The organism is Bacteroides sp. 224, assembly GCF_010500995.1.
GTDB lineage: Bacteria > Bacteroidota > Bacteroidia > Bacteroidales > Bacteroidaceae > Bacteroides.
Genome location: NZ_QVMK01000014.1, coordinates 1 through 57671 on the forward strand (window position 1 = coordinate 1; position 57671 = coordinate 57671).

The 57671-nt window shown below is 40.8% G+C and carries 35 protein-coding genes (1 of these 35 running past the window's edge); 13 read left to right on the forward strand and 22 right to left on the reverse strand.

Annotated features, from left to right (window positions below):
* The first annotated feature begins 201 nt into the window (after nucleotides 1-201).
* Nucleotides 202-2442, forward strand: a complete 2241-nt coding sequence (locus tag D0T60_RS08650; RefSeq protein WP_163217776.1) for an amino acid permease — start codon at nucleotides 202-204, stop codon at nucleotides 2440-2442.
* 90 nt (nucleotides 2443-2532) lie between these two features.
* On the opposite strand, the gene D0T60_RS08655 is transcribed toward D0T60_RS08650, so the two are convergent.
* Nucleotides 2533-5157 (reverse strand): valine--tRNA ligase, encoded by a 2625-nt coding sequence (locus D0T60_RS08655; protein WP_163217778.1) that lies wholly within the window; start codon nucleotides 5155-5157, stop codon nucleotides 2533-2535.
* Between the two features lie 61 nt (nucleotides 5158-5218).
* The gene (locus D0T60_RS08660) at nucleotides 5219-5857 is read right to left on the reverse strand and encodes a hypothetical protein (protein WP_163217780.1); all 639 of its coding nucleotides are present in this window, start codon (nucleotides 5855-5857) and stop codon (nucleotides 5219-5221) included.
* Between the two features lie 247 nt (nucleotides 5858-6104).
* Here D0T60_RS08660 and D0T60_RS08665 point away from each other — a divergent pair, with 247 nt between their 5' ends.
* The 4 genes from D0T60_RS08665 (at nucleotide 6105) to D0T60_RS08680 (ending at nucleotide 9273) form a co-directional block, all read left to right on the forward strand.
* Nucleotides 6105-7193, forward strand: a complete 1089-nt coding sequence (locus D0T60_RS08665; RefSeq protein WP_163217782.1) for a DUF3810 domain-containing protein — start codon at nucleotides 6105-6107, stop codon at nucleotides 7191-7193.
* A gap of 65 nt (nucleotides 7194-7258) precedes the next feature.
* The gene (gene mazG / locus D0T60_RS08670; protein WP_163217784.1) at nucleotides 7259-8041 is read left to right on the forward strand and encodes a nucleoside triphosphate pyrophosphohydrolase; all 783 of its coding nucleotides are present in this window, start codon (nucleotides 7259-7261) and stop codon (nucleotides 8039-8041) included.
* Between the two features lie 221 nt (nucleotides 8042-8262).
* Nucleotides 8263-8985 (forward strand): hypothetical protein, encoded by a 723-nt coding sequence (locus tag D0T60_RS08675; RefSeq protein ID WP_163217785.1) that lies wholly within the window; start codon nucleotides 8263-8265, stop codon nucleotides 8983-8985.
* A gap of 18 nt (nucleotides 8986-9003) precedes the next feature.
* On the forward strand, nucleotides 9004-9273 hold the full coding sequence (locus tag D0T60_RS08680; protein ID WP_163217786.1) for an Imm17 family immunity protein: 270 nt from the start codon (nucleotides 9004-9006) through the stop codon (nucleotides 9271-9273).
* A 280-nt stretch (nucleotides 9274-9553) separates the two neighbouring features.
* On the opposite strand, the gene D0T60_RS08685 is transcribed toward D0T60_RS08680, so the two are convergent.
* The 10 genes from D0T60_RS08685 to D0T60_RS08730 all read right to left on the reverse strand — a co-directional run bounded on the left by D0T60_RS08685 (nucleotide 9554) and on the right by D0T60_RS08730 (nucleotide 32039).
* Nucleotides 9554-12760: a DUF4450 domain-containing protein gene (locus D0T60_RS08685; RefSeq protein WP_203558309.1), complete on the reverse strand. Its 3207-nt coding sequence runs from the start codon at nucleotides 12758-12760 to the stop codon at nucleotides 9554-9556.
* A 224-nt stretch (nucleotides 12761-12984) separates the two neighbouring features.
* Complete coding sequence (locus D0T60_RS08690) at nucleotides 12985-15096, reverse strand: hypothetical protein (protein WP_163217788.1); 2112 nt, start codon at nucleotides 15094-15096, stop codon at nucleotides 12985-12987.
* Between the two features lie 129 nt (nucleotides 15097-15225).
* Nucleotides 15226-16854, reverse strand: coding sequence for a RagB/SusD family nutrient uptake outer membrane protein (locus D0T60_RS08695; protein ID WP_239059526.1), 1629 nt, complete (start codon nucleotides 16852-16854; stop codon nucleotides 15226-15228).
* Between the two features lie 5 nt (nucleotides 16855-16859).
* Nucleotides 16860-19997 (reverse strand): SusC/RagA family TonB-linked outer membrane protein, encoded by a 3138-nt coding sequence (locus D0T60_RS08700; protein ID WP_163217790.1) that lies wholly within the window; start codon nucleotides 19995-19997, stop codon nucleotides 16860-16862.
* Between the two features lie 23 nt (nucleotides 19998-20020).
* On the reverse strand, nucleotides 20021-21682 hold the full coding sequence (locus D0T60_RS08705; RefSeq protein WP_163217791.1) for a hypothetical protein: 1662 nt from the start codon (nucleotides 21680-21682) through the stop codon (nucleotides 20021-20023).
* Nucleotides 21679-23391, reverse strand: coding sequence for a DUF5108 domain-containing protein (locus tag D0T60_RS08710; RefSeq protein WP_163217792.1), 1713 nt, complete (start codon nucleotides 23389-23391; stop codon nucleotides 21679-21681). Before D0T60_RS08710 ends, D0T60_RS08705 begins: the two co-directional genes overlap by 4 nt.
* Nucleotides 23392-23402: 11 nt before the next feature.
* The gene (locus D0T60_RS08715; RefSeq protein ID WP_163217793.1) at nucleotides 23403-24935 is read right to left on the reverse strand and encodes a RagB/SusD family nutrient uptake outer membrane protein; all 1533 of its coding nucleotides are present in this window, start codon (nucleotides 24933-24935) and stop codon (nucleotides 23403-23405) included.
* A gap of 13 nt (nucleotides 24936-24948) precedes the next feature.
* On the reverse strand, nucleotides 24949-28218 hold the full coding sequence (locus D0T60_RS08720; protein WP_163217794.1) for a SusC/RagA family TonB-linked outer membrane protein: 3270 nt from the start codon (nucleotides 28216-28218) through the stop codon (nucleotides 24949-24951).
* Between the two features lie 19 nt (nucleotides 28219-28237).
* Complete coding sequence (locus D0T60_RS08725; protein ID WP_163217795.1) at nucleotides 28238-30478, reverse strand: fasciclin domain-containing protein; 2241 nt, start codon at nucleotides 30476-30478, stop codon at nucleotides 28238-28240.
* A 34-nt stretch (nucleotides 30479-30512) separates the two neighbouring features.
* Nucleotides 30513-32039, reverse strand: coding sequence for a polysaccharide lyase family 1 protein (locus tag D0T60_RS08730; RefSeq protein ID WP_163217796.1), 1527 nt, complete (start codon nucleotides 32037-32039; stop codon nucleotides 30513-30515).
* A gap of 300 nt (nucleotides 32040-32339) precedes the next feature.
* Between D0T60_RS08730 and D0T60_RS08735 the strand changes: the two genes are divergently transcribed.
* Nucleotides 32340-36608 carry a two-component regulator propeller domain-containing protein gene (locus D0T60_RS08735; protein WP_163217797.1) on the forward strand — a complete coding sequence of 1423 codons (4269 nt, stop codon included), beginning with the start codon at nucleotides 32340-32342 and terminating at the stop codon, nucleotides 36606-36608.
* Nucleotides 36609-36668: 60 nt separating this feature from the next.
* Here D0T60_RS08735 and D0T60_RS08740 read toward each other — a convergent pair whose 3' ends face one another.
* Nucleotides 36669-37064 (reverse strand): HU family DNA-binding protein, encoded by a 396-nt coding sequence (locus tag D0T60_RS08740; RefSeq protein ID WP_163217798.1) that lies wholly within the window; start codon nucleotides 37062-37064, stop codon nucleotides 36669-36671.
* Between the two features lie 415 nt (nucleotides 37065-37479).
* On the reverse strand, nucleotides 37480-40002 hold the full coding sequence (locus D0T60_RS08745; protein ID WP_163217799.1) for a glycoside hydrolase family 88 protein: 2523 nt from the start codon (nucleotides 40000-40002) through the stop codon (nucleotides 37480-37482).
* Nucleotides 40003-40391: 389 nt separating this feature from the next.
* Here D0T60_RS08745 and D0T60_RS08750 point away from each other — a divergent pair, with 389 nt between their 5' ends.
* The 3 genes from D0T60_RS08750 (at nucleotide 40392) to D0T60_RS08760 (ending at nucleotide 44125) form a co-directional block, all read left to right on the forward strand.
* Nucleotides 40392-41264, forward strand: a complete 873-nt coding sequence (locus tag D0T60_RS08750; RefSeq protein ID WP_163217800.1) for an electron transfer flavoprotein subunit beta/FixA family protein — start codon at nucleotides 40392-40394, stop codon at nucleotides 41262-41264.
* 133 nt (nucleotides 41265-41397) lie between these two features.
* Nucleotides 41398-42417: an electron transfer flavoprotein subunit alpha/FixB family protein gene (locus tag D0T60_RS08755; RefSeq protein ID WP_163217801.1), complete on the forward strand. Its 1020-nt coding sequence runs from the start codon at nucleotides 41398-41400 to the stop codon at nucleotides 42415-42417.
* Between the two features lies 1 nt (nucleotide 42418).
* A complete protein-coding gene (locus D0T60_RS08760) occupies nucleotides 42419-44125 on the forward strand; it encodes an acyl-CoA dehydrogenase family protein (protein ID WP_163217802.1) in 1707 nt (568 codons plus the stop codon).
* A 130-nt stretch (nucleotides 44126-44255) separates the two neighbouring features.
* On the opposite strand, the gene D0T60_RS08765 is transcribed toward D0T60_RS08760, so the two are convergent.
* Nucleotides 44256-45089 carry an AraC family transcriptional regulator gene (locus tag D0T60_RS08765; RefSeq protein ID WP_163217803.1) on the reverse strand — a complete coding sequence of 278 codons (834 nt, stop codon included), beginning with the start codon at nucleotides 45087-45089 and terminating at the stop codon, nucleotides 44256-44258.
* 170 nt (nucleotides 45090-45259) lie between these two features.
* Here D0T60_RS08765 and D0T60_RS08770 point away from each other — a divergent pair, with 170 nt between their 5' ends.
* From D0T60_RS08770 to D0T60_RS08780, 3 genes are read left to right on the forward strand one after another with little or no spacing between them, the layout of a single operon-like run.
* The gene (locus D0T60_RS08770; protein WP_163217804.1) at nucleotides 45260-46399 is read left to right on the forward strand and encodes an efflux RND transporter periplasmic adaptor subunit; all 1140 of its coding nucleotides are present in this window, start codon (nucleotides 45260-45262) and stop codon (nucleotides 46397-46399) included.
* 4 nt (nucleotides 46400-46403) lie between these two features.
* A complete protein-coding gene (locus tag D0T60_RS08775; RefSeq protein WP_163217805.1) occupies nucleotides 46404-49619 on the forward strand; it encodes an efflux RND transporter permease subunit in 3216 nt (1071 codons plus the stop codon).
* Nucleotides 49619-50989, forward strand: coding sequence for a TolC family protein (locus D0T60_RS08780; RefSeq protein ID WP_163217806.1), 1371 nt, complete (start codon nucleotides 49619-49621; stop codon nucleotides 50987-50989). The genes D0T60_RS08775 and D0T60_RS08780 overlap by 1 nt, the downstream gene beginning before the upstream one ends.
* A gap of 104 nt (nucleotides 50990-51093) precedes the next feature.
* Here the strand turns inward: D0T60_RS08780 and D0T60_RS08785 are convergent, their stop codons facing one another.
* Complete coding sequence (locus D0T60_RS08785) at nucleotides 51094-51465, reverse strand: hypothetical protein (RefSeq protein ID WP_163217807.1); 372 nt, start codon at nucleotides 51463-51465, stop codon at nucleotides 51094-51096.
* 2 nt (nucleotides 51466-51467) lie between these two features.
* Entirely contained in the window at nucleotides 51468-51959 is a 492-nt protein-coding gene (locus D0T60_RS08790) for an RNA polymerase sigma factor (RefSeq protein ID WP_239059528.1), read from the reverse strand.
* Between the two features lie 402 nt (nucleotides 51960-52361).
* On the opposite strand from D0T60_RS08790, the gene D0T60_RS08795 reads away from it, so the two are divergent.
* Nucleotides 52362-52769, forward strand: a complete 408-nt coding sequence (locus D0T60_RS08795; RefSeq protein WP_163217808.1) for a DUF6249 domain-containing protein — start codon at nucleotides 52362-52364, stop codon at nucleotides 52767-52769.
* A gap of 79 nt (nucleotides 52770-52848) precedes the next feature.
* Here the strand turns inward: D0T60_RS08795 and D0T60_RS08800 are convergent, their stop codons facing one another.
* The 5 genes from D0T60_RS08800 to D0T60_RS08820 all read right to left on the reverse strand — a co-directional run.
* On the reverse strand, nucleotides 52849-53751 hold the full coding sequence (locus D0T60_RS08800; protein ID WP_163217809.1) for a sugar phosphate isomerase/epimerase: 903 nt from the start codon (nucleotides 53749-53751) through the stop codon (nucleotides 52849-52851).
* Between the two features lie 105 nt (nucleotides 53752-53856).
* The gene (locus tag D0T60_RS08805) at nucleotides 53857-54738 is read right to left on the reverse strand and encodes a DUF1080 domain-containing protein (RefSeq protein WP_163217810.1); all 882 of its coding nucleotides are present in this window, start codon (nucleotides 54736-54738) and stop codon (nucleotides 53857-53859) included.
* Between the two features lie 32 nt (nucleotides 54739-54770).
* Nucleotides 54771-56240, reverse strand: a complete 1470-nt coding sequence (locus D0T60_RS08810; protein WP_163217811.1) for a Gfo/Idh/MocA family protein — start codon at nucleotides 56238-56240, stop codon at nucleotides 54771-54773.
* Between the two features lie 38 nt (nucleotides 56241-56278).
* Nucleotides 56279-57352 carry a Gfo/Idh/MocA family protein gene (locus D0T60_RS08815; protein ID WP_163217812.1) on the reverse strand — a complete coding sequence of 358 codons (1074 nt, stop codon included), beginning with the start codon at nucleotides 57350-57352 and terminating at the stop codon, nucleotides 56279-56281.
* Between the two features lie 198 nt (nucleotides 57353-57550).
* Nucleotides 57551-57671, reverse strand: partial view of a DUF6377 domain-containing protein gene (locus D0T60_RS08820; protein ID WP_239059527.1) — the final stretch only. The gene runs 1430 nt beyond the window's last position; only the last 121 of its 1551 coding nucleotides appear in the window; the start codon falls outside the window, past its right edge; its stop codon occupies nucleotides 57551-57553.

The window sequence follows — 57671 nt, forward strand, 5'->3', positions numbered from 1 at the left end:
AAAACAGTGGACTTGATAATCTATCTGAAAAAATAATAGGCAGGAAAAGACACATTTTTATACGCTTGTGTGAAATATGAAAATTATCATGTACATTTGTGATCATACATTTTACAGTCTATAATAATGAATAACAATAGTGTGAACAATCAAAGCCTGTAAGGTGTTTGATAAGATATCTCTAAACAATAAATCCTATATATGACTTCACTTAAAAACTCTATAAAAAGCACCGGATTAGGAACTGCCCCCGTTTATTTCACTGCCATATCTACCATACTTGGAGCGGTATTATTCCTCCGTTTCGGGTATGCCACAGGAAGCGTTGGCTTCTGGGGAGTCATTGGAATTATTATATTAGGGCACCTTATTACTATACCTACGGCACTTGCCATTTCGGAAATTGCCACCAACAAACGGGTAGAAGGCGGGGGAGAGTATTTCATTATCTCTCGCTCCTTCGGATTAAAGATTGGCTCCACTATCGGGCTTACGTTATTCTTTTCGCAAGCCATTAGTATTGCTTTCTACATCATTGCTTTTACCGAAACATTTGCTCCGTTCTTCGATTGGTTTCATACTCAATATGGCTATGAACTGCCCAGGCAGATTATCAGTGTACCGGCATTAGTCATTTTATCTCTTGTTATTCTTTTTAAAGGGGTTAATTCGGGGATGAAGATTCTTTATATCGTAAACATCCTGCTATTGGTGGCCTTGGGATTGTTTTTTCTGGGAAGCCCAATCGATCCGGGCGATGATCTGACAAGGATGCCGGGAAACAACTTCGGCTTCTTCAACAAAGAAAACTTCTTCATTATTTTCGCTATCTGCTTCCCGGCATTCACTGGCATGACGGCCGGCGTGGGACTTAGTGGCGACCTCAGAAACCCGAGTAAGTCCATACCGCTTGGCACCATGGGAGGCACAGTCACGGGGCTTATTGTATATATACTGATTGTCTGGAAATTATCCGTGTCTGCCTCGCAAGCCGATTTATTAGAAGATCAGCTTATCATGTCGCAGATAGCACTTGCAGGTCCTATCATTATCCCAATTGGTTTGGCGGCCTGTACATATTCATCGGCCTTGGGCTCCATATTAGTTGCTCCCCGAACCTTGCAGGCACTTGCCATAGATAATACTTTGCCCATAGGAAAAGTAAACACACTACTTGCCAAAGGAAAAGGAAAAAACAAAGAACCTTTTAATGCTACCATCTTAGCCTCACTCATTGCGCTGATCTTTATATTAATGGGTAATATCGATCAGGTAGCAGAAATCATTTCTATGTTCTTCCTGATTACGTATGGTTGTTTGTGTCTTATATCTTTCTTGAATCATTTTGGTTCGCCTCCCTCCTACCGTCCGAGGTTTAAGTCGAAGTGGTTTTTCTCGCTGGGCGGCTTCCTGCTTTCTGTATGGGTGATGTTTATGATTAATCCATTTTACACAATTCTGGCTTACGTGGTTATCATTATCATCTATTTACTGATAGAACACTCCAACAAAGACCAAAAAGGATTGGTCGAAATATTCGAAGGAGCTTTATTTCAGCTCAATAGGCATGTGCGTGTATTTATGCAGAAAAGCCAGGCAAACATGGAGCATGAGGAATGGCGACCGTCGGCTATTTGTGTTTCTCCTAACTCCTTCGAAAGAGATAAGGTATTGGAGCTAATGAGATGGATTAGTCACCAGCACGGGTTTGGCACCTACTTCCATTTTATTGAAGGATATTTCAGTAAGCAAACATATACCGAAGCGCAAGAGATATTGCGTCAGCTTGTTACTACTCAAAAAGAGCATGGCAGTGCGTTGTATATCGACACGATGATATCTCCCTCCTATACCTCGGCTATTGCTCAGGTTATTCAGGCGCCATCCATCTCCGGCATGGAGAACAACATGGTGGTATTTGAATACGACAAGCAACAACCGGAGGAGTTGAGCCGCGTTCTGGATAATATCAATATTGTACGAGCAGGCGACTTTGACGTTTGCATCTTTGCAGGCTCTCACTACCCTATTCGCAACCGAAACGATATTCATGTTTGGATTCGGCAAACAGATGAGAAGAATACCAACCTGATGATTCTGTTAGGATACATCATTATGGCACACCCCGACTGGCGCAGAAGCCAGATCAAGATATTCATCACCAGCACCAACGAGAACACAGATGAGGTTAAACAGGAGTTGGAAGAACGTATAGCCGTGGGGCGTCTTCCTATTACCTTAACCAACATAGAGATTATCCTTCTTGGAGAACATCAAACGCTAAGTGATGCTGTTTTGGAACGTTCCAAATATGCAGGTTTAACGCTCATTGGTTTCAGGGAAGAGATTATCAAGCACGAGCCAATGAACTTCTTCAACGAATTTCAGGGCATTGGAGATGTATTGTTTGTGAATGCTTCACACTCAAAAGTAATCAGCTAAGTTTCTCACTTTTCTCAACGGCGTGAGAATAATACAAAAACGGTCGCACGAAAATCTTCCGGCGACCGTTTATTTACTAAGTAAAGTCTTCTATTTCTTCAAAGCCGCAATGCTTTCTTTTAAAGATTGAATAATACTTTCCGCATCTGCTTGCTTCTTGCGTTCCATTTCAAGAACAGCAGCCGGAGCATTGCTTACGAATTTCTCGTTGCTTAGTTTCTTCAACACACCTTGAAGGAATCCTTCTTTGTGTTTCAGCTCAGCTTCCATACGAGCTATCTCAGCTTCGGCATCAATCATATTACCCAACGGAACAGCAAATTCGGTGGTTCCAATCATGAAAGAAGCGGCACCATCTGATTTAGTATCTACTACGGTAATATTTGAGATATTACACATCTTAATAATAGCTGCACCAAACTCTGCTATCGGGTTCTGTCCAACGATTTGTAACTCCAAAGGTTCTTTCTGAGCAATGCTCTTCTGCAAACGAATACTACGTATATTACTAATAACCTCTTTTGCGATGTCGAAATCAGCAAGGAAGCTTTTATCTACATACGTATCCAAACAAAGAGCCTGTACCATAATACTTTCTCCCGAATCGCGTTCATACATTTGATGCCACAACTCTTCGGTGATAAAAGGCATAAACGGATGAAGCAGTTTCAGCAAATTATCAAGGAAACAGATGGTAACGCTATAAGTTGTTCTGTCAATACCTTGTCCGTAAGCCGGCTTAATTAACTCCAGATACCAAGAAGAGAACTCGTCCCAGAAGAGTTTATAAACAGCCATCAGGGCTTCGCTCAAACGATATTTGCCGAATAAGTCGGCTACTTCCGCAGCAATTTCGTTCTGTTTAGACTCAAACCAATGAGTAGCCAGTTTGTTGGCTTCAGGCATTGGAAGCGAAGAATCTACCGTCCACCCTTTAATCAAACGGAAAGCATTCCATATTTTACTGTTGAAGTTACGTCCTTGTTCGCAAAGCGCATCATCAAACAAGATGTCGTTTCCGGCAGGAGCCGAAAGCATCATTCCCATACGCACACCATCGGCACCGTATCTATCAATCAGTTCCAACGGATCGGGAGAGTTGCCCAATGATTTAGACATCTTACGTCCTTGCTTATCGCGCACAATACCTGTAAAGTACACATTCTTAAATGGCATGTCTCCTTCATACTCATATCCGGCCATAATCATACGGGCTACCCAGAAGAAAATAATATCCGGCCCGGTCACCAAATCGCTGGTTGGATAATAGTACTTCATTTCTTCATTGCCCGGTTCCAAAATACCATTGAACAACGAAATAGGCCACAACCAAGAAGAGAACCAAGTATCCAAACAGTCTTCATCCTGACGAATATCGGCAAGAGTCAAGTTGGCATTTCCGGTTTTCGCTTTGGCTTTTTCCAATGCTTCCTGCTCGTTCATGGCTACTACATAGCCTCCTTCGGGCAAGAACCAGGCAGGTATACGATGCCCCCACCACAATTGGCGACTGATGTTCCAGTCTTTGATGTTTTCCATCCAGTGGCGATAGGTGTTCTTATATTTAGGCGGATAGAATTTCAATTCATCATCCATTACAGGCTTCAAAGCAATCTCTGCCAGATGTTCCATTTTAAGGAACCATTGCATAGACAGTTTCGGTTCAATAACCACGCTGGTACGCTCGGAATATCCTACTTTATTGGTGTAGGTTTCTTCCTTTTCCAACAATCCGGCAGCAGTCAGGTCGATAACGATTTGTTTGCGAACATCAAAACGATCCATGCCGATGTATAACTCACCGGCTTCGCTGATAGTTCCGTTATCATTAAAGATGTCGATGATAGGAAGGTTGTACTTCTCGCCGAGCATATAGTCGTTTACATCATGCGCCGGAGTTACTTTCAAACAACCTGTACCAAATTCGATATCTACATATTCATCTTCAATCACAGGAATCACCCGGTTTACCAACGGTACAATTACTTTCTTCCCTTTCAGGTGTTGGTTCTTGGGGTCATTGGGGTTGATACACATTGCCACATCACCCATAATAGTTTCGGGACGAGTGGTAGCCACAACGGCATACGTATCTTCTCCCTCTACTTTATAGCGGAGGTAGTAAAGTTTTCCATGCTCTTCTTTGTAGATTACTTCTTCGTCGGAAACGGCAGTCAGCGCTTGAGGGTCCCAATTTACCATACGTACACCGCGGTAGATGAGTCCTTTTTCGTGCAAATTATTGAATACTTTCAATACGCTTTCGCTACGAATTTCGTCCATCGTAAAAGCAGTACGATCCCAGTCGCAAGATGCTCCTAAGCGACGAAGCTGCTTAAGGATGATTCCTCCATGCTCTTCTGTCCATTCCCAGGCATGTTTCAAAAATTCTTCGCGGGTAAGGTCTGTTTTCTTAATGCCTTGTGCAGCCAGTTTGTTTACTACTTTGGCTTCCGTAGCAATAGATGCGTGGTCTGTTCCCGGCACCCAGCAGGCATTTTTACCTTCCATACGGGCACGACGAATCAGAATATCCTGAATGGTATTATTAAGCATGTGTCCCATGTGCAGGACACCTGTGACGTTAGGGGGCGGTATGACGATGGTGTAAGGCTCACGACCATCGGGTTTCGAACTGAACAGTTTATGCTCCATCCAATACTGGTACCATTTTCCCTCTACATCAGCGGGATTGTACTTGCTTGCTAATTCCATGTTCTTTTAATCTTTTAATATACAGTTGATATGAGGATGCAAAATTAATAAAATATATGGATCAAATTTTGCCTCCCTCTTTTATTTGCAAACGGAAAGATAATTTATATCCTTCGAATATAGCGATTCCGTAAAACAATGCCGTCATCGACATCAGATTCTCTACCAAAGATGACATAACCAATGACATGGGAATTTCTCTCAATGCTTCAAAGAAAGGCATCTCAAAATCTCTCGCCGTATAGCCTACAATAGACAGATAGTCGCCCAGCACACAGCCAAGTAAAGCCATGCAGGCTCCCAACACACCAAATACCGGTGTAACTCCCTTTCCAAAAAGACGTATGGCATAACCTACCAGAAATCCCATCCCTACAGCCATATAGCCTATTTGCATGCCGGAGGATACAGAAATCAACGCCCATACAATAGCACCTGCCACACAAGCAGCCAAGCCGGCAACCACAGCCATGGGCATATTCTGTTCTTTTTTCAATTGTTCTATATCGAAAGCATTGGCAGATACTTCTTCTTCGGGAAGCGGTGCGTTTTGTATCAATGCTTCATCTAATTGAAAATCATTACATTCTCCCTCAAACACGGGGTTTGCGTTTGTGCGTTTGCAAACAAGTCCTCTGCCTGTTACGAAGCTGCGCGAGGTACAGTTACGGCAAGCTTCCAGTCCTTCAAGTTTTCTCATAATTTATATATAGTAGTTAGTAGCTACAGCCTCACCCCAACCCTCTCCAAAGGAGAGGGGGAAAGAGGTTACAGCTGTCGCAGAATGTTTGCATAATATATTTCATGCCTCCCTCTCCTTTGGAGAGGGCTGGGGTGAGGCTGTATCTACTAGCCATTTACTTAAATTTCGCAAATATAGCCATATTTCTCCTGCCTGTTGTTTATTTATTGCATATTTTTGTATTCTCGAATATACTTAACTGCCCATGAGAATAAAACGTACTACACTCATACACTGGAGTATTATGGCTTTCTGTCTGATTCTTATTTGGATCACTCAATCCGTACCTGCCTGGGGAGAGGGGTATGCTCGTTTTGTGTATCCTTATATATATAGAGTTCTCTCGCCTGTTTCGGGTATATTTCCATTCTCGGTGGGCGATCTTTTTATATTTCTTAGCTTATTAGGTATTATAGTTTATCCGATTGTCGGACGTATCAGAAAAATACGATGGATAAAAATCCTGCAACATATTATTCAATACTTAGTATGGGTTTATATTTGGTTCTACCTGGCATGGGGGCTTAACTATTCTCAACAGAGCTTTTTACAACGTGCACAAGTGCCTTACATAGCTTATACACCCGAAATATTTCAAGACTTTGTAAACGACTATATCGAGAATCTGAACACTACTTTTGATTCGGTGCCGGAAACTAACAAGTCTGTCATTCACGAAGAAATCATCTACGAATACAAACAAAACAGTCGGGAATTAGCCATACATACTCCCCAAGGAAAGCCTAAAGTAAAAACGATGATGTTTACTCCGCTCATTTCCAAAATGGCAATTACAGGATACATGGGTCCTTTCTTTTGCGAGTTTAATGTGAATGGCGACTTACTCCCCTATCAATATGCAACTACTTACGCCCACGAAATGGCCCATCTTCTTGGAATAACCAGCGAAGCAGAAGCTAATTTTTATGCGTATCAGGTCTGCACCCGCTCGGAGAATCAATTCATAAAATTCTGCGGCTACTTCTCTGTACTAAATCATGTATTGGGAAATGCCCGAAGATTATATACCGAAGAGGAATATAAAGAATTATTTCAACGCATCAACCCAAAGATTATTGAACTGGCACGATTCCATCAACAATATTGGAGCGATAAATACAGTCCGCTTATCGGAGATATTCAGGATTGGATGTATAACCTTTATTTAAAAGGGAATAAGATTTCAAGCGGAACGAAGAATTATTCGGAGGTTATAGGGTTGCTGATTTCATGGAGAGAATATAATAAAAGAGATAATTTTACCACAGAGGACGCAGAGGGCACAGAGTTTTAATTCAGAATTAATTACTCCTCTGTTCCCCTCTGTGTTCTCTGTGGTGAATATTTAAATAAAAAGCTATGAGTACAAGAGAAGAAAAAATGGAAGCCTTCGGTCGCTTCCTCGATATTTTAGATGAGTTGAGAGAGAAATGTCCCTGGGACAAAAAACAAACCAATGAGAGTCTTCGCCCCAACACTATAGAAGAGACTTACGAGCTTTGCGATGCATTAATACGTAACGACAAAGACGAAATATGCAAAGAGCTGGGAGATGTTTTGTTACACATAGCTTTCTATGCCAAGATTGCCTCCGAGAAAGGAGATTTTGATATAAAGGATGTATGCGACCGCCTTTGCGAGAAGCTTATATTCCGTCACCCACATGTATTTGGCGATACACAAGCAGAAACCGCCGGACAAGTATCCGAAAATTGGGAACAATTGAAACTGAAAGAAAAAGGTGGCAATAAAACGGTATTGAGTGGTGTACCTGCTGCTCTCCCCTCGCTGATTAAAGCGTATCGCATTCAGGATAAAGCACGAAATGTAGGTTTCGACTGGTCGCAAAAAGAAGATGTATGGGATAAAGTAAAGGAAGAGTTTGAAGAACTTCAAGTCGAAATTTCCAATATGGATAAAGATAAAGCAGAAGCAGAGTTTGGCGACCTTTTCTTTAGCCTGATTAATGCAGCACGCCTGTACAAAATTAACCCGGACAATGCTTTGGAACGTACCAACCAGAAGTTTATCTATCGCTTCAACTACTTGGAAGAAAAAACCATTAAAGAAGGAAGAAATCTTAAAGATATGACCTTAGAAGAAATGAATGCTATTTGGAATGAAGCGAAACGAAATGAGTAACGAATAAGGTTTCTGCAAGTAATTGTTTGGAGAAGCAAGATAAAAAATGGTATCAGTTAGATGCCACAGCGAGAAGTCATTCAACTCGTTTATAAATCATTCTTTTTGTACATTTGCGAAAAACAGTGTATATTGCATCTTATGGAGTGTATAGGAGTTTAATGATCTACTGGAGATGCCGGAATACGCTATTAATCAAGAAAACAACTATGATAAACAACTTGAGAATAATTATAATTTCTGTATGTGTATCTATGATATTATGTTCCTGCTTTGATAACAAACCTTGGACAAGACCAATTCCCAAATGTATCAATGATACAATAAACCGTCCCGACTATGTATCTTCTAAGGCAACTTATATTATAGAGGTAGGAGGCGAAGTGACAAACGATGAACCTTGCTTCATCTATTGGGTAGAATATCTTGGTTCTGCAACTATAAACGATAAGGTATATCCATATATCAAGAAAATACTTGTTTATTACAGCAAACATGAAATTGATACGATGTATCTTGAAAATCCGGATATCCGAAATGGGAAGATTAAAATAGATGACCAAAAGGCTTACATTACACCTGTTAGTAATGGAGATGGTTTACATGAGATCTCAATTGTTAACGGGAAAGACACGATTAAAGTGCATGAATCATACGGTTTCGGAAAAGATGAAAGAATTTCAAGTTTTAAGTTTGATAAAGAACTTAATAAAATGCGATTTAATGGATATAGAGAATGTAGTATTACAGTGGAAAACGGTGAAATAACACTACACTACGAGGGTGATATAAAATACAAACTATCTAAAGACTGTAAATTGGAAGACGTTAAAACGGAAAATATGTGCTATATGGATGATGATAATGGGAAAATTTACTTTTTAGAGCGTGATTGTTTCATAGAGCCCGTTAATCCTGAAGATTGGTATTCTTCACTATATTAAAACTTTAATTGTTTTACAATGGAACACCTAAAAACATACTTTGAAGAAAACCCCGCACATTTCGGGTACATATTAATCGCATTGGGAATCGCTATGCTGGTTGCAAGTATTAAAGGCTCGAAATGGTTATTCGAAAAAGATGTAATCGGCTCTACCTACAGCCTGAACAAACTGGATGGCTGGATCAATATTTTCGGGAAGAAGACGGCACGAGTGGTAGCAGGTATATGCTCTGTACTACTTATTTTGGTTGGGGTGTTTTGGGTTTGGTTGTATAAAACTGTGTAAAACAAGATGAATAGATTTATTTTTGTCTCTATCCTTTTGTTGTTATATGTGCTGCTATCATACATATACAGTTCACCTAATTACGGAAATGGATTTTCTTTGGGATATCCTGTTTTTTATTACGAGTTCTATGTCAGCACAACAGAGAAACAATGGGGTACAAACATTTTAAACCTCTTATTAAATGTATTGATTGTTTTTTCCATTTACCAGATTGTTCGAACAACAATCTGGCAAATTAAAAGATTTTCAAGAAAACACACAGAGGATATGTAACAGATCATCTTTGCAAAGTAATCCCCATTAAACCAATTACCACTTCATTCGATATCGTTTCCAAAGTCAATCTCTTTAATTCTTTGGTTGCATTTAAAGGCGTATCCAGTAATACTCCGGCTCCTCCGGGTATAGGTCGGCCGTATACTCCTTTTATATTCAGTTCTTTACCCAGATTATTACTAACCAATCCTGATTTTAGGTGAAAACGATAAGGGCGTGGCTCTTTCGTTTGGAAAGCAAGACCATCTATATAGAAGTCTTGTTCTATCGGGCACCAGTTATCCGGGTTTATCAACTCTAATGTATCTGATGTTCCATCCATGTACTCCACTTTTACAATACCATTTACGATGTGGCATTGCATGTGGTTGGTGCTTCCGGCCATCATCAGGTAGGCTCTTGAGGCTTTTCCGGATAAGGGGATGCTCAGGCTATCGGGGTAATTATCCCATAGGGAAGTAAATGCAATGTTTCGCCCTTTTGCCGGTGTACGGAATGAAACGCCCAACTTGGTAGCAAAAACGGTATCGCGTACTAATGCTCTTAATCCGGAATCATCAATATCTGCTGTGAGTTTGGGGTGACACCACTCTCCTATTCCTTGCGTTGGTATTTGCAAAGTGGTGTATGGAGAACGAGGACTCAGATATTCATTGGTAAAGATATCTGTAACAGAAGCATTCCATACTTTATCCATATTTACGAGCACACAAGCAGATGAATCGACTTGAGAGAATGGTTGCGAAGCTACTTTACATTCGCTGCCCTTTATATATAATGGGATGGGATGCCACCACTCCATTTCGCCCTGCTTCATTTTCAGGAAGAAAGTGCGATGTCCCTGATTGGTTCCTATGGTACCTTTTAACGCTCCTTTATCCACAGAAAAGTTTGAGAACACATGTTGCGGGTCATAAACTTCATGAAACGTTGCATTAGGCCAAGCGTTTAAAGTATAGGCTTGCAAAGGATCACAAACGGATTCGGCAGCTATTGTCGGCAAAGAGTTTCCTTTCCAGGTGATTTTTACGATTGCTTCTTTCGCGGCAGGTGCCGAAATGTTAATTACCGGATATCCGGAGGCAGCCTCTACAAACTCCCACTTTCCTTCCTCTCCATTAATTTGGATAGAAGAAATAGCCTCTCTGGAAGCATTAATCTGCAAACTTAAAGTCAGTGGTTGGGCAAAATGTTGCTTTACGATATATGTATCTACAGATTCTTCTCTCCGAAAGCTGTAAGCTATATCGGGGGTAGAAAGTGAAGCCTTGTTCCAAGAGGCAGGGAAGCCGGGACGAATAACTAAGCGACCGTTCAATGCATCCGGAAGAATACCAAACAGCCCTTGTATCAATAATCTGGAAGCCACCCCTATCGGATCGCCAAAGTCGCGATAGCATTCTCCCCGGGCAGCATCATAAAAGCTTACTTGACCGAAGTTACCGGGGCTACGACCCAGATACATACCATCTAATACAGAGCTTTTCATCAGCTTATATCCTTCTTCCGGGCGACCTGCCTGAAAATAAGAAAGGGCAGTGTGCATCACTTCGGCAAAAGCTACATTGTTGATACTCCACGAATAAGGTAGCCAGTTGGTGGTAGCGATGGTTGTATAACCTTCGTCTGTTAATCCGTCTCCGGTAACTGGTATATGAGGAATTTCCGTATCTACATAGCGAGTGGCTTGGTAAGCCTGAAAAGGATCGGCCACATCACTATCCAACGCATGGTAGATGGTCCATACACCTGCGTTCTCATGAAGGCGACGATGCCCCATAAAATCTTGAAACTCTGCCCAGTGTCCTTTAGTGGGAAGCCAAAGGCGGCTGTTCAATCCTTTTAATATCAAATCGGCTTCTTTTTTATAGGGGGTAGGATCTTCGCCTATTAATTCTGCTATTCGTGCAGTCATTTTATTGGCTCGATAGTTGTAAGCAGAAGAGTGGGTTACGGCGCCACTGTTATAATATAAAGCATCGCTTGCCCAGATGCAGGCGTAGGCATCGTATAATCCGTCATTGTCCGGATCGAAGTTTAATTTTTCCCAGGCAAGATGGCGGGTTAATACAGGCCACATTTTACGGGCATATTCCAGATCGCCCGTCCAGTTAAAATGCCACAATAGTTCATCAATATAACACAGGTTCATGTCATAGTGATGCATCTGGTCATTTTTATTCGGATTTCTACATATATAGCCGTTACTGTATTGCGGAGTTCCCCATTTCTTGGCAGAGCGTGCCAGGTTCAATGTAGAATCTTGTGCCGGGTGAGGAATGGTGTTCGGTACTTCCGTTACCTGACTGGCAGAATATGCATCGAAATGTGTTCTTGCCCGATCGTGCCAACCCAGCGCATCTCCGGTATAAGCTGCGCGCCAACCGCTTAAAGGCATACGCCAACCCACTGCGCCATGTAGCCACACTTTCTCGTCCCAAATGCCATCGGCTGCTACGGCTAAGGCACCTCCCAACGTATTTAGATAAGGATCGGGAGTCTCTATTTGAATACGAGAGGCTAATGCTTTGCGTGCCTCTTCGGCCTTGTTGTAAAGCGAGGGAAGCTTTGCCTTTTCCGGAATATCTCCCCAAGTAAAAAAGAATTCTTTCTTTAGAGAAATCTCTCCGGTAGTAATATCGGTGGCTCCGGGCTTTAGTTCAAAGCTATCGGCCGGGTCTACTCCCAGATCACCGTTTCGGCTCAAACGTTTCTTTGTTGCTCCTCCATGCTTCCAGGTAAGTACGGCTTTCTTTGGCATGTTTATAGCAGAAAAACGCCAGATGGCTCCATCAGCATCGGGCAGAGCCAATACATCAATAAAGAGTTCTCCTTTGCCCCACGAAGGATCGGTTAAATAGTAAGAACGTTTTCCGGGTGTATAACGGGCTTCGCAATGAGCTGTCTGATCCAGAGGAAGCACAGTACCATCTGCTGTTTTTAGGGTGAAACTGATATTTCCTCCCAATCCATTATTATAAAATGCAAACACCGGGCGGTCACTTGTTTCTACTCTAAAAGGGCTGTGACTGCCATATAAAGCACGTGTATAACGGTTCTTTCCGTTTACACACACAAAGTCTTCTCCATCAGGATAATATTGCATCACACGAGATGCGCCCCGCAAATGATCATTCTGTGATAGAGATTCAATAAAATCTCCTATTTGTTTACGTGGAGTTTGCGCTTGTAAAACATGGGTTCCCATTAGACCCAACAGGCTTAATGAATATAAGAAAACACGATCAGCACAACGTGAAAAGAAACACTTCATAGCAATATATTATACTTTAGTTCTATGTATTAAAAACTATTCTCTAATGAAACATCCGATGACACCCCCATGTCATCACCAACGACACCCGGGTGTCGTGCAAAATGACACCCGGGTCTCGTCAACTTATTCACTCATTCATTTAGTCACAAGGACAGCTACGGCATGGGGCTAAGACCCTCCCATACTACATTCCAAGTACCATCTTTCGGGAAGCCTGGGTTAATGGTAGTACATCCGTCCCAGCCTGCACACATCATAGCAACCGCTGTTAACAGCCCTCCGTTACCGGGAAGATAAACCCGTAAGCGTCCATCCTGGTAATTATGTCCGTTCACTAAATATGTATTGGTTCTTTTTTCCATTAAAAGGGCTCCTACTGCCTTTTCCGGTTCACCCATGCGGGCGGCGTTCATGGCAGTCATCGGATAATCCCATCCCCAGGTTTTACCCCAGTTCCAGTTGTTCCATATCCAGTTCAACGTATTCTTCATATAATCTTCCCTAATCAGTTTATTCATGGGTAAAATGCCCACAGCTCCCAGCACGGCCGGATGATCGGAAGTATACCGAATATCAATATAGGTATCCGTAGCTGTTTCTGCTGCCAGGTAAAGTTTATCTCCATTATAAGCTAAGGGAGAGAGTTTATCAATCATTTCATCCCACTCCAGATTTCGTTTCTCGCCGGTACGTTCGCGCCATTTCTGGGCGGTTTCCATAGCAAAGTGCCAGTAAGAGAGCTCAAAAGGCGGGTTCACCGTTTCGGCAGCTCGCAAGGTTTCTTGTGCGGGAATGGCCCCTTTCAGGATAAAGCGTCCTTCCAACTCGTCATACGTGGCAAAAGAATACATAAATTTAGCTGTTTCTTGAATTAAATCGTTGTATTTGGCTACTATTTCTTCGGTGGGGTTGGCACGATACAAAAGTTCGGCCAGATAAATAATGTGAGGTTGTTGCCAAATGAGGTAACTACCCACTTTAGAAGGACCTTCGGTGCCCGAAGGATCGGTCATCTTCATCCATCGAACGCCGTCAAATCCTTGTCTTCGTGCAATTTCGCGGGCTACCGGGGCTACTGTTTCGTACCAGCCAAGGGTACGGTCGAGCATCTCACCCCGATTCCATAAAGCAAATTGTGCCTGGTGCCACCAAATCATCTCCAAATGGAATTTGCCATACCAGGAGTTATAAGTCAACCCCGTTTCTTGCGGAGGTGTAGAACCGGCACATTGAATGGCAAGCAGGTATTGACTTAATACTACGCGTCTTTCCAACTCTTTGGCACGCGAGTCGGTACATTTAGAGAAATCGACAGCAGCTCCTTCTTTCCAGAAGGACATCCAATGTTCTGCCGCAGCCAATTGAGCTTCTTCGGCAGTTATTTTTTCGGCAGAAGGTATATTCGAGCTAAAAGCACAGGTAAAAGCAAATGTTTCTGTTTCGGGCTTTAAAACAAAATAGTTTTTTGATTTCTCCGAGAGTTTGGCACTCCCTTCCCAACAGATGGTTACATAGTATGTGGTATCATCCAGTTGTCGTTTTAAAATAGCAGATTGTTCATTCTGACTGTATATGGTGGTAGTAGTGTGTTTGTCGTTAGCTTCCCAGTTGCAGGCATCATCGGCATGCCCTCCGGTGGGATACGGGAAACGGAAGTTAATTCCCGCCTTTGCCTGAGCAGTAATGCGGGCGGCTATCATATCAATGGTCGGGTGACAGGAAGTTTCCACTTTAAACTCTTCTCCGTTTACTTTAAAGTTACTGCCAATCACTCCTTTCCACATATCGAGTGTTTGGTTTATATCTGTAATTTGGGTTGGCGTTATATCTTCGCCCAATTCAAAGCCCACAATGCCCAAATGCAAACGGTGAGGATTCACTCTGAACCAATCGGCAGCTTCTTTATTGCGCCCCGGTTCATTGAATTGTGCGGAATAAGGCTCTTGCTTTCCACGACCAAAATCGCAAGCTTTAAGGGTTTCATCATGCCGATAGTTCTCCGGATTGGCAAAACTATGCCATCCCCATTGGGCTTGTGTTCCTAAAGGCACTCCTTTCTTATACATATTCGGGAAGGTTTGTAAGCCGGTGGCATCTACTGTGTAAGCAAATTCGCCGTTACCTACCGAAAGGGAAGAAAGAGAATCGAAGGAGGTTACCGTTGGGCAGTTGCGTGCCACTAACCCCTCTCTATCAATAGGAGGCTGCTTTTCCGCACTACAAGCAGCTATAATAAGAGCTGTGAGGAAATAAAAGAGTTTCTTCATAATTATTTAAAAAGTGATGGATGGAGGGTGCATCTTTTGAGACACACCCTCAAAACAAGAAAACAATCTTAATAATCTTAATTCAATAAAGCATGTTGCCTTTCTGGCAATTTGTTATTATTAATACCGCTAATTGCTTTTGTTATTCAAATCCCAATTAATAAAATATCCTCCGGCCTTAATCTTTGCACGTATTTCATCGGGGTTAGCATATTTAGGACAAACTCTGTCGGCAATGATATCGAAATCGCCATATCTCCGGGCTATACGTATCATGGCCGGATAGATTTTTCCTTCGCAAGAGAATTCAAGCATCATTTCATCAAGAATGGCGAGATCGTTATCCTTGGCATTTTTGGTAAATTCGCGCATGCCTAAACTATGTACTCCACGAATTCCTTTATCCGGATATTTACGAGTACCTAAAGTGGTATGATTGGAAGTCCAGTCGTCTGTAAAGCCATCCCAAAATACGCCACCACTGGGGAAAGAACCATTCAATCCGTTATTTATTAAAGCGGAGGCTTCATCGTATCTTCCCAGGTTGTTCATTGCCTCGGCCAACATGAAGTAAAGTTCGCTTCCACGATACGTATAAATATGTACATCATCCTGATAAGCAAAAGTACGTACTGCACCTTTTACCGGGCGGAATTTCTGAATAACATAATTTCCGGCATTATCCTTAGTAAATGTAACCGAGGTACGTCTATCACTGCCGGCTCCTCCCAGCGGATTAAAATCCGAATCGGAGAAACGGTCCATACCTACCTTAGAGGGTGCCAGCAAATACTCATTAGGCGACTCTGAACCAAAATGCTTCAGCAAGCTATTTGTTTGATTTTTCTGATAATCATAAATAATAGCAGATACGGTTTCTTGTGGTGCCGGATTGGTATTGTTCCAGATAGTGGCATATACACCTCCTATTTTATCATTGTGCATCCAGGCAGTAGCATCATTTACTGTAGAGGCGAATTTCTCATTCATGGCATTCAAAATCAAGTTAGCCGCTTTTTGATAGTCGCCGCTCCACAAACAAAGTTCCGCATAAAGAGCAAAATACTCGGGGGTCATATAATCCCAATAACGGTAATTACTTTTAGCTACTTCTGTATCAGGATCCAACCATTCTTTCCACGACATTGTGTGCTTTCCGTTGATTCCATCAAAGCCTTTGTCCAACAAGTCTTTACAAGCAACAACTACTTCATCCAGCTTCTTTACTTCCGGAAATTCGGGTAGTTCCGGTTTCTCGCGCATAGCTCCGTCGTACCAATAAGCCTCTCCATATATTTTGGCTATATTCAAATAAGTCCAAGCCTTTACACGCAACGCGCAACTCACCAAAGCTTCGTAATGAGATTTATTAATAGACGCTGGGTTCTTTTCTTTATAATCATATAGCTTCAGCAGGTAATCATTGCAGGCAATTACTACATCATAGTAAGGAGCCGGATCGGCATACGAGTTTCCGGTTAAATCCGTATCGTAATTGTACAAACTGTAAAGTTCAACAGGCGTATTAAATGTAGGTTCCAACATTTCTCCTCTGATGTCGGTCAGATAAATAATCTTATCGCCCACAGCCTGCATCTTTGTTATAATACCAATGTAGCCCGAGTACATTTCACTTTCTTCATTGATATAATCGGTATGATCCAGTATGTTGTCAGTATCTACATTGAAGAAATCATCGCAAGCAGTAAGTGTCATCACCAGACACAGCAATCCATATTTCAAGATATTCTTTTTCATTGTCATTAGAATTTCAAGTTTACACCTATTTTAACTGATTTAGGTTGCATCAGTTTTGCATAATCAAATCCTTGAGTAGCGTCTCCATAAGAATAAGAGAACTCCGGATCTAATCCTAAGTATTTCGTTGCAGTCAGCAGGTTTTCGCCTGTTACATAGAGTGTTCCGGAACGAATAAAGTTCAAGACTTTCTTATCGAAACTATAACTGAATGTAATACTTTTCATTCTTAAATAAGAAGCATCTTCAATCCAACGAGAAGAGAAGTCGTTATTCCCTATCGGATCACCCCATTCTGCACGAGGCATATCTGTAACCTGCCCTTCGAGATTCCAACGGTTTACCGCAGAAATACTTTGGTTTCCGAATGTAGAGAGCGATTCCAGGCTGCGTCTTACTGCATTATATGCTTTATTTCCTTTCGAGTAAGAGAATTCTGCCGAAAGCCCGAATGACTTATAGTTAACTTGTGTATAGAAACCTCCGAAGAAATTAGGAGTTGCATTTCCTAAAGATACCCGGTCTTTATCGTCGATACGGCCATCCTTATTCTGATCTACATAATGTACATCACCGGCTTTGAAAGCCTGCCCTTTCTGGTTTATTAATTTAGCCGCATCAGCTTCGGCCTGAGTAGAGAATACTCCAACTGCCTGATAGCCATAAAACTCATAAGGGTTTCCGCCTACTTGGGTAGTCAACTGCACGCCATCATCATACTTAGTAGTCAGTTGATTGATACCTCCCAATGATTTTACTTTGTTCTTGTTTTTGGCTATATTTCCACCTACAATCCATTCAAAGTCTTGTGTACGAACCAACGAGGCTTGCAATGCAAGTTCAACCCCTTGATTTTCTATTTTCCCTAAGTTATCATACAGTTTTCCTGTTCCGAAAGCAGAAGAGTGTGGGGTAGCAAAAATAACATCTTTCGATTGGTTATTGTAGTAATCGAATGATAGATCTATGCGATTGTTTAATAAACTCATATCAAATCCGAGGTTCAGTTTAGCTGTTTGTTCCGGCTTCAACTTGGTGTTCGACAGGTTGGCACGCACAATACCCGAAACTGCCTGATAAGGAAGACTGCTGTAATAGAATTTACCTAAATTAGATGAAAAGCGGCTATTACCGGTTAACCCATATTCGACACGTACATTCAAACGATTCACCAAGGTAGAGTTAGACAACGGAAGCCATCCTTTACCCAACCAAGTTAACCCAACAGAAGGATATACAAAGAAATGATCGCCATACGTTCCGGCAGATGAGGCTCCATCTACAGCCATATTAACCGAGGCAGCAATCATATTATTATATGTATAATCTGCGTGCCCGTAGAAGTTCATCCAATTCCATTTTTCCAGATAACCATAAAAATAACGGCCAACAGCTTGTGTACTTCCTAAAGTCTGGTAGAAGTCATTCGCTGTATTACGTCCTACTCCTGCATCGTATTCTTGTTTAGCCATTACAGCTTGTACACCTACCAAAGCATTCAGGCGATGCACACCATTAAATACTTTCTGATAACGTCCATTAAGATTGTAATACATTGTAGAGTTCTTTCCCGTTCCCTCTTTTACGGTATTATTGGCTTCGCCATACTGATTGAAGAAAGGAAGAATACTTTGATCTGTAAGTCCCGGAACAAAAAGATGTTCGCTGTTATAATTATAGTACAAACCTACTGTTCCGGTTAGTGTTAGTTCCGGAAGCAGTTTATAAGTTAATCCGGCTCTTACATTCACATCATACTGACGGCTACGACCATCCAATGTATTTACAATAGCTAAAGGATTACTAACCGCAAAATCCATGTTTTGATTATGTCCATAATAATAAGAGGAATAAACAGAAAGGGCATTACCGGTTTCATCGTAATTGTAAGGGCTCAATAAAGGAGCGCGCGAGTAAGCAGCCAACAACGGATTTGTTTCAGCAATCATACCTTGCTCCTGGTAAGTGCCATTTAAGTAAGCTAAACCAATAGTAGCAAACATTTCCACATTCTTACTGATCAACACATTGGTGTTCAACTGTGTATGATAACGTTGAGAGTTTGTATTCTCCAAGATACCATCTTCATGTGCATATCCTAACGACAGGTCATACTTAGCAATTTCGTCTCCACCTTCCACACGGAACAGGTTATCGGTTACAAATCCTTTTTTATAAATCTGATCTTGCCAATCGGTGTTGTTATTATACAAATAATAATATTTACTACTCGGATTGCTCAAGAATGGGAAGTTATTAAAGAAGTTCTCCATATTATCATAATAGGTCATCCCTACATCCGATAAGTAAGATTTGTAATCTATACCATTCATTAAAGGTAAACGCTTATTATTCCAATTTACTCCATACTGGCCATAAAAGCTAATCTTGGTGTTCAGGTCGTCGGAAGTAGCTCCGTCTGTTTCAATCAGGATTACTCCATTAGCTCCCATCGAACCATACATAGATGCTTCTGCTCCTTTTAATACAGTAACATTCTGGATGTCATTTATATTGTAAGCCTGAAAAATATCTCTGGTAAATCCATTGATCAGTTGCGACTCACGACTATCAGGTAAGTAGGGTACTCCGTTTATAACAATCAACGGTGCGTTCTCGCCAACTAATGATTGAATACCACGCAGGTTCATATAGCTACCTTCGCCCGGCATACCTCCGGTACGGGTTGTTTTCAGACCGGCTACCTGTCCGGATAAAGCACGGTCTATCTTCATGCTTCCCAGTCCAAAATCTTTCTTTGCTATATTTACAGCAGAGGTAAGTTCCGGCCTCGACTCTTCTACACGAAAAGGAAGTACTGCCGACTGATTATATTTATATTGGTCTTTCGGCATTAAAACAACTACCACCTCCGAGCGTGCATTTAGCTGCTGTGTTACCGGGTAATAGCCAACAGCCCATATCGAGATTTCGGTTGCTTCTTTCTTTAGTTCGAGTTGAAAAGTACCGTCTTTTCCGGTATTTACTTCTTCTCCACCCAATACAGATACAATAGCTCCTTCAACCGGTTTATTCAGCTCCGAGAGAACCTTGCCACTAATTTTGCGTACCTCCTGGCCACATACATCAGTAGTAGCCAAAAGAAGCAACAGAGCCATCATTATTGTTTTTATATTTTTCATATCTAATCTTAATCAATAGGTTGTTAATAACAGTTCTTTGTCGGTTTCAGGCACCAATGATGGAACATGGTTTTTGTTACCGTTCCCATTACTCCACGGAAAGTGATGGTTACCTCTACCGGTTCTGTACCTTCAATAGTAACAACTCCGGTTTTTCCGCCATCGCGATCGTAGTTACCTTTCTTTTTATCTGTAGCTTTGGTTGTATCATATCCTTCCGGATATCCCTGTCCGCCACGATCATAATGATAGGTAGTAGATGTTAGTTGAGAGGTGGTAATGGTAGTTACTTTCTTTCCATTAAAAGATACTTCTACATCATGCCCCAATTTTTGCTTAAATCCAAGACAAAGATCATATTCACCAGGCGGAATCATATAAGGAGTAGCCGTATATGAGCCATCGTTATTACCTATATATTGAAAAGGAACGAAGTCCATTGTATATTCGGCCTTTGTTTTATCTGCCAAATTAAAGTTAATCACTCTATTTTCAATTAAAGGAAATACTCCGGGCCAACCCGACCAGGCAGCAACATCCGTTTTCGCGTCTACAAATTCCAGGTTATCGGAACTAAAATACTTTCCTTTATCTGCCTCTGTCAGGTGTTCATACCAGCGCATGTAATCTTTCAAGCGATATATCAATACGTTGGTAGGTATTTTCATTGATTTCACATAATAAGCCACCCCGTTACTCATGGTTAAAGGACGAGTAAAGTCAACTTCCTGTACAGTGGTTCTCCATTGTTTATCAAATATCGAAGACAAGTCTTCTTTCTCGGTAAAATCTTGCTCGGTGTACTTCACTTTAAAGAAGGCCGATTGGAAAATCCAATTATCAATAACAGTATCTGCTCTTGCTTTTAAGGCATCGGTGGTTAACAATTTCCAGTCTCCTAATTTCTTCCAGGCATCATTTTGAGCTTTTTGTACTACCTCATTAGATGGAATCAACATGGTTGCGGTTAAAGATTCCGAAGTCAGATCAAAGCCTTTGGAAGTAAAATAAGGGTTCGTTACTACAAATATAGAGTCATACACTGTATTACCAGTATTATCTACTCCGATAGGAATACTTGCATTTTTATCAAAAATCAACTCTTCTTTCGAAAGCACCATTTCTCTAAAGAGAGAATAATCTTCTCCTAAATCTTTTATCACTTCATACATTGACTTTGGAGAGCTTACAAACGATTCCAGTTCGTAAATCCAGCCATTGGCAGCCTTGGTTATCTGCTTAACCTTTATTCCGTTGAAGTAATATGTCTTTTCTTTTAGTTCGCTTTCTTCTACTGCAACGTTCAGGTATTTACCATTCCACATCAGCACGCGTTGTCCATCATACAGGTTTGCCGGCGAAAGAGCAATATCCGAAACATGCGATTTAGCCATATAAGCCACATCATCGAGAGTACCAACCGCCCCCCTGCTTACCAACAGGGTGAACAGTTGATCCTTCTTATTCATTGTTTCAAAAACTCCTGTAGATTCAAACAGTTGATAGGTTGAATTTAATCCCGATTCTGTTTTTAAATACTCTATCAATGAGCTCTCAACTACGGTGATATTATCATTATTAATTACTTGTTCTTTCTTGCTATAATAAGAGTCCCAATCGTCTGAGCAAGCAAATATGCTGCCCAGAAGAATACTTGCTGATAGTATATACTTTATTGTTTTCATGGTTCTTCGGTAATTATGGGTTCAAATAACATATAATCCATCTGGATACGGAAACTCGAATTAGTACTTGCTGCCGGATCATTAACCAGAATCTTTAATGTATGCGTTCCTGTTTTTGTAAATTCCAGCGGTTCGTTTTCATCATATATCACATAAGGATATGTACCTAATGTTTTAGAAGGTACCGTCAGGTATGGAGCAAATGACTTTTTGTGTTCTCCATCGAAAGAGAATTCCATCATTCCTCCATTACTACCACTGGTAGCAGTTCGCATAAAGTCCATAGAATTAGCAAAACAGAAGTATAGGGTTACCTTGTATTTTCCGGTAATAATAGCAGGAGTTTTCATCTCAATATAGCCCTGATTACCTACATTCAGCATGATCTGATCTCCATATTTATTATTTTTCCAGGCATTACCACTCTTAGCTGTATGATATCCTACAGTGTTAAAGCTTCCTTTTACGCCCGAAGGGCTTACATATACATTATAACAAGCAAGATGATCTACCAATGTATTATATTCGGTACTTGAATGCACAGTTTGATAAACCTGATCTCCATCTCCATTAGCAGCCACATAAGCTGCTACTTCCGGATAGTTACAGAAGTCGAACTCTACTCTTGTAGGTACCACCGATTCCCATATAGGAAAATAAGAACTCACTTGATGCAACATCCCGTTTTTAGCTTGTACATCAGCGTATTTCTCTACAAACTGAGCGCGTACTTGCTCTCCTCCGTCATAATTCAGGTAATAGAGTTTATCGCTTTCCTGAGAGATCTCTATGATAGCACCTGCCATTGTATCCCACAGTTTCTTTTTTGCATTCCCATCAAAAGTTTGCAGTTCAAAAAGCGAGTAACTACCTTTCATTATATGATATCCTGTATAAAGGAATAAGTCGTTCTCTTTATCCGTATAATTGCTTCCGGCTCCCAGCTTCAGCACTAAATCGCTTACAGAAGTAACACCTACAGAGTTAAATGCTTCATCGGTAACAGCGAAAACCGTGTAATCTCGTTTTTGCTGAATAGTAATTCCATTAGGTTGCTTAATCTGTTCGTACACTACATTCAAAGAATCTTTCCAGGTGGTAAGTTCCAATGCTTCTGCAAAGATTTTATAACTACCATTATCTGTAATACGTTCATAAACGGTTTCTATCAAAGGATTCAATACCGCATTCAATACATAAACATATCCGTTTGAAACCTGAATAGAAGCTTCTTCTACATGTGCTTCCTTATTCAAATATAAAGAATTAAGACCACCTACTTCTGCTGCATCTTCACCAAAGGTTACAGTCAGATAATCATCCGATAGTGTTCTTTTTTCTAATTTACCTCCCAGAATAAACTCATCCAAGCTAATTGAGTCGCCAATAATGTGGTATTTCGCCAAACCACGGGCATACTCTTTACCCAAGTCCTGAATAGAGGTTACATTCTTTCTTTTATAGAAAGTTTTCACAGCCTCATTTCCCGGCACAAATACAGTAAAGGATTCATTCGCCTGATTTACTGCGTTGAATAAATCGGCATATTTAAGTACTTCTATCCATTCAGAGAACTCATCGGAACGTGTTTCAAGATAGGTCGAAACCGGGTTCACATCATAAATCTGATATGTTGAATCTTCGTATGGATCATCGCAAGAATAAAGTGCGACAAAGAGTAACAAGTATAATTTTACAATATTCTTCATAATAGCAGCTATTAATTTGTTGTCTTATAGTAAGGATTCTGCTCCAGTAGCTGATTTATTTTTATCTCATTTTCATGAATAGGCAAGTACCATGCATAAGTATTTTTTAGTACCGAACGAATCCAACTATCATTAGCCGAAGTATTATTCTCCATCACAATACCAATACATTTATCTTTATGGATTCCATCTTTAGCTTTAGATACACGTAGTAAATCGTACCAACGTTTTCCTTCGGCAGCCAATTCAATATCGCGTTCGTATAGTAGATATTCAAGCATGCTCCATTCATCTTCATCTTCAACAGCAATGCTCAGTTCCGATAAGTTAGAACGTACACGAATTTGATTCATAATATCCAATGCATCTTGCCAAGTACTTTCTCCTTTCCAAATAAGAGCCTCCGCTTTCATTAGCATTACATCGGCCATTCGGTATATAATGTAATTGGCATCTCCGTTTACACGTAGTGCAAGAGCATCGCGTATGTCTGTACCTCTGTATTTCCAAATAACAGAAAAATTGTCGGTACCATCTGTTACAGTAACATAAGCTCCAAAGAAGCTTCTGATAGTTTCTCCATTCAGCAAAGCCAATAATCTGTCTTCTTGTAAACGTTCCAGCATAAGCTCACCATACTGATAAGGTGCAGCAGAGGAAATTGTAAAATAATTGGCCGGGCTATTCGCAGTTTGTCCAAAAGTTGTATAATCCCAATTCATTTCAAAGATAGATTCATTGCTATTTCCCGGATTGAAAATAGTAAACCATTGCTCAGGAATAGACATAAATACAGGACGTTTAGGAGCCGTTGCATTAATCAGATAATCGGCATATTTAATACATTCATCATAATCTCCCGACCACAAGCAGGTTTCAGCCATCAAGGCATATAGTGCCCACACTGTAGCACGACCTTTGCTGGCACCGCTCCAATTTTCATGATCGAAAAATTCTTTTGCAGCGTTAAAGCTTAATGCAGTTTTCACATCTTCTTTTATTTGAGCGATAATAGCCTCTTCCGATGACTTCGCAATGGAATAAGGAGCCGAGTCGTCAATATAAGGTTCGAGCACCAAAGGAACTTCTTTAAAATTACGTACTAAATAGAAGTACATCAACGCACGCATAAAGTAAGCTTCTGTCTGGTGAGAGCGCATCGCTACTTCTGCATAGGTTTCATCGATCTCTGCCACTCCCGGAGCATACTTAATAACCGAATTGGCCATATTTAGCACCTTGTAAAATGCATTCCATTTGCACAAAGAAGAATCATCTGTTATCTGAAAGTCTTGCAGTTTACGTTTATCTACATTGTTATATGCATATATAGAGGCTCCACGTAGTTCTCCCCAATCAATCAGGAAAGGGGTAGTGGTACGCATATTGATATATCCAGAAGTCAACACAGCCTCTACGTCTTCTTTCGTTTTCCAGTAGTTTTCTGTTACCTGCTCATTTTTGGGCAGTATATCCAGCCAGTCGCTACAGCTACTCATCAGTATGCTTCCGGCCATTATAAATATATAAAGTATCTTTTTCATATTTGTTTTTCCTTTAGAAACTTAAGTTTAACCCACATGAGAACTGAATTGAACAAGGCGTATTCGCATTGTCTTCTGCCAATTTGGTAGCTTTACTCGGAATAGATACTTCCGGATCTTGTCCTGTATATTTTGTCCAGGTAAATAAGTTATAACCTGTAACAAATACATTCATTCTACTCATTCCCCAACGATCACATACCTTCTTAGGAAGATTATAAGATAAGGTCAGAGTTTTTAAACGGAGGTATGAAGCATCTTCCACAAAACGATCGGATCCTAAATAATTGTATCCTTCTTGATATAAAGCGCGAGGAATATCTGTAGCATCTCCTTCGTTTCTCCAACGTTTCAATACAGCTGTACTTTGGTTGCTTACACCGTACATAGATTCGTTATTTATACGTACCCGGTTAATTATTTTTTGTCCGAATCGTCCATGGAAGAAAGTACTCAACGTCAGTTGTTTCCACCGAACTGTAAGCCCGGCACCTCCGGTTATAACAGGCATATAGTTTCCTAAATACACAATGTCATATTCATTGATAACCCCGTCGTGGTTGATATCTTCGTATATCGCATCGCCCGGAAACACCATTGCAGTACCGTTTTTCATTACAATTGGTTTGCCTGAAACATCGTTCATAATGTTTCCTTCTTTATCGCGGGCATAAGTAGCCTCTTTATTCTGATATACACCTTTGTAACGATATCCATAGAAAGAGCCTAACGGATTTCCTTCTTCCACGCGTATAGCATAAACTCCGTTTCCAAAGTTATAGTTCTCTTGACTCATGTTTGAAGGCAACTCTGTAATTTCGTTGATGTTGCGGCTAAAGTTTACGTACCCGTTTACTTTCCAATCTTTTTTCTCGTAGAAAGTAGCATCTGTACGGAATTCCCATCCTTTATTATTCAACTTACCTGAGTTGTAATACTTAATCTTACTATATCCGGTAGTTGCAGGTACTTCTACATCTGTCTGCAAAAGATCTTTCACATAACGTTGGTAGTAATCGAATGTAAATCTCAACCGACCTTTGAAGAAACTAAAATCAGCTCCTACGTTATACTCTGTTGTGGTTTCCCACTTCAGGTTATCAAGTTGCATTCTAACCGGATGAATACCGGACATATCCATATATTCTCCCGAAGCACTAAAGGCACCCAGGTAAAGCGAAGCACCGCTTGCCGATTTACCACTCTGCCCTACACTTGCACGAATTTTAGCTTCTTCCAGCCAGCTTCTGGTATTGGCCAGAAAAGGTTCATTCTGAATATTCCAAGAGAAACCACCGGTAGGGAAATAGCCGGTACGATTATCTTTACCCATAGACGAGTTACTTTCCATGGTTACTGATCCCTGAAAAACATAGCGATCCAGCAATGTATAGTTCAATAAACCAATAGCAGAAACACTACGCACTTCCGACTCGCCAGATGCTGTTTGTTCTACTGTGCTTCCCACAATAGGATCGGAAAGGCCCGAAGAAGCATTACCGGAAGTAACACTCTTAAAATTCGAATCTTCTTTTTGCGAAGTACGAATCAACCCTGTGGCAATCAGATTATGCTTTTGGTTCCAGTTCTTAATATACATCAGTTTATTCTCTGTTTGCAAAGACATTTGGTCTGAAGTGGCATCTGTACTTTGATTTGCATACGGACTGGTCCATACCACACCGGTTGCCACCTGCGGCAAGAATTTACGATTCTTTGTATTACGCATATCCAAAGCTGCCCATGCCCTGTAAGTAAGACCTTGCAATATCGAATAATCTACCCTGAAAATAATTTTCGATACTTCCGATAGCGTATTATTAACACTCTCTTTGGCCATTGCTACCGGATTGTAATTATGTGCTTTCTTGTCATCGGTTTTAAATGCTCCTTCAAAATCATTTGTCTGATGAGAAAAGTATTGAGAAGTACGTTGTCCGTTTTCACCAATCCAGTATGGCGACTTATTAGGCATCTTACTGAAAGCCTCTGCACGTACATTCGACTCTTTAGGAGCCCAGCTCGCATCTGTGTCTGAACGAGAATAAGAGAAGTCTGCTCCAAATTTCAGTTTATTAGAGAAAGCATAATCAATGGCTAATGAGGTATTCAAGCGTTCTCTTCCGGTTCCAATGGTAGTACCTCCTTCGGATAAATAGCCTAAAGAGAAACGGTAAGTGGCCTTCTCTCCTCCTCCATCCATGGAGAAACTATTATCAGTGGTTAAGGCAGTTCTACGTACTTCGCTCAGCCAGTCTGTATCCTGATTGTATTCTTTAAAATAAGTCCAGTCGGGGCTATAACCAATCTCCGGTGTATCATACAATAGCTTCATATACCGGTTTCCACTTGTCATACCTGTATAGTTGGCACTATTCAAAATAGCTTCCTGCATCAAAGCGGTATATTGATTTCCATTCAGCATCGGAATTGTTTCCGGTTCATTTTTAACCGTAAACTTCGATGAGAAAGAAAAGCGGGTTTTTCCAACTTTCCCTCTTTTGGTTTTAATTACAAGCACACCGTTAGCTCCTTTGGTTCCCCAAATAGCTGTTGCTGCTGCATCTTTTAGCACTTCTATCGACTCAATATCCGATGGAGAAATATTCAGTAAAGCACCTAAATCTTCATCATTTGCCGTACTAAAGTCAAAATCTTCACTTATTTCAGTAGAGTATGGTACATCATCAATTACAATTAATGGTTCCGATGAAGCATTTAATGTACTGGTACCACGAATACGAATGGAGCTACGTGCACCGGGGTCGCCCCCACCAGTAATAATATCTACCCCACCGAGTTGTCCTTGTAAGGCTTCCTCAATCGAAGTTACCGGAGAATGAGCAATCAAATCTTCCATCTGCACTTTCTGAGTAGCCGACACCATTTCTTTCTGGGTGATACCCATGCTATTTCTGTCAATGCGTTTTCCGGTAATCTCTACTTGTCCTAACGATTCGACAGCAGACTCTAACCGCACATTCAGAACTGTTTGATCGGTGTATTTGATTCTTTGGGTTTTCATCCCGATGAACGAATAAACCAATGTTATATCCTTCTCATTTTCCGGTATCTGTAATCGATAAAAACCTTCCATGTTTGATATAGTACCTCCAAGCGAACGATTCTGGGAATTCACAACGTTAACATTTACTCCCATAATCGGTTCCACCTGTTTGCCCATCAGCTCTGTGATCTTACCGGACACCACGCGTACCTGTGCAAATACTTCTCCTGTACTCCAAAGAAGCGTTGCAATAAGTATATATTTTAATAATTTCATAATTATATAAATTCTGTTATCAAAGAATTGCATCAATTAAGTGAAAGCACCCATCTTTATACGCAAATGGGAAGTAATCATACTTAGAAATTACATTAGCCACATTGTTATCTTCCATTTGTACACTTAAAGAAGTACCCGAATCGGTGTAACGTATTTGTTTTCCATTGGCAGCAGTATAAGTACCTTTCATAGTAGATCCCGGATAAGGATAAGTAGTTAAAGCATTTTCGGAAGCTCTCAGGAAGTAAGATTGTAGATAGACACGCAGTGTAGTCGTATTCAGATTGGCTGTTTTAACACTTAGAGAGCCATCTGCTGCAATGCTTCCCCCCTTAATTCCCGGAATCAAATCCGAGGCTAAAGCCGTTTTTATGGCTTCATCTGTTGGTATAAACGCTATAAAACGATTTCCACTCAAAAAAGGAATTATATTTCCGGATATCATACCGGCTTTCTTCATCAACTGTACAAAAGTATTATAAGGATAACGTTGGTCATTACAAATAGCTAATGCGTGTTGTAGTCCGTCGGTCGATTCTGTTGCAAAAATACCATCGGAGTAGTCATAGAAATAAGCTTTACCGTTGCTCCATGAAGAGCCGTCATTGGTAATCTCTTCTATATCTACAAATGGAGTTCCTGTAAAGTCGGGTTCAACACATCTGTTAAATAAAGCATTTGTGGTAATCATTCCATCTTTCACAAACAGATAGTTAAACGCTTCCTGAGTAGGGTAAACTTGTGTTCCCGAAGCTTTCAGCCCATCAGTACCATTAATGGTATGCATATTTACAATACTCTGTAGTTTTGAGCTTCCAACCTCAGCAAGTCCATCCGGTGTTTCCTCTTGCAGCTTTTTATTACTTGACATAGAATATCCAGCATTCTCCATTTGCAGATCACGTGGAATCAACATGGTGTACTTCGAATCGGCAGAAACAAATGAGTTCAGCATAGAAGATTCATCCAAAGTGTACAGGAAGAAGGTTGCGTCTTTATACTTAAAAGCAGGTCCTACTACCGCTCCAAACAAAGGAGGGTCATTTATTTCGTCGAGTCCATAAAAGCTACCATTCACACAAATGGCTCTATCTTTTACTTCTGCCGGATCAAAATTAAAGACTGTTCCATACGGGTTCTTTATTTTCCCGTTTTTAATATCTTCGGGGAAAGCAATAGAAGCACCATACACAAACTGATTCAAAAGGTGTTTCATCACCAACGGATCTACTTCTTCTATAGATTCGTAACCACCTTTTTTCCAAAATCTTTCATAAAAAGCATTTAACGCGCTATTTGAAGGAGCAAAGAGACTATAGCCTACAAAAGTAAGTATACTCATTGCTCTGTAATCGGCAATAGGCCATTCCGAAGCAATGTTAGCCAAGTCTGTATGATAGTGAAGATACAAAGAATCAACACCCAATGTTGTTCCATAATCTTTAGATAATGTTTCATCATACTCATAAACACTGTATGTATTATACAGATTAAAGAAAGTAGAATACTTTTCTTTTTTCCCCAACTCGGTATATATTGTTTCTAAAGGCTTTAGTACTCTATCTATCTTATAGATATAACCATTGTCTGCAATAATTTCATATTCATTTACCGAAGCACCCGAAACATTAAACCCATTTGCTCCGGTCCAGGTAGAGTTCGGATAGAAATATTCATAATTTGATTTTGCGTCAATTCCTTTCGTATTAAAGAACTGATACGAGAATACAGGCAGAAAACGATCTAAGTGATAAACCGTTACGTACTTACCGTTAGTACGGTCTATCTCTACAGTAGGAGCATCATTGCTTCGGGTTCTGAATTTATAGTACAATCCGGCATCTACTGCTTTTTCTTCGTCTGTTTCCTGATCTCCTCTCGGACGATAATTTATCATCCTTTCTTTGTTGTAAGAATAATGAATCAAATGAAAACCTATCAGTTTGTTCAATTCATTTTTATCCATATCGCTAATGCTGGGGTATCCGGCCTCTTTCAGATATGCAGCAAAGGCTGCATCGTCCGGTGCCATAACCGTCAGCACCCCTTTTCCTTCCAGAATGGGTTTATAGTCGCTCAGTTCTACTCCTTTTAAAAAGGTGGTATAATTTCCTGCTTCGGAAAGTACTTCCCAAGCACTCCCCCTTAGCCAATCAGCCGGTTCATAATGCTTATCCATTTCATCCTCGCAAGAGAATAAAAACAAAGGCACAACCATTAGCCAAAATACGGCTTTAGTAAATGTTGCTTTTTTCATATTTTAAATTGGTTGATTAATTCAATAATACTTCTTAGTACTTATCCGGATACTCCAAAGACAATGCGTAGTTCTCTATATGGCTGTACCCATTTCCTTTTTTAGGTACGAGTCTGGCATCCGAGTCGTCGTTTTTGTCCAATCCCCATTTATCTTCAAATTCGTCGGGTATACCATCTCCGTCTGTGTCTAATGGTTTTTCGCCGGAATTGATTACACCGGGGCCACCCAAAGGAAATTGAGTTGTATTTGTTTCATTTCTTATAATAGTACCTTTTGTACCTAAAGATTTCAGTTCATCTATTAAATAGGTATCCACCTGATCGCGAGCGGGCAAACTTGCTCCGGCATTTTCAGCAATCCATTCGTAAGCTTTTTCGGCAGATGTTTGACCTGCAATAATCGGGTGTAAATCCGAACGGGTAGTCAGGAAAGTAGGGCTTCCACTACAATAAGTGCCCCAATTGGCCTGAGTTAATTCAACTCCATTTAAAGAAGCATCTTTATTACTGTCATAATAGTTACCGGCAAAGTAGGTTTTAAAATCAGCATTACCACCGGTAAATGGTCTTGCCGGATTGTAGCTTTCCTTTATAGTTTCTACACCTGATCCCAAGTCTCTTCCGATATACTGTTCGCTTAATCCTACGATGAAATAATTGTTTTCTATTGTAGTTTCCGACTCACCGGAAGAGTCTCCTCCCATATTGTAGGCAGCGCCTGTTCCCCAGTTATATACTACATTATTTACGAATTGGTTTAATCCTTTCACTTTAGGATTACGCGAATCATTATCTATATAAAGGTTGCGATAGATAGTAATCCCCTCTGTTGTACTTGTTTGTATCAATCCACCACAAGAGTGATTCTGCAATCCTTGTCCTATAATTGAATTCTGAATTGTAATATTATGCGGACGTGTGCCTTTATTATCCGGGTTAATAGAGAAATTTTCATCTTTTCCCCAAGTTATAGAACAATGGTCGAATATCATATTCTTTCCATTGGCTATACCACAAGCGTCTGCCTGACTTGTAAAGCCTGCTCCCATGCGCATACGCAGATAACGAACAATCACGTTTTCGGCACCCGAAGCAGATACACGCCCTCCATACAATACAATACCATCGCCCGGAGCAGTTTGCCCAAGAATGGTTTGATTACTTTTTAATACAAGAACAGTGGTACTCAATTTGATGACTCCCGATACATCAAATACAATGGTACGATAAGGTTGACTCACAGCATCGCGGAAAGAGCCCGGCCCATTATCGTTTAGATTAGTTACATGAACAATTTCACAGCCACGTCCACCGGTTGCTTCCTTACCATACCCTTCGGCACCCGGAAATGCGGCAGCTGAATTTGAGAAAATAGGATAATACTTGGTATTGCTACCATTTCCACCGGAATCATCATCCTCTTGGTCGGCAACTTTAGTTGGAGCTTTCGGATTCAAATCACTCTCTCCATCTTTATCAACACATGCGGAAAAAGAAAAAATAAGAAGCGGAAGTAATAACCAAAACTTCTTCTTTACAAATAAAGTAATGTTTCTCATACGTAAAAAATATATGTAAATTAATTTAAGCTTAACAACCCGCTGTTATCGAACACAGTCGAAAAAAACATCTCTTGGGGATTTGGTAAAAGTAGATAAATGGAGGTGCAATGAGGTGTGTTTTTTGTTTTTTCCTTATTAACTTTGTACACAGATCAGCAATAAAACTATATTTGCTCTACTTGTAACCCGAAAAAATGACGAGAAACCCCTAAAATTGTACACTTTCAGCTTAAAATCCCATAAAATAGCGGAAAATTCATTTCTCTAACTTAAATTTGTAATACCCAAATTTGCTTTATGAAAAACACCATATTCTTTCTTATCCTATACTTAAGCATTCTCCCCTTAAGAGCCATTGAGGGTTTAAAATATGAGAATATCACTCATAAAGAAGGACTATCTCATAATACAGTAAGATGTATGATGCAAGACAGCCACGGCTTTATGTGGATTAGCACCATCAATGGACTAAACCGGTATGACGGCTATCGGTTTATAACCATGCACCCGGAATTCAGTCAATTATCACTGGCAGAGAATAACATCCGGCAGACGAAAGAAGATAAGAGTGGGCATATCTGGATACATTCTTCCTCGCGCTTTGTGAATTGCTATGATTTGAATACAGAATCTTTTGTTGATTATACCGGTACGCAAGAAGCCCGAAACTACCGGAAAATAAAAACGATGCCGGACGGAGATGTCTGGTTATGGGGCACAGACCACGGCGCATGCCATGTAGAGTATGTAGATGGCATTATTACCTCGAAGCTGTATGATATTGACAACATCGGCACCAACCTGATAACCTTTGTTTATAAAGACTCTTCCGGACAAACATGGATGGGTACCGACAAAGGGTTAATACAAATTGTTGAGGGAACTCCGGTATTTTGCAATAATAAAACTGGGAACAAGGCATATAGCTACCATAGCTCGGTAGAATTGAAAGATCAAATATTCTTCTTTACCAACGATTCGGTAGTTTGGGCTTACCATAAAAAGAAGAAAGATTTTCAATTGATTGAAGGTGTAAATGTGAGAATCAATCATACATTTGCTCTGAACGAAAACACAATTCTAATAGCTGGCAAAGAATCTACTCATATCTTTAATGCCGTTTCGGGTAAAATAAGTAGTGCAAAAGGCTTCTTTGATAATAAAGAGTTGGCAGGAAGCCATATCCATATTGATAATAAAGGAAACTGCTGGGTATATAATAGAACCGGGAATTTATGGAGATACCGGAAAGAGCAACAAGTATTTGAATGCCTGAATGTTATTCCACGATCTATCCTGTCTATCATAGACCTGGAACGATTTGGCATCTTCTGCGACTCCAGAGGGATTACCTGGATTACCACTTATGGAAACGGTTTGTTTATTTTAGATAAAAACGAAACGGTAACTCATTTAACAGCAGCCAACAGCGGACTAAAAACAAATTATCTATTGTCGGTATCCGAAGATAGCACCGGAGATATTTGGATAGGTACTGAAAATGCCGGAATAACCAAAATATCTCTGACCAAGTATAACAAACAGGTATTATTACCAAACTCTCCTAAGTTGAACGAACCGGATAAGATTATCCGAAGCATTTATGAAGACCCGGAACTGCAAGATTTATGGGTTGGAACCAAAAGTGGCGGCATATACCGGTTTGATGAAACCTTAAAGCAAAAGCAAATGCACGTTCTAAAACGGGGAGTGCCTTACTGCATTGCTTCAGACACATTGCATAATATCTGGATCGGAACAAAAGGAAACGGACTGGTAATCATCCCCAAAGGCAAAAAAACGCTGGAGGAAGCGTATCATCACGTTATTTCCGAAGATCCGGAAACCGGTGCAAGCAATATTTATGCCGTTCTGCGTGATAGTAAAGGGAGAATGTGGATAGGAACCTTCGGCAGTGGTTTATTTTTGTATGAGCTACAAGGTACAGAATTTAAAGTAACCTCCTTTCCTGCCTTTGTGTTAAGGCAAAAACAAATAAGATGTCTGATTCAGGATCGGTCCGGTATCATCTGGGCAGGAGGAGAGAATGGTGTTGTTACTTTCCACCCTGATAGCATACTAAAAGATGAGACTGCCTTTCAATCTTTCCATTTTGACAAGAGTAATCATCATTCACTTAACAGTAATATCATAAGAGCTCTCTTCGAAGATAGCGAAGGAAGAATATGGATAGGAACTTCGGGCGGTGGAGTAAACAGAGTTATAAAAGATGAATCAGGAAAAGTAACCGGATTTAAACATTATACATCCGAAGAAGGACTTACCAACAACATCGTTCAATCCATTCTGGAAGATGACAATCAATGCTTATGGATTAGCACGGAATACGGATTATCTAAGTTTAACCCGACAGACGAAATCTTTGAGAACTACAGTTTCTCGGATACCTGGGAAAGCGATCTGTTCTGCGAGTCTTCGGCTTTCCGGCGGGAAAATGGTGAATTGCTGTTTGGTAGTCATAATGGAATGTATATCATCAATCCGGCATTGTTCAATAGCGATTCTTTACACATACCGGTAAAGCTAACGGGACTAAGCATCAACGGAATACCTATGACTCCCAACTCTCCTGATTCACCGTTGACGGAAAATATACACAATACGCGTCGCATTGAGTTAGCTCATAACCAGAATTCTTTTAATATTGAATTTTCTTCCCTGAACTTTAAGGGTGCTTATTCAAACAGATACACGTATATACTTGAGAATTATGACAAAGAGTGGAATCCGGCCACTCAGTATAACGTGGCTACTTATAAGAATATACCTGCGGGAAAATACTTCTTTAAAGTAAAAGTTCTGAACCAGCAGCCTATAGAGAACGATATGGAGACGACTCTTGAGATTATTGTACGACCTCCTTTCTGGAAATCGACCAATGCCATTCTTCTCTATATAATTGTACTTGCAATTGCTTCTTTCTTTGGATTCAGGTTATTTATTAAAATGAATAAACTAAATAATCAGATCGAAATAGAAAAGCAACTGACTGAGTACAGGCTTCGTTTCTTCACCAATATATCGCATGAATTCAGAACTCCCCTTACCATTATCCAGGGAAGTATTGAAAGCATAAATAAGCTGCAACCACTGCCCGGTGCCCTGAAAAAGTACCTCGAAACACTCAATAAAAGCTCCGGCAAGTTAATGAGACTGATAGACCAATTGCTGGAATTCCGGAAGATGCAGAATAGCCAGCTAAATCTCAATCTTGAGTCGACAGAGGCAGTAGGTTTCTTCTATGGAATATATGATTTATTCTCGGAAACCGCTCAGCTTAAGCAAATTACGTATACATTCTCTTCGAACGAAGAATCTATCGACATGCTTCTGGATAAGAGTAAAATGGAGAAAGTATTGTTCAATTTACTGTCGAATGCCTTTAAGCACACGCCTAACGGTGGTTATATTAGCGTAGATATTCATTTCGACCAGCAAGAGCATCTTTTATTGCTAAAAGTATCCGACTCCGGCATAGGTATTCCCGAAGAGAAGCAACACCTGCTCTTTGTACGATTCAAACAAATTAATTATACCGCATCGGGCATTGGAATAGGCTTACATTTAGCCTCGGAGTTTATTCATTTACATAAGGGAGATATAAAATACAGCGATTCGCCCTGGCAAGGAGCCTGTTTCACTGTTTCAATACCTACAGACCCGGCGGTATATACTGCCAAAGACCTGATGGCACCTGAATACTCGCCGATACAAGAGGAGCCTCTACAAGCTCAACCCATCCATCTAAGTACCGAGAGTAAAAAGAGTACAGGAAAGGCACCTGCTATCCGACAGGGTTACAAACTTTTACTGATAGAAGATGATGAGGAAATACGGTCGTTCTTAGAAGATCATTTGAAAGGGTTCTTTACGGTTCATACGGCTTCCAATGGTCTTGCCGGCTGTAAAGCTGCCATCGACGAGCAACCCAACCTGATTGTATGCGATGTAATGATGCCCGAAATGGATGGCTTTGAAGTAACCCGTAAGCTAAAATCGGAATTCCAAACCAGCCATATTCCTATTATTTTATTGACTGCCCATTCTTCCATCGAGCACCAAAAAGAGGGAATAGATGCCGGAGCTGATGCCTATATCACCAAACCTTTTAGTTTGGAATACCTGATGCTACGCATTGTAAAACTGATAGAGCAACGAGAAAAGCTTCAATATAAATTTGCTTATGAACCGGGGAAGATAGAAAACACAATCAGCACAACGAATAAAGACAGCCAGTTTATTGAGAAAATTACGGTTATCGTTGAGGAGCATCTCAGCGATCCCGAGTTTACCATCGACGACTTTGCGCAAGCCGTTAACATGGGAAGAACTATTTTCTATAAAAAGATAAAGGGTATTACCAATTATTCTCCAAATGAGTATTTACGCATTGTGCGATTAAAGAAGGCGGCGGAATTATTGAAGAACACTGACTTTACTGTTTCCGAAATAGCTTTTCAAGTAGGCTTTAGCGCACCCGATTATTTTAGTAGATGCTTTAAGGACCATTTTGAGAAAACGCCTACACAGTATAGGGAGGAGTAATTGTTATAAAATTCACGCAGCTTATGAAGAAATTGAACTGTTAGGATAAATCCATCACCCTCATCCCCCCTTCTCCCTACCGGATTTAACATACTTAATATCCTCCAGTACCCCGCGCAGGTAATTGTCTGCCCGGAAGCAGACCCGTTGTGCCTTTACTTTCGAAGGCGTACATTCTTCGGGAGTTTCGCAGCCCTCGCTGCTTGCCGATACGGAAAATGTACCGATCCCTTTCAGTTTCACCGAATCTCCATTTTTCAAATGTTGGCGAATCAATTCCTTCAACGAATGAATGGATGCCAGCACATCGGCTTCGGTAAGGGAACTCCGATGGCATATTTCTGTTGCCAATAACTCTTCATCCACCTGACCCGAGATGATGGGTACACCATAATAACGTGTTTTTTCTTCTGCGCCACTTTTATCTACTTTAGGGCGAACTACATACGATTGCATAAATGTGTTGTGTTTATTAATTAAATTTACTTATTTTAACCCGGCAAAAACACCCGGGTGTTTGGGGCAAAAAGACCCGGGTGTTTTCAATAGAAACATCCGGGTGTTTTAACTCGAAAGACGCTTTCATTCTACGTCTTAGCTTGTTATCTTTTCACCTTTCCGCTATACAAATATACAAAAAAACGCAGTAGATTCGGCACTCTTTTAAAACTTTATTTTCAGATTAAATCGTCCGGTTTTACGAATTACAAAAGCTCTTTTTCCGGTGCGGCAGGTGCGTTAGGTGCGTGATTGGTGCGTTAGGTGTTTTGGGGGTACCTAACGCACCCTAATTAACTGACTGACAGACCAATAATCTCCAAGTGCGTTAGGTGCGTTAGGTTTTGACGAAAAATTCCCTGTGTAATTGTTGCTACAACCCCAATTCCAGGCACCCCATGATAAAAGGCCCTGTAGCTTTTGCATCATTATCCCTCATCTTTTCGCCTATATAATACTCGAAACTACCGTCTCGATACGGATTTCCACCCAATCCGCCTACCTGGCAGCAGCGTGTGAGCGTTAGAGTTCCATCATGGTTTTCAATCAACAATTTATCTTTCAAGCCATTGAAGGCTTTTTCGGCTACTGCCCGATACTTGGCATCAATATACCCTTTATTGACAGCTTTTGAATATGCATACATAAACTGGGTGGTTACGGAAGCTTCCGGAAAATTGCCTTCCCGTTCGGGCTGATCAAGCACCTGATACCATAAACCTTTCTTATCCTGATACTTAGGGAGGGTTTCGGCCAAACCTTGAATCCTATGAATCATGTTGCTGCGCCCCGGATGGTCTTCGGGAATATAGTCCAACGCATCTACCAAAGCCATAAACCACCAGCCAATGCTGCGTCCCCAGAAGTTAGGAGAATGCCCGGTTTCGGGATTTGCCCAACGTTGTTTTTTACTTTCATCCCAGGCATGGTGATACAAGCCTGTTTGTGCATCATAGGTATGTAGGTGACAGAGTGTAAATTGCTTCACCGCCTCATCAATCCACTCCGGTTTATCGAAAGTTTTACCATACTGTGCCAGAAAAGGAGAAGCCATGTACAAACCATCTAACCAAATTTGATGTTGATAAATCAGTTTATGCCAATAAGCGCCCTCCAATGTGCGAGGATGATTTTTCATTTGTCTGATCAGCAAATCCATTGCCTTCTTATACTTTTCTTTACCTGTTTCCTGGTAAAGGTCAAATAACACTTTTCCGGAATTGATAAAGTCGATATTATAGGTTTCCATTGTGTATAAATGAATATCGCCTTTATCATTAATCAAAGAATCGGCCCAGGCTTCTACATAGTCAAAATATCTTTCTTCGCCGGTATGCTTCCACATTTTCAGCATGGCACAGCAGCCCACTCCCTGCGCATACCCAAAGAACAGTCGTTTACCATGATCTAATTGATAAGCCTTGGGAAAACGTCGCATTTCAGAATCGGCAAACCGACGGGCATACGTATCTGCCGGGAAAGTATCTGTGCGGAAGGGTACCGCCGGAAAACCTTCCTTATTATACAGGTTAGTCCGGAAGAATTTTCCATAGCCATAACGAACGGCTGTAGGTTGAGGCACTTGCGATGCGGATAGCTCAATCTTATTGCCTGCAATGGTTGCCGTGGCAGGATAGAAACGAGCGTCGTTGCCGGCAATAAAGAATCCTTCAATCGAATCATTCTTCGGAGTCTGAAAACCAGTATCCACATAATCAAAGGTAAGAAGCACCTTACCATTCTTCACTTTCATGCTTTTATAAAGCGGACCGGAATAAGGGTTCTTTTTCTTATACTGTTTGTTCAACGCCCAAGCCGCCAGTCGCTCTGCGGGTATTCTTTTATTCCGGGGGTGAATATCGGTAGAGTCTCCGGCATCTGTTATGACTGCCATTCCTACATTTTTCAGGTTGCTTTGCCAGGTGTTCAGTTGTGCCTCCCGAATACCGGCAGGTTGCTTGTAGTGAGGGGCTATCTGAACAAAATAAAAGGGCATATCGGGTTGATTCCATTCTTTGCGCCAGCTATTTATCAAATTGGTTAACACAGCTTGGTATTTTTCATAACGAACGGAATTGGATTCTCCCTGATACCAGATACTCCCTTTGATGGTATAACCCACAATGGGTGCAATCATTCCATTCCAGAGTGTAGCCGGGTATTTATTGTTCTTCTGCTTGCCAACCTCCACGAAGAACTGATTGAAAACATCTTCATACAAAGGATTTTCTTTCATGACTTCCATTTTAGTCCACGACTCGGCATGGGTACCTCCCCAGGTAGACTGAATAAGTCCTACAGGTACATTCAACTCTTTATAAAGCTTGCGCCCGAACATGAACCCGACGGCAGAAAAATCTTTCAAACTCTCGGGATTGCAAACGAGCCATTGTCCCACACAATCTTCTTCTTCCTTATCGGGAGATAGCTTATGTTCTACATGAAAAAGACGAATCTCCGGGTAATTGGCATCTTGCATTTCGTCTTGTTCATGAAAAACGCCTGTTTTCCATTTCGTCTTCGGATCTCTTGCCACCGGAAACTCCATATTCGACTGTCCGCTACAGAGCCATACTTCGCCAATTAATACATTGTTTATAGTAATTGTATTATTTGCCTGAATGGTGATGGATTGATTGTTGCAGGCAGAGGGAGTATCTATCTTTATTTCCCATTTACCGGTGGTGGGAGTAGTTACGGAATAACTCTTTTGACTCCAAGAGGTAGTAATGGTTATCTTTTCGCCGGGACGCGCTTTCCCCCAGATATTTACTTTTTCATTTTGTTGGAGCACCATATTATCGGAAAAGATAGCAGGTAGTTTTACTTCAGCCCTCACAGGCAAAAAACAAAAGAGTAACGCAAGGATTAAATAATAACTGAACAAATTCTTCATTGTATTCTGTTTAGATTTAATAGATAAATAGTATATCAAAAAACTTTCGTGCAAAAGTATGGAAATAGGTTTTGATGACCCCTTAATAATTGGCACTAATTCTGTAATTTTTGTTATTTTGAGATTCTATGGACTGTAGCAAGAGTTTGGTTGTTCATTGAGCTAGTTGTGGTATTAAGCAATCGCCCCTGCCGGGGTAATCACCTAATGGACACATAACTACAAGTTAAGATAGAAAATAACACATACCTCAACAGTTCAAATTCTCTAAAAACTGCTCAGAATAATTATTTCTGTGCACTTTTTCCTCCGATTTCTTTGTAAAACCAACCGTTTCCTTAAATTTGCACGCTGATTATTTAAAGAACATTTTAATTAATACTAATATCATGAGTTTGAAAATTGTTGTATTGGCAAAACAAGTACCCGACACTCGCAATGTAGGGAAAGATGCCATGAAAGCTGACGGTACTGTAAACCGTGCGGCTCTACCTGCGATCTTCAACCCGGAAGACCTCAACGCGCTTGAGCAGGCTTTACGGTTGAAAGATGCTCATCCGGGCTCAACCATCACCATGTTAACCATGGGACCGGGACGCGCAGCCGAAATTATACGTGAAGGACTTTACAGAGGTGCAGATAATGGCTATTTATTAACTGATCGCGCTTTTGCAGGTGCCGACACATTAGCTACTTCGTATGCACTGGCAACAGCTATCCGTAAAATCGGTGACTTCGACATTATCATCGGAGGACGTCAGGCTATTGATGGCGATACAGCTCAGGTAGGACCTCAGGTGGCAGAAAAGTTAGGATTAACTCAGATCACTTACACAGAAGAAATTCTTAAAGTAGAGAACAATAAAATTACAGTAAAACGCCACATCGACGGTGGTATCGAAACTGTAGAAGGTCCTCTACCAATTGTACTGACTGTGAATGGTTCAGCTGCTCCTTGCCGTCCACGTAATGCCAAACTGGTGATGAAATACAAACATGCCAAAACCATTACCGAAAAACAACAAGGCGACCAAGACTACACCAACCTTTACAGCAAATGCGACTACCTGAATCTGGAAGAATGGAGCGTTAATGATGTAAAAGGCGACCTTGAACAATGCGGATTATCGGGTTCTCCTACGAAGGTGAAAACAATACAAAACATTGTATTCCAAGCTAAAGAAAGCAAATCACTCACTGCTGCCGACCGTGATATTGAAGACTTGATTGTTGAACTTTTAGCTAACCACACTATTGGTTAATTTAGTTGAGAGTTGAGAATTGAAAGTTGAGAGTTACCATGCGGTTTTACAATTTAATCATATTTACTTGTAACTCGTAACCTGTAACTCGTAACTTAAAAACTATAAACTCAAAACTTATAAACTTAAAATCATGAACAACTTATTTGTATATTGCGAAATAGAAGATGGTATCGTGGCCGATGTGAGTCTCGAGCTTCTTACCAAAGGTCGTTCGTTAGCTACTCAGTTAAACTGTCAGCTTGAAGCGATCGTTGCAGGTACCAACCTGAAAGATATTGAAAAACAAGTTCTTCCTTATGGAGTAGATAAACTTCATGTTTTTGATGGCGAAGGACTTTACCCTTATACTTCACTTCCACATACTTCTATCTTAGTGAAGCTGTTCCAGGAAGAGAAACCTCAAATCTGTTTGATGGGAGCCACCGTTATCGGTCGCGACTTAGGTCCTCGTGTATCTTCTGCACTGCACAGTGGTTTAACTGCCGACTGTACTTCGCTTGAAATCGGAGATCACGAAGATAAGAAAGCAGGAGTTACTTATAAAGATTTGTTATATCAGATTCGTCCTGCCTTTGGTGGTAACATCGTGGCAACAATCATCAATCCGGAACAACGCCCACAAATGGCTACTGTGCGCGAAGGAGTGATGAAGAAAGAAATCCTTTCTCCTACTTACAAAGGAGAAGTGGTTAAACATGATGTGAAGGATTATGTTTCTGAATCTGACTTTATCGTAAAAGTAATCGAACGTCATATAGAAAAAGCCAAGCATAACTTAAAAGGCTCTCCTATCGTAATAGCCGGAGGTTATGGAGTAGGTTCGAAAGAAAACTTTGATTTACTATTTGATCTTGCCAAAGTATTGAACGCCGAAGTAGGCGCCAGCCGTGCTGCCGTAGATGCCGGATATGCCGACCACGATCGTCAAATTGGTCAAACTGGTGTTACCGTACGTCCTAAGTTGTACATTGCTTGCGGTATCTCCGGACAAATTCAACATATTGCAGGTATGCAGGAAAGTTCTATGATTATTTCAATCAATAACGATCCGGATGCACCCATCAATACGATTGCAGACTATGTGATTACAGGAAGCATCGAAGAAGTGGTTCCTAAAATGATTAAGTATTATAAAGCAAATAGTAAATAAGATGGCAAACTTTTATCAAGATACTCCTGAACTTAAGCATCACCTTAATCATCCATTGATGAAGAGAATTGTCGAACTCAAAGAGCGCGACTATGCTGACAAGAATAATTTCGATTACGCTCCCAGAGATTTTGAGGATGCAATGGACAGCTACGATAAAGTACTGGAAATTGTAGGCGAAATCTGTGGCGATATTGTAGCCCCCAATGCAGAAGGCGTTGACCACGAAGGACCAAGCGTTGCAAACGGTCGCGTAACTTATGCAAGTGGCACACAAGCAAACTTAGATGCTACCACCAAAGCCGGATTGATGGGTATGGCAATGCCTCGTCGTTTTGGCGGTCTTAACTTCCCAAATGTTCCTTATATGATGGCTGCCGATATGGTAAGTCGCAGCGACGCTGGTTTTGAAAACCTTTGGGGACTTCAGGACTGCGCCGAAACCATCTACGAGTTCGCCAACGAAGATCAAAAGATGCGCTACATCACCCGTGTTTGTAGTGGAGAAACCATGTCGATGGACTTAACAGAGCCCGATGCAGGTTCCGACCTTCAAGCTGTGATGCTGAAAGCAACATACAGCGAAAAAGACGAATGTTGGTACCTGAATGGTGTAAAACGTTTCATCACCAATGGCGACGCTGATATTCACTTAGTACTTGCCCGTTCGGAAGAAGGTACTCGTGACGGTCGTGGTCTTTCTATGTTTATCTATGACAAACGTAACGGTGGCGTAACTGTTCGTCGTATTGAGAACAAAATGGGTATTAAAGGCTCTCCTACTTGCGAGTTGGTTTACAAAAATGCGAAAGCAGAACTTTGTGGCGATCGTAAGTTGGGTCTTATTAAATACGTAATGGCTTTGATGAACGGTGCCCGTTTGGGTATTGCTGCTCAATCAGTAGGTTTATCTCAAGCTGCTTATAATGAAGCGTTGGCTTATGCGAAAGATCGTAAACAGTTTGGTAAAGCAATTATCGAGTTCCCTGCTGTTTCTGAAATGCTTTCTTTAATCAAAGCTAAATTAGATGCTTCTCGTTCTTTGTTGTATGAAACCACTCGTTTTGTAGACGTTTACAAAGCATTGGACGACATTTCTAAAGAACGCAAGCTGACTCCCGAAGAACGTCAGGAACAAAAGACATTCGCTAAATTGGCCGATAGCTTCACTCCGCTTGCCAAAGGTATGGGTAGTGAATATGCTAACCAGAATGCATACGATTGCATCCAGATTCACGGTGGTTCAGGTTTCATGAAAGATTATGCTTGCGAACGTATCTATCGCGATGCTCGTATCACTTCTATTTATGAAGGAACTACTCAACTTCAGGTAGTAGCAGCAATCCGTTATGTAACTACTGGTGCTTATTTGAATCGTATGCGCGAGTACGAAGCTATGGAAGTAGCTCCCGAATTGGAAGGATTGAAAAACAAGCTAAAAGACATGGCCAGCAAATATGCTGCTGCCGTAGCTCAAATCACTGAAGAGAAAGATCAGGAATTATTGGATTTCTGTGCTCGCCGCTTAGTAGAGATGGCTGCCGATATCATTATGGGACACCTATTGGTGCAGGATGCCAGCCAAAGCAGCGAACTATTCAACTCTTCTGCACAAGTGTACGTTCGCTATGCCGAAGCAGAGGTTGAAAAGCATATCAACTTTATCCGCAAGTTCGATAAGGATGATTTGGCTTATTATAGAAAGTAAGAGAGATTATCCTTACCAATATAAAGATAAAAGTAAAAGAGAGTTGCTTGATTGGGCAACTCTCTTTTTATACTTTTATCTGAAATGTATTGTTAATCAGCTCTTCAACTTAGATCAACAAACACGCTGCTTACATCTTCTCCCGAAACTCTTTAGGCGACATTCCTGTATGCTTCTTAAAATATCGTCCAAAGAAAGACTGATCCGGGAATCGGCAACGCTCTGCTATTTCCTTTAAAGACAAATTTGTGGTTTGCAGAAGTACTTTAATTTCCAATACCAGAAATTCATCTATAAGTTTCTTCGTTGAATGTTTAGTTACAGATCTGGTTACTTCGGAAAGGTAACGCGAAGAAATACATAATTTTTCGGCATAAAAAGAAACATCTCGCTGTTCCACACAATGTGTATGAACGAGTCTGATAAACTTCTTAAACAACTGGCTCTTTCTGTCTGCTCCTTCCAGTTGTGCTTTGGTAAATAGGCGTTGTGCTTTATCAAACGCATTTAAAAAGAATATTTGCAGCAGATGCTGAGCGATACGATCTCTGAATACATTTTCTTTCTCGTCATATATTGCCAAGCCAGTTTCCAACACCCAAAGAGTAACCTTTATTGAATCCGGATGAACAGAGGTAAAACAAGCAGTCTCTTTTAAAAAATGAATAAAAGAAGGCTCCAGGCGAAAGAATATCTTCTTTACCATCTCTTTCGAAAAAGAGAAATAAAGCACCAGAAAATCCTCACTGGCCGACGAGACAGAGAAGATACTTCCCGGAAATAACACCATGCAGGTATGCGGTATAACCTGATATTGCTTCAGATTGATCATTACCTCTGCTTCTCCACTAACACAATAAATCAGTGAGCCATTAGTTATTTTATCTAACCTGCCAGGAGAATAAAGCAACTTATCTTTACCTGCCTTGAAGACTTCTTCCTCAGCTATTAATAATGGATTCATACCTATATTTCATGAAAATCTAAACAAATACAAAGTTATAATATCTATCCTTAAAATCGTAGGAATACTCCGAAAATGAACAATGGAACTTACAAAACGAACGAGCATTCTGTTCAAAAACGGTATAACTTTGCAACCTCAAATAAAAATAGGTATTAAAAGATTCTTTTATGGTAACTAAAAAAAGCATGATCAAACAGATGATGATGTTCATCTGTGGTGTGATACTCGTCTCCTGTGGGCAAGCGCCCGTCAACACACAAAAAAAGCCAGAGTATGCAGTGATAAAAATATCAACTGCCAACAAAGAACTGCAAACGTCTTACTCTGCAAGCATTCGCGGAAAGCAAGACATTCATATTTATCCGCAGGTATCCGGTTTCTTAACGAAACTTAATGTGAAAGAAGGACAAAATGTTCGCAAAGGACAAATTTTGTTTGTAATTGACCAAGTGCCTTATCAGGCAGCTTTACAGACAGCCAAAGCAAATGTAGAAGCTGCACGTGCCACTGTCGCCACCTCTGAACTGACTTACAACAGCAAGAAACAGCTATTCGAGGAGAAAGTAATATCGGAATTCGATTTGCAAACATCCTACAACAGCTTGCTTACTGCAAAAGCACAATTGGCACAAGCAGATGCACAGCTTGTAAATGCAGCCAACAATCTATCGTACACTGAGGTTAAAAGCCCTTCGGATGGCGTAGTTGGCAAACTTCCATATCGGGTGGGATCATTGGTGAGTGCTAACCTGCCTCAACCGCTAACAACTGTATCCGACAACTCCAGCATGTACATATACTTCTCCATGACCGAGAACCAACTACTGGAGCTTACCCGTAAATATGGCTCCAAAGCAAAGTTTTTAGAAGAAATGCCTCCGATTACCTTGCAATTGAATGATAAATCAATCTACGACCCTAAAGGTAAAATAGAAACCATTAGTGGCGTTATTGATGCTTCTACCGGAACAGTCAGCCTACGAGCTCTTTTCCCCAATGAAGACGAGTTATTGCAAAGCGGCGGATCGGGCAACGTTATCATCCCTGTTCAAAAACAGAACAGCATTGTTATTCCGCAGAAAACCACGTATGAATTACAAGACAAAGTATTTGTTTACAAAGTAGTAGATGGAGTAGCAACTTCTACCCCTATACAGGTAACCCGTGTAAATGGTGGAAAAGAATACATCGTGAACAGCGGATTAAACATTGGTGATGTTATCGTGGCCGAAGGAGTAGGTTTATTACGCGATGGTACAGCCATTGAGCCTAAATCCACTACTAACAATCAAACAAAGGAGGGATAAATTCATGAATTTAAGAATGTTTATTGAACGCCCGGTATTTTCGGCGGTTATCTCCATTGTGATTGTCATTCTGGGGCTTATCGGGCTATTTACACTACCCGTCGAACAATATCCGGATATTGCGCCACCTACCGTAATGGTGAATGCTACCTATTATGGTGCCAGTGCAGAAACGCTTCAAAAGAGTGTAATTGCTCCGTTGGAAGAAGCCATCAATGGAGTAGAAGATATGACTTACATGACTTCATCGGCTTCGAATGCAGGCTCTGCATCGATCACCATATATTTTAAACAAGGAACAAATGCTGATATGGCTGCCGTCAATGTACAGAATCGTGTATCTCGGGCAACAGGACAGCTACCTACCGAAGTAACACAGGTGGGGGTAAGTACCTTTAAGCGTCAAACCAGTATTTTGCAGATGTTCTCACTGCACAGCCCGGACAATACTTACGATGAAAACTTCCTGGCAAACTACATTACAATCAACCTGAAACCTCAGATTCTTCGTATCACCGGTGTAGGAGAAATGATGATCATGGGAGGTGATTATAGTATGCGTGTTTGGATGCGACCTGATGTTATGGCGCAGTATAAACTGATTCCTTCTGACATAGCCGCTGTTTTGGCCGAACAAAACATTGAAGCAGCCACCGGCTCTTTTGGTGAAAATTCATCAGAAACTTATCAATATACCATGAAGTACAAAGGCCGCCTGATTACCCCGGAAGAGTTTGGCGAAATCGTTATCCGCTCTACCGAAGACGGCGAAGTACTGAAACTGGCAGACATTGCTGATATTGAATTAGGAAAAAGTAGCTATGCCTATAAAGGAGGATTGAATGGTCATAACGGAATATCTTGTATGATCTTCCAGACCGCAGGTTCAAACGCTACGGAAGTAAATAATAACATAGATGCTTTGCTGGATGAAATCAGAAAAGATCTCCCCAAAGGAATAGAGCTTACTCAGGTGATGAGTTCGAACGACTTTTTATATGCATCTATCCATGAAGTAGTAAAAACGCTGCTCGAAGCCATCTTGCTAGTTATTCTGGTGGTATATATATTCTTACAGGATATTCGTTCCACGCTTATCCCACTGGTGGGGGTAATTGTGTCTTTGATTGGTACATTCGCATTTATGTCTATCGCCGGATTCAGTATCAACCTAATTACGCTTTTTGCTTTAATTCTGGTGATTGGTACGGTGGTGGACGACGCCATTATTGTCGTCGAGGCGGTTCAGGCACGATTCGATGTCGGATATAAGTCCTCTTATATGGCAAGTATTGATGCGATGAAAGGTATCAGTGGTGCAGTTATCACTTCTTCATTGGTGTTTATGGCGGTGTTTATTCCGGTATCCTTTATGAGTGGTACATCCGGAACTTTCTATACACAGTTTGGTTTAACAATGGCGGTTGCCGTAGGTATATCTGCTGTTAATGCATTAACGCTGAGTCCTGCACTTTGCGCCTTGTTATTGAAACCCTACATTAATGAAGACGGTACACAAAAGAATAACTTCGCTGCCCGTTTCCGTAAAGCATTTAATGCTGCTTTCTCCGTAATAGCAGAAAGATATAAGAATGCTGTATTGTTCTTCATCAAACACCGTTGGTTAGGATGGGCTACATTGGCTTGTTCGGTAGTATTATTGGTATTTCTGATGAAAACCACCAAAACCAGTCTTGTGCCCGACGAAGACCAAGGGGTAATATTCGTAAATATCAGTACTGCACCGGGTAGTTCTTTGGCGACAACCGATGAGATTGTACTTCGCGTTCAGGAACGTTTGGAAGCTATTCCCGAAATATTGCATATCCAAAAAGTATCTGGTTATGGTTTGTTATCCGGTCAGGGTAATGCTTTCGGTATGATTGTTGCCAAATTAAAGCCTTGGGATGAGCGTACCAAGAAAGAGCAAAATGTGCAAGCTGTTATCAGTCAAATTAATCAACGTACTTCTGACATCAAAGACGCTACCATCTTCGCCATTGCTCCGGGTATGATACCGGGTTATGGTATGGGTAATGCTCTGGATATAAACATGCAGGATAAGATGGGAGGCGATGTGAATACCTTCTTCCAAAACACTCAACAATACCTGGGTGCTTTGAACCAACGTCCGGAAATTGCCATGGCTTACTCTACTTTCGACGTACGTTATCCGCAATGGGAAGTTGAGGTAGATGCAGCCCGATGCAAACGTGCCGGTATTACACCCAATGCTGTATTGAGCACGCTTTCCGGTTATTATGGCGGACAGTATGTTTCTGACTTCAACCGTTTCTCCAGAGTATATAGGGTAATGATTCAAGCCGATCCTCAATATCGTATGGATGAAACTTCACTGGATAACACCTTTGTACGTATGGCGAATGGAGAAATGGCTCCTTTAAGTCAGTTCGTATCATTGACACGTGTGTACGGTGCCGAAACATTGAGTCGTTTCAATATGTATAACTCGATTGCCGTGAATGCAATACCTGCGGAAGGATATAGCACAGGGGATGCCATTCGTGCGGTACAGGAAACAGCTGCAACATCTTTACCATTAGGCTATGGATATGACTTCGGTGGTATCACCCGTGAAGAAAATCAGCAGAGTAATACTACGGCGATCATCTTTGGTATCTGTATCCTGATGATTTACCTGATTCTGAGTGCGCTTTACGAAAGCTTCCTCATACCATTCGCAATCATCCTTGCTGTTCCAGCCGGGTTAATGGGTAGCTTCTTGTTTGCAAAAATCATGGGACTGGAAAATAACATCTACCTACAAACCGGATTAATCATGTTAATCGGTCTATTATCTAAAACTGCGATTTTGATTACAGAGTATGCTGTTGAGCGCAGAAAAGCAGGAATGGGACTTATTGCCTCGGCTGTTAGTGCAGCTAAAGCACGTTTACGCCCTATCCTTATGACTGTATTGACCATGATTTTCGGTATGCTTCCACTGGTAATCGCTACCGGTGTAGGTGCTAATGGTAACCGTTCGTTGGGTACCGGTGTAGTGGGTGGTATGATTATTGGTACTCTTGCCCTACTCTTCATTGTTCCTTCTCTGTATATCACTTTCCAGTGGTTACAAGAGCGTTTCCGTCCTGCACAACCCAATATTATTCCAGATTGGCAGATTCAGGAAGAGAAGAAAAGAAGCGAAGAAGAGATTGAAAAACGTCGTATAAAAAAACAAGCGTCAGATAAATAATGAAAAAGCAAATCATACTATTAGCCGTCGCCGGCATAGCTTTTAGCAGCTGCGACGTCTATAACAAATATAAACGTCCTGAAGACATGACCGTCGAAGGACTATACAGGCAAGATATGGAAGTGGAAGATACCACTTCCATCGCCACCCTGCCGTGGCGTGAGCTATTTACTGATCCGAAATTGCAGTCGCTCATTGAGCAAGCGTTGGAAGGAAATACCGACCTGCAATCTGCTCAATGGCGTATTGAAGAAGCAAAAGCTACCCTGAATGCGGCACGTCTGGCTTACCTTCCTTCTTTTATGTTGACTCCACAGGGAGGCGTTAGCAGCTTTGATAAGTCGAAAGGCACCTGGACATACACAGGGGTTGTTTCTGCTTCGTGGGAGATTGACATTTTTGGGAAGTTGACCAATGCCAATCGTCGTTCCAAAGCACTTTATCTTCAAAGCATGGAGTATGAACAGGCCGTGGTTACTTCATTGATAGCCAATGTATCTAACCTTTATTACAGTCTGTTAATGCTGGATGCTCAACATGAGATCTCTGCCGAAACCGCCGACAAGTGGCGCGAAACGGTGCGTACCATGCGTGCTATGAAAAATGCAGGTATGACTACCGAAGCCGGCGTAGCTCAGGCAGAAGCCAACAGCTTTGCCGTTGAATCTTCTTTGCTTGATATTAAGCGACAAATCAGGGAAGCAGAAAACGCACTCTCTATCATATTGGGTAATGTCCCCGGTGCTATTGAACGTGGTACGCTGAAAGGACAGTCTTTCCCTGAAGAGTTAACTATTGGTGTTCCTTTGCAGTTGCTCTCACGCCGACCGGATGTTAGGACAGCCGAACTTTCATTAACCTCGGCATTCTATAACACCAATGCCGCCCGCGCTTCTTTTTACCCATCTATTACATTAGGTGGAACAGCCGGGTGGACGAACAGTGCCGGAAGTGCCATTATCAATCCGGGTAAACTCTTACTTTCAGCAGTGGGTTCATTAACGCAACCGCTGTTTAATAAGGGGCAGAATGTAGCTCAGCTAAAAATAGCCAAAGCACAACAGGAAGAGGCTAAATTAGCTTTCCAACAGGCTTTATTAAATGCTGGAAGTGAAGTAAATAATGCCTTGACACAAGTACAAACCGCCCGCGGAAAGACCACCTTACGTAGCGGACAGATTACTTCACTGGAAAAAGCGGTAAACAGTACTCAATTATTGATGCAACACAGTACTTCTACCAGTTATCTGGAAGTACTTACAGCACAACAATCGTTGCTTTCGGCACAACTGCAACAGATAGCTGATCAGTTTGATGAAATACAAGGAATTATTAATCTCTATCAGGCTTTAGGAGGCGGTAGGGATTAAGAAGGTACACTTCTTTTCACCTAAGTAGACGAAGGATCTGTTTTTATTATCGTATTTCGGTAATTTAGCAGATCCTTCATTAGTAAATATACATCTCCCAATAATCACTTCCCTTTAGTCACATGTCGCTTTCTTACCCAATAATCGATGCCTAACAACAGCAAGACCAGCATACCTATATATCCGTAAAAGCCGGCCAATTCCAAATTAGCTTTCCCTAAATCAAGAGAAGGAAGGTATTCTTTCAGATTAAAATCTAAATAGGTAGAAATAGTATATACGGCCATACTTACAAGGGCGGCACAAGCCGCAATCAAAGAGAGCAGTACGACAAAAGCTCTCCGCTTACGCCGTTTCTCTGCTTCCATACGGATTTGTGCCAACATCCGATAGTTGAAGTTGGAAGGTAATCCCGCCCCGACATTTCGTCCCAATGCTTCTTTCAGCGGGTTATTCATCTTTTTGGGGGTATCCATCGTCATACTTTATTCATTAACACATATATTTTCTTACGGGTGCGATGCAGTTTCACTTTTACATTCGCTTCGGTAAGATCCAGCACTACACCAATCTCTTCTATCTTTTTTTCTTCGTAATAAAAAAGAGTAATCAGTGTTTTCTCCTCGGTATTCAATAAATCAATGGCTTGCATCAGTCGAACGATCCGTTCTTCATTATCTGTCGGACATAGCAGATCTGCCACTTCATCATCGGGCACATTGTTTATTGTATTTTCCTCTATATAAAGGTATTCTTTTTTTCTTTTCCGTGTAAAGGATATAGCCATATTATAAGCTATTTTATAAATCCAGGTAGAAAAAGAAGCATCGCCTTTATATTTATCCAAACTCCTGAATGCTTTCAGAAAGATATCCTGTACCAATTCTTCCGCATCTTCGGAAGAAGGTACAATTTGTATAATTAACGAGTAGACAGGACGACTATACCGATCCAGAAAAAGAGAAAACAGCTAGGTTTCTCCATCAAGGATCTGTTTAATATGTTGTTTCTCGTCTATGTTATTCATACTACAGGTTAGACGCAGGTGTGGCGGAAAGGTTACACAGTAACATCTATTAATATCTTATTATTTAGCCTGGATTATTCATACTCAGCTTCATGAAGAAGTTTAGGGCAAGTTTAGGCTGAATCTCTCCAGTTTGAGTATTTATTCTCAAGCCCTTAAGTATTTATTCTCGAGCCGTTGAGTATTTGTTCTTAAGCCGTTGAGAAAATATTCTCAAGCTGCTGAGAAATACGAGAATTGAGCATGAAATAATCTTAGAACTTTGTATTTATCTTGTAACCTTTTCAAAGTCTTTGCGTCAAACAGTACAAAGAACGAAATTAATCACTTAAAAAAAGAATAATTATGATGGACTTTATTATGATTCCTGCTATTATTGGAATAATCACTTTGGGTATTTACAAATTGTTTGAACTGTTTGCACGAAGAAAAGAGCGACTTGCACTCATTGAAAAATTAACGGAGGTAAAATCGTTCCCGAATGAGATTAGATTTCCTAAGTATTTTAGTTCGGGATTCTCTTTTGGAGCACTCAAAGCGGGATCTCTATTAATTGGTATAGGGTTGGGGTTATTGGTAGGTTATTTAATCTGTTGCCTTACAATACCTGACTATATCCAGAATGCCGGAAACTGGAAAATAGAAAGATTCAGTGGAATCATTTATGGAGCCTGCATTTTTGTTCTTGGAGGCATCGGTCTTATTACCGCTTTTGTTATTGAGCTTAAATTAGGAAGATCAAAGAAGGAGTAAACCGTAATTTCCTCCCCTTCCCCACTCCAGAGGAATAAAGGGGAGGATTTCACTTTGTTTAGAAGATAATAATATAAGATTATTTACTATACGAATTCTTCACAAACGGAGCCTTCAATAAATAATCCAAACTTACTTTTATACTTTCTTCAATCTCCATACTGTATTTTTCCACTTCTACGATTAAGTCTTTCACTCCCGCAGTTTTAGCTTTATTAAATATAGCATCAAATCCTACCATTCCACTTTGTCCGATTTCTCTGTGATCCTTCACATGAAGCACTTTAAAGCGACCAGGGTATTTATTGAAATAATCAACAGGGCTGCACTTTCCCATCACTACCCAATATACATCCATCTGAAAGAAAACATATTCAGGATTGGTATTCTCAATCATATAATCCATCATCACTTTGTTTTCTATCTTCTGGTATTCAAAGGCATGATTATGATAGCCGTATTCCATACCGTTTGCTTTACATCTTTTACCTATCTCATTGTAATAATCGCAATAGGTTTTAAGGTCTTTCAGAGTTTTGGGTGTTTCCATCGAAGGGGTAACAATATACTTCATGCCCGCAGCTTTATGAGCAGCAATACATTGATCCCACCATTTCAGAGATTCCGTGAAATTACCCGAGGAAAGTTCCTGTGCGCTTAGTCCCTTCCCACAATGAGAGGAGAGCACTTTTAAGCCTGCACCTTCTATATCTTTCTTGAATTCTTCGGGAGTTCGGTTGTAGAACTTTCCGTTGTTATAGTTGGCGGCTTCTATACCAGTGTAACCCATTTGAGAAAGTTTCTTCAGGATGGCGGTATAGTTGGGGCTTGCTTCTCCGTTTTTATTAATGTCTTTAAGTAAGTCGCGAACGGAATAAAGTTGAATGGCTATGTCTTTTTTGGCCTTTTTCTGTGCTGCTACGTTCTGGATAGGTAAAACAGCAATCAACAATAAGAAAACAAGAATATTTTTAGTCTTCATAATTCTCTGTATTTTAAATGATAAGGAGTTAAAATAGTTATTCTTTAGCATGAAATGAGCAAACATTTCCAATAACTACTTTAACTCCTCTATTCGGTTAGGATATTAATCTAATATCTTCACTCGTATGTTGCGGAACCAAATGTCATCTCCATGATCTTGTAAGCCGATGAATCCTTCGCGATTTTCACCTCCGGCATTATTCAACAGTTCAAATGCCAAGGGCCATCTTTCTTTACTAAACTTACTTGCTTGCAACATGTCAGTCCATTGTTGAGTCCACAAATGATATTCAAGTACATTTTCTCCATTCTGGCCGTGTACAACAGTACCTTTATATACCATAATCTTCGCTTTATTCCACTCTCCAAATGGTTTTGCATTTTGTGGAATGGCAGGGATCATGTCATACAATGATGCTGCTTTTCTGTTATTATCTTTACCTAATTTAGCATCAGGATGGTTCTCATTATCAAGCAATTGATATTCCGGTGCTGAGATATAAATAGGTTCTACCTTTTGATCACCGTCTTTATTGGTAGAAGTCACCTCTTGGGCCAAATAGAAAATACCAGAGTTTCCGCCTTTGGATACTTTCCATTCAAGCTCCAACTCAAAGTTTTTAAATTTATGGGCAAAAATGATATCGCCTCCATCACCGTCTTGAGCTTCGCCACCACCGGAACCATTAAATTTGATGCATCCGTCTTCAATAGTCCATTTACCGGGTACACGATCTTTTGCATATCCACGCCATCCGTTAAATGTTTTTCCATCGAAGATAGTGATGTATCCGTCTTTATCCATTGGTAATTTTAGGCTCTCACTTTCGGCACCTTTTAAAGAAGTTGAATAAGTCAGCGCTACTTCTTTTGCGGGTTCATTGGATTGAGCGTTTTCTGCATTTGCTTTTTTTGAAGAGCCACCACAAGCCATCATTGTTACACTTAGTAGACCAAGGGTCAATGTATTGAATATTTTTTTCATTTGAGTAATCTGTTATTTTAGTAATTATTATCTTATCTCGGCATATCGGGCAGTTTCCAGCCATCGCGATAAGTATGTTTAATTAATTCCTGTGCATATTCTTGCGCATTGATAGGATCAGTCCAATCTTTATTAAATGAAGGATGTCCATCTTTGATTGTAAAGCCATCTCTGATAACCGTCTTAATAGTGGCAGTTGGACTGATATTGGTAAATTGCATATTCGGACCATCCCAGAACAACTCTTGATTAAGTCCCTGCAATCTTACAGCCAGTACACCCATTACTACCATTTCATTGAAAGGTCCTGCTTCGCTGAAAGGTGAAGTAGTTTCTACACGGTTAGAAGCACTTTCTTTAGCAGCTCTTACAAAATCCATTTCATGAGAAGTATTTACTTCGCGAAGTACTTTAGGTGCATTAGGTGTTCTTCCGGATAACAACCATGGATTAGCACCATAGCAACCACAGATTAGTGTATCTTTGGTTCCGTGGAAGATCACGCCTCCACCATTGTCATTCATATCTTTGTTAGCAGGGAAACCTTTGGGACGCATTGGTCTTAATCCACCGTCGTACCATACTACTTCTACCTCGGGCATAGCTACTCTGGCCATATTGTCGCGGGCAGGGAATATAAACTTCACCATTTGTGCATTGGGCGCACAATCTGTTAATAATAAGGTAGAACTTCCCTGAACTTTTGTTGGATATCCCAGTTTGAGTCCTTTGAATACCGGATGTAAGATATGACAAGCCATATCGCCTAATGCTCCCGTTCCAAAATCCCACCAGCCACGCCAGTTCCATGGAGTATATACAGGATTATAATCGCGATGTTTAGCCGGGCCTAAGAACAAATCCCAATTTAAAGTACCGGGCACTTTTTCTCTACCTTCGGGACGGTTAAGACCTTGCGGCCATATCGGACGATCCGTAAAAGCTTCAACTTTCGTTACTTCACCAATCTCACCATTCCAAATCCATTCGCAGATTTTACGTACACCGGCACCCGAAGCTCCCTGATTACCCATTTGGGTAGCCACTTTATGTTCTGCAGCAAGTTTGGTTAATAGGCGCGATTCATAAACAGTATGTGTTAATGGTTTTTCCAAATAAACATGTTTACCCATTGTCAAGGCTTGAGCAGCGACAATCGCATGTGTATGGTCGGCCGTAGCAATCATCACAGCATCAGCGTCTTTGCCGATTTCATCGAACATTTTGCGAAAATCATAGTACTTTTTAGCATTGGGATATTCTTTAAATACCTTGCTGCTGTACTTCCAATCTACATCGCAAAGCCCGATAATATTCTGGCTCGACATACCTCTAAGTACGCCTGCACCTCGACCTCCTACTCCTACTCCGATGATGTTCAGTTTATCACTGGGAGGAACATGCCCGAAACTCTTTCCTAAAACAGTATTCGGCACTACCGCCAATCCGGCTAATGCTGCCGCGCCCGTTTTAAGAAACTTTCTTCTTGAAAATTCTGCCATAACTTTGTTTATTTAAGATTTATAGATTAATGAATGCTTTATTGTGGTTGCAATAAACCATATCCGTTTTTCATGTTTCTTCTTCGTTCAATAATTTTTTCGAGTGTTTTAATTTCTCCGATAGCCGGTAACTCATTGGCTGTGGAGTTTTCGAGAAATCTCCATGCATATTCGGAAGCAATGGCGGAATCTCGTAAGGTAGGTAATTTGTTGCTCCGAACGCCCGACTCTATGGAATCGGCAAATAGATTGCATAACACATCAATGTTCTTTCCGCCAAAGGGTCTTTCCTGACGAATGGTTTGATTCACCCCGTGCAATTCTACTACGGCGGTCTTAAAATCATGCGTCATCCGGGCAATTCCTTTTGTTCCGATGATATCAATGTATGAGTTATGAGTTTGATTTTTTGATAAATGCCCATACACATGTCCTTGCGTAATATCAAACACCACTCCATTCTCAAACGTTCCATGACATTGCAAGAACCAGGGATCTTTATAATTCCACATGCGTACACCCTGTGCATGCCATGTTTTGAACTCACTGCCTGTGTACCATCTGGCTATATCCACATAGTGCATGCCGCAATCATGGAAAGAAGGTCCCTCGTACTCATGACCTTCTCCCGGAGCCAATCCAGGGGTAAGATGACAAACCCGAATGATAGCTAATTCGCCTATTTCGCCACTTGCAATAAAATCTTTGATTAAGTTGTGATACCAGGAATTTCTAAGATAGAGGTTTACAGTAGAAAACAGATTCGTACGTTCCGAGATGTATACGGCTTCCCACTCATTAATAATGGTATCGGAAATTGGTTTTTCGGAAATGATATGTTTGTTACACTTTACAGCTCTTTCAATCTGCTGTTTTCGGGAATCGGCCAGCGCGAAAAGGCCTACTACCTGAACTGTTTCATCATTGAAAATTTCGTCTTCGTTATCTATGATTTTCGAAGTTGGAGAAAGCTTTCGGGCCAGCTCACGGATTCCGGGACTTTTGTCGCAAATATATGCCACATCCCATCTTCCACTTTTTTGCATTTCCTCCAAATAAAATCGACCCATTCTACCAAGTCCTATGAGTCCGACCTTTGTTAAGGTATTCATGTTATTTGTGATAAAGGTTATATATTCTAATTGTATTGTATAATACAGTTTTTCCTGTTATCACAAAGCTAAATAGAATTAATACCCAAGTCGAAACTTAGAGGCTATTTTGTAGATCGACATTTAATTCAAACAATTAAATATCAAGCACTTAACAATCTTTCAATGTACTAAAAATGTAGATGGATCGGAATGTATTTATTCCTTATTTTTATGATTCAAACCTATTTGCATCACCATATCTTCAAATTCATCGCGAGAGATGGCTGCTTTATTTCTTAGTTTCGTCCGATAATTATAAATGGTACTTAATGAACAG

What these genes read in the sequence shown, in the direction of transcription:
- D0T60_RS08650 (WP_163217776.1), top strand. Translation starts at nt 202, where the DNA reads ATGACTTCACTTAAAAACTCTATAAAAAGCACCGGATTAGGAACTGCC.
- D0T60_RS08655 (WP_163217778.1), bottom strand. Translation starts at nt 5,157, where the DNA reads ATGGAATTAGCAAGCAAGTACAATCCCGCTGATGTAGAGGGAAAATGG.
- D0T60_RS08660 (WP_163217780.1), bottom strand. Translation starts at nt 5,857, where the DNA reads ATGAGAAAACTTGAAGGACTGGAAGCTTGCCGTAACTGTACCTCGCGC.
- D0T60_RS08665 (WP_163217782.1), top strand. Translation starts at nt 6,105, where the DNA reads ATGAGAATAAAACGTACTACACTCATACACTGGAGTATTATGGCTTTC.
- mazG (WP_163217784.1), top strand. Translation starts at nt 7,259, where the DNA reads ATGAGTACAAGAGAAGAAAAAATGGAAGCCTTCGGTCGCTTCCTCGAT.
- D0T60_RS08680 (WP_163217786.1), top strand. Translation starts at nt 9,004, where the DNA reads ATGGAACACCTAAAAACATACTTTGAAGAAAACCCCGCACATTTCGGG.
- D0T60_RS08685 (WP_203558309.1), bottom strand. Translation starts at nt 12,760, where the DNA reads ATGGGAACCCATGTTTTACAAGCGCAAACTCCACGTAAACAAATAGGA.
- D0T60_RS08690 (WP_163217788.1), bottom strand. Translation starts at nt 15,096, where the DNA reads ATGAAGAAACTCTTTTATTTCCTCACAGCTCTTATTATAGCTGCTTGT.
- D0T60_RS08695 (WP_239059526.1), bottom strand. Translation starts at nt 16,854, where the DNA reads ATGAAAAAGAATATCTTGAAATATGGATTGCTGTGTCTGGTGATGACA.
- D0T60_RS08700 (WP_163217790.1), bottom strand. Translation starts at nt 19,997, where the DNA reads ATGAAAAATATAAAAACAATAATGATGGCTCTGTTGCTTCTTTTGGCT.
- D0T60_RS08705 (WP_163217791.1), bottom strand. Translation starts at nt 21,682, where the DNA reads ATGAAAACAATAAAGTATATACTATCAGCAAGTATTCTTCTGGGCAGC.
- D0T60_RS08710 (WP_163217792.1), bottom strand. Translation starts at nt 23,391, where the DNA reads ATGAAGAATATTGTAAAATTATACTTGTTACTCTTTGTCGCACTTTAT.
- D0T60_RS08715 (WP_163217793.1), bottom strand. Translation starts at nt 24,935, where the DNA reads ATGAAAAAGATACTTTATATATTTATAATGGCCGGAAGCATACTGATG.
- D0T60_RS08720 (WP_163217794.1), bottom strand. Translation starts at nt 28,218, where the DNA reads ATGAAATTATTAAAATATATACTTATTGCAACGCTTCTTTGGAGTACA.
- D0T60_RS08725 (WP_163217795.1), bottom strand. Translation starts at nt 30,478, where the DNA reads ATGAAAAAAGCAACATTTACTAAAGCCGTATTTTGGCTAATGGTTGTG.
- D0T60_RS08730 (WP_163217796.1), bottom strand. Translation starts at nt 32,039, where the DNA reads ATGAGAAACATTACTTTATTTGTAAAGAAGAAGTTTTGGTTATTACTT.
- D0T60_RS08735 (WP_163217797.1), top strand. Translation starts at nt 32,340, where the DNA reads ATGAAAAACACCATATTCTTTCTTATCCTATACTTAAGCATTCTCCCC.
- D0T60_RS08740 (WP_163217798.1), bottom strand. Translation starts at nt 37,064, where the DNA reads ATGCAATCGTATGTAGTTCGCCCTAAAGTAGATAAAAGTGGCGCAGAA.
- D0T60_RS08745 (WP_163217799.1), bottom strand. Translation starts at nt 40,002, where the DNA reads ATGAAGAATTTGTTCAGTTATTATTTAATCCTTGCGTTACTCTTTTGT.
- D0T60_RS08750 (WP_163217800.1), top strand. Translation starts at nt 40,392, where the DNA reads ATGAGTTTGAAAATTGTTGTATTGGCAAAACAAGTACCCGACACTCGC.
- D0T60_RS08755 (WP_163217801.1), top strand. Translation starts at nt 41,398, where the DNA reads ATGAACAACTTATTTGTATATTGCGAAATAGAAGATGGTATCGTGGCC.
- D0T60_RS08760 (WP_163217802.1), top strand. Translation starts at nt 42,419, where the DNA reads ATGGCAAACTTTTATCAAGATACTCCTGAACTTAAGCATCACCTTAAT.
- D0T60_RS08765 (WP_163217803.1), bottom strand. Translation starts at nt 45,089, where the DNA reads ATGAATCCATTATTAATAGCTGAGGAAGAAGTCTTCAAGGCAGGTAAA.
- D0T60_RS08770 (WP_163217804.1), top strand. Translation starts at nt 45,260, where the DNA reads ATGGTAACTAAAAAAAGCATGATCAAACAGATGATGATGTTCATCTGT.
- D0T60_RS08775 (WP_163217805.1), top strand. Translation starts at nt 46,404, where the DNA reads ATGAATTTAAGAATGTTTATTGAACGCCCGGTATTTTCGGCGGTTATC.
- D0T60_RS08780 (WP_163217806.1), top strand. Translation starts at nt 49,619, where the DNA reads ATGAAAAAGCAAATCATACTATTAGCCGTCGCCGGCATAGCTTTTAGC.
- D0T60_RS08785 (WP_163217807.1), bottom strand. Translation starts at nt 51,465, where the DNA reads ATGGATACCCCCAAAAAGATGAATAACCCGCTGAAAGAAGCATTGGGA.
- D0T60_RS08795 (WP_163217808.1), top strand. Translation starts at nt 52,362, where the DNA reads ATGATGGACTTTATTATGATTCCTGCTATTATTGGAATAATCACTTTG.
- D0T60_RS08800 (WP_163217809.1), bottom strand. Translation starts at nt 53,751, where the DNA reads ATGAAGACTAAAAATATTCTTGTTTTCTTATTGTTGATTGCTGTTTTA.
- D0T60_RS08805 (WP_163217810.1), bottom strand. Translation starts at nt 54,738, where the DNA reads ATGAAAAAAATATTCAATACATTGACCCTTGGTCTACTAAGTGTAACA.
- D0T60_RS08810 (WP_163217811.1), bottom strand. Translation starts at nt 56,240, where the DNA reads ATGGCAGAATTTTCAAGAAGAAAGTTTCTTAAAACGGGCGCGGCAGCA.
- D0T60_RS08815 (WP_163217812.1), bottom strand. Translation starts at nt 57,352, where the DNA reads ATGAATACCTTAACAAAGGTCGGACTCATAGGACTTGGTAGAATGGGT.